The sequence below is a fragment of the Celeribacter sp. genome (assembly GCF_048270365.1).
Lineage (GTDB): Bacteria > Pseudomonadota > Alphaproteobacteria > Rhodobacterales > Rhodobacteraceae > Celeribacter.
Genome location: NZ_JBLWTA010000010.1, coordinates 1 through 57,157, shown reverse-complemented (window position 1 = coordinate 57,157; position 57,157 = coordinate 1). Strand labels below are relative to the sequence as shown.

Here is a 57,157-nt window from a genome sequence, read left to right as displayed (position 1 = left end):
GATCGCCTTTCACAAGTGTCAGCCCCGCGCTTTCCACTGCGACATCCGCGCCGGTGCCCATGGCGATGCCGACATCGGCGGCGGCCAGCGCAGGCGCATCATTGACGCCATCCCCCGCCATCGCCACCCGCGCGCCGGAGGTGCGCAGCTCTTCGACCAGCGCGGCCTTGCCTTCGGGCGAGACCTCCGCGCGCACCTCGTCGATGCCCAATTGTTTCGCCACCGCCTCTGCCGTGCGTTTGCTGTCGCCGGTCGCCATGACGATGCGCAGCCCTTCTGCGTGCAGGGCCTTGATGGCTTCGGGCGTCGTCTCCTTGATCCGGTCGGCCACGGCAAGGATGCCGACGACTGCGCCGTCTTTCGCGAGATACATGGCGGTTTTGCCCTCGGATTGCAGACGTTCCAGATCTTTGCTCAGAACACCCGGCTCTGCGCCTTGGTCCTGCATCAGTGCTGCGTTGCCCAAGGCGACCTGTGCGCCGTCAATCATGGCGGTCACACCCTTGCCGGTGATTGCCTCAAAGCCGGTCGCTTCACGTTTGGGCGCCTCTTTCGTGCCCTCGAGGATGGCCTCGGCAAGAGGATGTTCCGAGCCACGCTCAAGGGCGGCGGCGTAGGATTTCAGTTCCTCTTCCGAAATGTCTTTCGCGATCACATCGGTGAGCGAGGGTTTGCCCTCCGTGAGCGTGCCGGTTTTGTCCACGATCAACGTGTCGACCTTGGCAAAACGTTCAAGCGCTTCGGCATCGCGGATCAGCACCCCTGCCTGCGCGCCGCGCCCGGTGCCGACCATGATCGACATCGGCGTCGCGAGACCCAGAGCACAGGGACAGGCGATGATGAGGACAGAAACGGCCGCGACCGTCGCATAGCCAAGCGCCGGACTTGGCCCAACCATGAGCCAGACGAGGAAGGCGACGATGGCGGTGACGACGACAGCGGGCACAAAGTAGAGGGATACGCGGTCCGCGAGGCCTTGGATCGGAGCACGGGAGCGCTGGGCCTGAGCGACCATGGCGACGATGCGGGACAGCGTCGTTTCTGATCCGACCGCCTGTGCCTCCATGACGAAAGAGCCGGATTTGTTGAGCGTGCCGCCGGTGACGGCATCGCCTTGCGCCTTTTTCACGGGCACGGGTTCGCCGGTGATCATGCTTTCATCGACGGAGGAGCTTCCCTCGACGATTTCACCATCCACAGGAATGCTCTCCCCCGGACGCACGCGCAGACGATCCCCGGTTTGCACCTCATCGAGCGGCACGTCTTTTTCCACATCTTTTCCCCCGTCCTTCGTGACAAGCCGCGCGGTTTTCGGGGCCAAATCCATCAACGCCCGGATCGCATCTCCGGTGCGTTCCCGTGCGGTCAGCTCCATCAACTGGCCGATAAGAACCAGCACCAGAATGACTGCGGAGGCTTCGAAATAGACCGGCGGCAAACCATGGTCACTGAGCATGTCCGAGGGAAACACCGAGGGCGCCAAGAGCCCGACGAGCGAAAACAGATAGGCCGCAAGCGTGCCAAGCGCGATCAGGGTCCACATATTGGGAGACCGGTTCACCACGGATTTCCAGCCGCGCATAAAGAAGGGACGCGCAAACCACAGAACTGGCGTGGTCAGAGCAAACTGAAGCCAGAGAAACGGTTTATGACCGATCCACTCGGCAAAGGGCAGTCCGACATGGCTGCCCATTTCCAACAGGAACACGGCAGCGGCGAGCGGGGCCATGATCTTGAACCGACGTTTGAAATCAATCAGCTCCGGGTTCGGCCCGCTGTCCGCAGAAGGCGTCATCGGCTCCAAGGCCATGCCGCATTTCGGGCAGTCGCCGGGATGATCCTCGACAATTTCCGGATGCATCGGGCAGGTGTATTGCGTGCCCTCCGGCATGGCTTTCGCCTTTGGACGCGCACCGAGATAGTGCTCCGGGCTTGTTTCGAATTTCTCCTGACAGCCGGCGGAGCAGAAATAAAACCGCTCCCCATCGTGTTTGGTCATATGCGCCGCACTGGCGCGATCCACCGACATGCCGCAGACCGGATCGGTCGCAGTGATATAGGCCTCAGGCGTGGCCGCGAATTTGTCGCGGCAGCCGCCGGAGCAGAAATGATAGCTGTGACCGCCATGTTCGAGATGCGGTTTGCCTGCCGTCGGATCGACGGTCATGCCACACACCGGATCGCGGATCACATCAGATGCGGCATGGTGGTGATGGTCGTGCGAAGGATGGTGCTGCGCTGTCATGGTTCACTCCTGATCGTGTCGGTTTCTGACCTCGCCGTCTCAGATAGGGCCTCCAGCGACTGGAGGGTCAAGGGGGCATATGTGGATTTTATCTGACCGTCTCGGATGGCGGAAAATCCCTAGCTCCTCAAATGAATCTGGCGCCATGCGATGTGATTTCAAATGTGCCGCGCTCTGTGCCTGTTACCGCAGCTTGATTTCAGACCTCACTTCGACGTGACTTTACCCTCCAGCTGATGGAGGGTTTATAAGGCACTCAAAGGAGATTGCGATGAACATCGGACATGCTTCGGCCGAAACCGGTCTGCCCGTCAAAACGATCCGTTATTACGAAGACATCGGCCTCGTCTCTGCGGACCGGGCCGCGAATGGCTATCGCGATTTCGATGCGCCTCAGATTGCCCGGTTGCGGTTGCTGGCGCAGGCGCGATTGATGGGGTTTTCGCTCGAAGAGTGCCGCGCTTTGTTGGCCCTTGAGGCAGACCCCACGCGACATAGCCGCGATGTGCGGGACCTGGCTGAGCAAAACCTTGTCTCTGTCCGCGAGAAAATCGCCAACCTTCAGGCCTTGGAAGCGCGCCTCACCGATTTGATTTCGAAATGTCATGGCGATGAGGCCCCCGATTGTGCGATTCTGGATGGGCTGAGCACCTCGGCTTCAGCCGCGCGTTGACCAAGCGCGTGCCTCACGCCATGATCGACATCGAAAGCCACGGAGACCCTGTTTGCCCCGCCTCGTCACCCTCTTTCTGATCGGGTTTCTGACCCTCTTCTCTGCGCCCCGCGCAGGGATGGTGCATGATATGTCCGAGGCTAAGATGACGGGCGCGACACAAACCGTCGCGACGGCCGCGCAACATGGCGTACATCATCATGAGATGTGCCCCGACTGCACCCACACCACCTCTGGTGCGGCACCCATGGATAGCCCCTGCCCGCATGGGGCGATCTGTGTGCTGTTCACCCCGGGGCTGAGCCTCGACTATGCGGTGAGCCGTGTTCTCCAACCGGTTGGGTTCCCGCCCGTCCCCACCGCAAAGATCATGGCGCGGGCGCCGACGATGGATCTTCCGCCGCCCCGTATCGGGGTCTCCCTCGCCTGAGCCCTTTCTTTTGACGCGTCTCTGCGTCTTGATCCGATACGGAAACATCATGAACAAATTCATCCTGCCCCTGGCCGGTGCCGCCGTAGTGGCGCTTGCGGCCTATGCCCTTTTCAAACCCGAACCGATGCCCGCGCCCGCGCCTGAGCCGCTCGCCTCCTCCTCGCGCCCGACCGAAGGCGCTCCGATTGTCGCCGTCACGCTTCCGGAGGCGCTCTCCGCCAATGCGCAAATCGGCAAACGCGCCTTCGACGGCGTCTGCGCCGCCTGCCATGGGGAGAACGCCGCAGGCAAAGAGGGGTTCGGTCCGCCCTTGGTGCATAAAATCTATGAGCCGTCGCACCACGGAGATATGTCCTTCCTGATGGCCGCAGAGCGCGGCGTGCAGGCGCACCACTGGCGGTTTGGCGACATGCCTCCGCAAGAGGGCGTCACACCCGGCGACGTGAAAGCGATCATTGCCTATGTCCGCGCGTTGCAGCGCGCCAATGGGATCAACTGAGATGACCGGTTTCTTGACGCCCCGTCGTCAGGTCCCTGGCGGAACGGTCGCCAGGGTCTAATCCCAAAACTGCCCCAGATCGCATATGAGATGGAGTAGATCGTGACCTCGGCTTGGCGCGGCGACACTTAGGATCGCCGCGACATTCCCCCTCATTTGAAGAGGGAGAGAGACTAAGTGCCACGCATTGCCAACAGACGACGCAGAAAGCCTCTCCAGAAGAGGCCTCCTAGCTGACAATCTGGCCGTTTCACCTGTCGCCGGTGTCCAACATCACTTCAAATCCAGCCATCGCCATCTCGGCATGCGCAACTTCACGGAATGAAATCAACGTCTCGTTATCGAGATCGACCGCCATGCCGGTGATGGCAATCGCCCCCAAGAACGAGCCATCGCTTTCGAACAATGGGAAAGCGATCGACGCAAAGTGTTTATTGCGCTCCCCACGCGAGATGTAATAACCGCGCGCTTTCGTGGCGGCATATGCGGGCGTCTCGGGTTCGGTGTAAGCGAACAAAAGCTGCGCCGCCGCACCGCCTTCGTCCAGTGACACACTGCCGCCGACATCGATGAAATACCGAAAATCCTGATAGGCATGGTCGCGCGCCAGACAGGTGCGTTCATTGCCTGAACGGATGAAGAAAGAGGTCGTCTGTTCGACCCGCGCACTGATCCGCGCGATGGGCGGTTCGATGCGGGACATGAGATTCGAGGTCGCCTTGAAAATGGAAGACAGCCGGAGATTCGCGGGCCCCGGCGAATAAGCGCCGTCTCCGTTCTTCTCCAGAAAGCCCCATTGCACCAAAACTTTCAGCAGCCGTAGCGCGGTCGCCTTGTCGAGACCCGAGAGTTCCGCAAGCTCTCGTAACTGAAGCCTTTTTCTTCCCATAGAGAAGAGCGACAGCAGGAGCAAACCGCGATCCAGAACGCCTGAGGGTGGCTTGGTGTCTGTCATGAATGTGACCTCCATTTTCACGAGAGCGTTGACAGGAAAAAACCTCGCTGTTTTACTGAGTAATACATGTTTCATTGAGTGAAACAAGGAGGAGGAACGCATGACGACAGAATTTTATTCTGCAGACGATGCAAAACATCGGATGGAGATGGCGAAACTGGCGCCCAAAGACTTTGACGCCTGGATGACGCTGAACAAGATCCCCGGGGAGGACAACGGCGCGATCCCACCGCGCACCCGCGAGATCGTGGCGGTGGCCGTGGCGCATGCCACAGGGTGCCCCTACTGCATCCAATCGCACGTCCAGAAAGCCAAAGCCGCAGGTGTGACCAAGGCCGAAGTGGCCGAGGCCGTTTTGCTGTCGGCCGCGCTCTGTGCCGGTGCGGCGGCGGCCCATGGTGGCCTCGCGATGAAATTCTACGGCGACGACCTCTGATCCCCCGATCGCCACACGATACTGACTTGAAAGGATAACGGATGAGCGTATCCGTCTTTGACATGCAAACCATGTGTCACCTCTGGAGCACTCCGGAGATGCGCGACGTGTTTTGCGAAAACACCCGCCTGCAAAAATGGCTCGACTTCGAACGCGCCCTTGCCGAAACGCAGGCCGAGCTTGGCCTCATTCCCGCAGAAGCCGCGACAGAGATCGCAGCCGCCTGCGACATCTCCAAAATCGATCTGGTCGCGACCGCCGAGGAAACCCGCCGGATCAAGCACACGCTGGTCCCGCTTCTGCGTCAGGTTCAAAAACAACTGAGCCCGACGGCGTCCGAAAACCTGCATTACGGCGCCACGACACAGGACGTGGTGGACACCGGGCTGATCCTGCAACTCAAGGACGCTCATGCCATCGTCACCCGCGATCTGGCCGTCATCGGCCGCGAATTGGTGCGTCTTGCGGGCGAACATCGCGACACGGTGATGGTCGGCCGGACGCATGGCGTTCAGGCGCTGCCGATCACCTTTGGGCATAAATGCGCGATCTGGCTCGATGAGCTGTCGCGTCACGCCGAACGTCTGAGCCAGGCGGAAAGCCGTCTGTTTGTCGTCATGCTCGTCGGCGCCGTCGGCAGCCAGGCCAGCTACGGCGCGCGTGTTGCAGAGATCGAGTCCGGTGTGGCCAAACGCCTCGGCCTTGCCGCCACGGACATCAGCTGGGCGCCCTCGCGCGACCGAATCGCGGAATACACCACGCTTCTCGCGATGATCGCCGCCACGCTGAGCAAGATCGGCAACGAATTGTTCAACATGCAGCGCAACGAGTTCGCAGAAGTTGAAGAAGGCTTCACCGAAGGGAAACTCGGCTCGTCCACCATGCCGCACAAACGCAACCCGACCGCTGCGGAAAATGTTGCCATGCTGTCGCGTTCCGTGCGCTACTCTGCCTCGATGATGCTGGAAGCCATGGTGCAGGAACATGAGCGGGACGGCATTGCCTGGAAATCCGAATGGAAAGCCGTGCCGGAAACGCTTTTGGTCAGCGGTGCGATCCTGTTCCAGGCTGGCGCGCTTCTGAAAGGTCTGCGCATCGACAAGGACGCCATGAAGCGCAATGTCGAGATGATGCAGGGCTATCTTCTGTCGGAAAAAGTCATGCTCGAACTTGGCAATAAAGTCGGCAAGAACACCGCGCATGAATGGCTCTACGAGGCCTCGATGAGCGGCATCGAAAAAGGTCTGAGCTTTGCCGAAGCGCTGCGGGCGCACGAACATATCTCCGATACGTTCAGCGATGACAGCGTGTCCGAACTGACCCGCCCGGAGGCCTATCTGGGCGCTATCGGAGACAGCATCGACCGCGTTCTGACACGTGAAAAAGACGCGGCCTGGCTCGCGGCCTGATCAGGAATTTTCGATGCGCGATTGGAGGAATCGCGCATCGGGATACCGGCTAAGCATACGCGTGACAGGCGTTCTGCGCGGCCGGAAATTCGAGAACGATGATCCAAGAAACGTTCTCAATTAGAAACGCAAGAGTGAAACTAAAGTGTTAATAATGCTTGGTTTTTTCGGGATTTAATTCCCGCACTCGTGTCATGACTGGGAGGAACAAACATGCATGCACATACACTGAAAACCGGCGCGGTCGCGCTCCTTGCCCTCACCATCGCCGCCCCTGCGATGGCATTCCCGGACAAGCCGATCGAATTGGTTGTCCCCTTTAGCCCCGGCGGCGGCTCCGACGTCTCCGCACGCGTCTTTGCGCAATGCATCGAACAGCAGATCGGCGAAAAGGTTCTGGTGAAAAACATCACCGGCGCGCGCGGCAAAATCGCCGAAGTCGAGGTGCGCGACGCCCATGCCGATGGCTATAAACTGCTCTGGGCACACCAAGGCATGGACATGGGCCTCGCCACCGGGCGTTCGGATTACAACTACACCGCCTTTGCCCCCGTCGCGACGACCGTGGCGATGAACTATGGCATCTTTGCCGGCGCCAAAAGCGGCATCGACAGCGTCGAGAAACTGAAGGCGGAAGTGTCGGCCAATCCCGGCAATTACACCATCGGCACGGCGCTGAACGGGTTTTCGCATTTTGCCGCTCTGGACTTTCTCGATCAGGCGGGGGTGAGCAACGATGACGTGCGCACCATTCCGATGTCGGGCGACAAAACGCGGATCGTGGCCGCCATTCAGGGCAACCTCACCCTCGTTCCGACCGCCGTCGGCGCGGCGGCTCCCTATGTCGACTCGGGTGATCTGACCTCTGTCGCCGTGCTCTCGAAGGACCGTGATCCGCGTCTGGGCGAAGCGCTCACCAGCATGGAACAAGGTGCAGACAGCACCTTCCCGATGTATTTCACGACCTTCGCTCCCAAGGACACGCCCGCAGAGGTGGTGACCACTCTGGCAGAGGCCTGGATGGCTGCCGCCAACGATCCCGACTGCCAGGCGCAGCTTCAGAAACAGTCCATGACGGTCGATGCCGCAAGCGGCAGCGAACTCGATGACATTCTCGCCCAGCGCTACCAGCGGATCGAGGAACTCGCCGACAAGTTCAACCTGACCGAAGTCGACGGCTGAACGACTTGATTGCCGCGCCTTCGGGACGCGCAATCGAACGGGCCCGCCTTTTGGCTTTCCGGCGGGCCCGCCCTTCCTCACTTTCGAAAAGGTGGCGCGATGCGTACCACAGACCTTCTTTTCTCGGCGGTCTATCTCTGTGTCATGCTGATCGGCTTCACGCAGATCGGCAATCTGACGGAATTCAGTGCCTCAGGCATAACCTCCGCGAAATTCTATCCGCAACTGGTTCTGGGCCTTGGCCTGTTGACCGGTGTGATCGAAACCGCCCGGACCCTGATGTCCAATATCTATGCCGAGCAACCGGATTTCGCGACCACATGGCGTGGCGCGTTTCGCCCGCGTCGCCTGCTGCTTTTGGGGCTCTTCGTTGTCTATCTCCTGAGCATGAAACCCGTCGGCTTCATGGTGTCCACGGCGGCCTTCTGCTTTATCACCACGGTTTTGCTGGCGCCGGTGCGCAACCCCAAACTCGCCGTCGTCGCAGGTCTGGTCACGCTGGGTACGCTCGCGCTGATCTACCTCCTGCTTGTCGTCTATCTCCAAGCTTTCTTGCCCTGAGGACCCGATATGTATGATTTGATGCTCGTGGGCGCGTCCCACGTCTTTCAACCCTGGACCTTGCTGGCGATCATGTGCGGTGTCGCGGGCGGGCTTGTGATCGGGTCGATCCCCGGCCTGACCTCGACCATGGCCATCGCTTTGATGGTGCCTTTGACCTATGCGATGGATCTCGAATTTGCGCTGCCGCTTCTTATGGGCGTCTATTGCGGGGCGATTTCCGGCGGTCTCGTCGGCGCGATCCTTTTGAACATCCCCGGCACCCCCGCCTCTGCGGGCACCTGCCTCGATGGCTACCCCATGGCGGCCAAGGGACAGGCGACACGCGCGTTGGCGCTTGCGGTCTATGCCTCGATGATCGGCGGCACGCTGTCCGGTCTTGCCCTCGTGTTGATCGCGCCTCTTTTGGCGAAAGTCGCCCTGTCCTTCGGGCCGTGGGAATATTTCGCGCTGGTCGTATTCACCTTTTCTTGCATCTCTGCGATGACCTCGAAAGGGCGCGCGGTCAAAGCCTTCATGGCGGCCTTCATCGGTTTGGCCCTTGCCCTCGTCGGCCTTGACGAAGCCTCTGGGCAGACGCGTCTGACCTTTGGTTTCACCGCCTTCGAATCCGGTTTTTACGAACTGCCCGCCCTGATCGGCCTCTTCGCGATCCCGCAATTGCTGGCCGATACGGATGATATTGGCCGCAAGGACAAAATCCTGAAGGTCGACTTTCAGCTTCGCACCTTCCTCGGCACCTTCCGCGAGGTGATGTCCCGCAAACGCGATCTGCTGCGGTCGAGCTTCATCGGCGTGATCATCGGCATTCTGCCCGGCGTCGGCCCCGGCCTCTCCAACATCGTCGCCTATAGCCAGGCCAAACGCGCCAGCAAAACGCCCGAAAAATTCGGCACAGGCGAATTGGCCGAAAGCGTGATGTCACCTGAGGCCGCGAACAACGCCTCGATGGGCGGCGCGCTGATCCCGATGCTGACGCTTGGCATTCCGGGCGACGCCTCGACGCTCATGATGCTGGGCGCCTTCATGCTGCATGGCATCGACCCCGGCCCGCTGTTGTTCCGCGATCATGGCGATCTGATTTGGGTGATCTTCATCGCCTTCTTCGTGGCCTTCGCCTTCTGCACCGTCCTCTATCACTTCTTCATCCCACTGACGATGAAAGCGATTTCGGTGCCGCGGCAATATGTGATCCCAGTGCTGCTCATCCTCTGCACGGTCGGGTGCTATTCGCTCAACAACCGGATGTTCGATGTCTACTGCTTCTTGGGCTTCGGGCTTTTGGGCTACTTCCTGCACATCGCACGCGTGCCCGTTCTGCCCGTCATCCTAGGCCTCATTCTGGGGCCCATGGCCGAAGAACAGCTCAGCCTCGCTCTGGCCTTTGGACAGGGCTCCGTCCTGCCCTTCGTGACCCGTCCGATCTCCGGCACCATCCTGCTCGTCGCCGTGCTGTCGCTTGTGTTGCCGCCGATCCTTGGCCGCTTCCGCGCCAAGACCACGATCGATCCCGCCTAATCTTACAGACTTACGTTCCAAGGAGTTCTTTAAATGACATCGCTCATTTCCCCTCAGGACCTGATTGCCCGTCTGGGCGATCCCGACCTCATCCTTCTCGACGCCAGCTGGTACATGCCCGCCGATCCCCGCGATCCCGAGGCCGACTTCGAGACCGCGCATCTTCCGGGTGCCAAACGGTTCGACTTCGACAGCAAGATCAAGGATCACGGCAGCGACCTGCCGCATATGATGCCCACGCCCGAAGCCTTTGAGGCCGCCGCCCGCGCGCTCGGGATTTCCGCCACCTCGCAAATCGTGATCTACGATGGCGCCGGGATTTTCGCGGCCCCGCGCGCGTGGTGGATGTTCAAAGCCATGGGTCATGACGCCGTCAGCGTGTTGAACGGTGGCCTTCCGGCCTGGACCGCCGCAGGTGGCCCCATCGAGACCGGACCCGAAACCGCCGCCGCGCCGGGTGATTTCACAGCCCGTCCCGCAGCCGAGCGCCTCGCCTCCGCCAAAGACGTGCTTGAGGCCGTCAACGGCCAGGCGGATCAGCCGACCGCCATCGTTGACGCCCGAGGGGCGCCCCGGTTCGAAGGCAGCCAGCCGGAGCCCCGCCCCGGCCTGCGCTCCGGCCATATGCCCGGCGCCCGCAACATCCCCTTCGATCAGGTTCTGAGTGACGGCAAGTATCGCGACGCAGCTGACATTCGCCGCATCTGGGCCGCCGCCGGTCTGCCCGATCAAGGTCGGATCATCGCAAGCTGCGGCTCTGGCGTCACGGCTTCCGTGTTGGCGCTGGCCGCAGAGTCCGCCGGGCTTCCGACAGTCACCGTCTATGACGGCTCTTGGTCGGAATGGGGTCAGGACAGCCGCCCCGAACTTCCCGTCGCAACGGGCGCCGCATGAGCGCGCCCGAACTTGCCCCCCTCGCCGAGTTCGTCGCAGGCTACACTGTAGATCCTGAGGACGCTGCTCTGGCGAGCCGCCTGCGCAGCACGGTCCTCGATTGGGGATCGGCGGCGCTGGCGGGCACCGGGCACCCGTTGTTCTCCGCCTATCAGAGCGCCTTTCTCTCCCCCACAGAGCAAGGCCCGCTGCGCGTGATCGGCACACCCGGGCGGCACCCACTGATGGCGGGGGCGATGACCAATGCCGCGCTCAGCCACCTCTGGGAGGTCGATGACGCCCATCGCGACGCCACCAACCACCCAGGCATCACGGTGCTCCCCGCTGTGATGGCCTTGGCCGAGGTTCATCGCCTCGATCCGGCGACCGTTTGCGCCGCCATCGTGGCAGGTTACGAGGCGGTGATCCGTGTCAGCGCCCATCTCGGCGCCGCGCATTATGCGATCAATCATTCGACCGCCACCGCAGGCAGTTTTGGGGCCGCCGCCGCCGCCGCGCGGGCGTTGGGGTTCACCCCGGAACAGACCCTGTCCGCCTTTGGTCATGCCGGCACACAGGCCGCCGGTCTCTGGGCGCTGTTGGATGACAACTGCACGGACTCCAAAGCCTTTCACGCCGCCACGGCTGTACGCAACGGGCTTCAGGCCGCGCAATTGGTGCAATCCGGCCTCCCCGGTGCGCCGCGCATTCTCGAAGGTCCGCGCGGTATGCGTGCTTCATGGCATCTCGCCGACACGGACCCCGCATGGCTCACGCCTAACGGCACGCCGCTGATCCATACCGTCACCATCAAAGGCTGGCCGGTCTGCGGCCAAATGCATTCCGCTCTCGATTGTGCCGCCGATCTGGCCAAGCGGTTCCCCAAAGACGCCGCAGCAACCGGTCCGGTCACGGTGCGCCTGCCGGACAGCGCCCTCGCGATTGCCGGGCGCACGGCTCCGAGCACAGTGGCCGAGGCGAAATTTTCCACCAGCTTCTGTATCGCCGCGACGCTCTGTGGCAAGCCGCCGAGCCTTGCGGGTCTCACGGAAGCGCTTTTGGCCGATCCGGAGATTCATCGCCGCGCCGAGGACGTCACGCTTGTCGCCGATGCCACCATGACCGCGCGTTTCCCAAAGGAACGTCCCGCCGAGGTTTGTCTTGAGACCCCGTCCGGCCCGCAGAGCGTCAGCCGCAGCTTTCGACGTGGGGACCCGGAGGCGCCTTGGACCGATGAAGCGATGACCGAGAGAACCCGCGACGTTCTGGCTCTGACCTCTTGGGAGACACGGCCAGAGGTCCTGATCGATTGGGCTGATGCCCTCGCAGCCCAGGCGCCCGATTGGACGGCCGACAGCCTCCACGATGCGCTGCCTGCCGCCCGGTGACGGCGCCGCAAAGACCACATAAAGCACAGGAAACTCCCGATGACCGCCCTGCCCCAGACCGATCCGCAGACATTCGAGACATTGAAAGACGCGTTGCGCGCGGCCCTGCCTGAGGCTGCCGTGATCACCGATCCCGACCGGCTCGCGGCGCTTCTCGCAGAAGAGCGTGACCTGTTCGAGAGCAATGCCACCCTGGCCGTGGCCCCCGCCACGACAGAGGAGCTATCGATTGCCGCGCGTCTCTGTCATGCCCATGGGGTGCCGATGGTGCCACAGGGCGGCAACACGGGGTTGGTCGGCGGCGCGGTCGCAAAAGGCGGCGAGGTTTTGGTGTCGATGACGCGGATGAATCGCATTCGTGCCGTCGATCCGATCAACTACACAATGACCGTCGAAGCCGGGGCCATTCTCGCCGATATTCAGAACGCCGCCGCCGCCGAGGGCTGTCTTTTTCCCCTGTCGCTCGGCGCCGAAGGGAGCTGTACGATTGGTGGAAATATCGCCAGCAATGCCGGTGGGATCGGCGTATTGAAATACGGCAATGCCCGCGAATTGACCCTCGGGCTTGAGGTGGTTTTGCCGGATGGGCGCATCTGGAACGGCATGCGTCCGCTGCTCAAGGACAATTCCGGTTTCGCGCTCAAACACCTGTTTATCGGCAGTGAGGGCAGCGTCGGCTTTGTCACCGCCACCGTTCTCAAACTTTTCCCGGCTCCTGCAGAGGTCCAAACCGCGTTTTGTGCCCTGCCTTCGCCCGAGGCGGCCCTTGGGCTTTTGTCGTTGGCCCGTCGTCTGAGCGGCGATCAGGTCACGGCCTTTGAACTTCTCTCGGATTTCGCCTGTGGCATCGTTTGCGATCATGCAGGGGGCGTTTTCCCGCTGTCCGAGCGCGCGCCATGGTACGCTGTCGTCGAGCTGTCCACCTCGCGGGAAACTTCCGATCTGCGTGAGGTCTTCGAGACCATCCTTGAGCAGGGCTTTGAAAACGGTCTGATCGAAGATGCTGTCGTTGCGGAAACGCTTGATCAGCGCGACCGTCTCTGGGCCCTCAGGGAACGCACGCCCGAGGCACAAAAACGCGCGGGCGGGTCGATCAAACACGATATTTCCGTGCCCGTCAGCGACATTCCGGCCTTTATCGCCAAGGCGACGCAGGCCGTCGAAGACTATATGCCCGGCATTCATCCTTGCGCCTTCGGTCATGTCGGGGATGGCAATGTTCACTTTAACTTCACCCAGCCCGACGGGATGGATAAACAGGACTTTCTCGCGCATTGGGACCCGATCAACGAGATCGTCTACCCGATTGCCATGTCGTTCAACGGCTCGATTTCCGCGGAGCATGGGGTCGGATTGCTGAAGGCAGATGAGATTTCTGCCTATCGCCCCGAGATCGAAACCGAACTCAATCACCGCCTGAAAGCCGCCCTTGATCCGGCAGGCTTGATGAATCCGGGAAAATTTATTGGCAAGGGGAAGGCCCAGAGTTGAACAGGCCACTTGGCCAATCCTTGCCCCTTAAGACAGGTCTTTCCCCCATCCTGCCGCGTGCCCCCGCAGCACGCGCGCTTTAGCTGGCGCGAGGCAAGTTTCGTGTTCACACATGACGCCGGGCCTCGATTTTGTCGCGGCGGGAAGGTCGGTCTTCTCGCCGCGACAAGGTCCTTTCGGACGAAAGCGGTTTTCGTTTAATCTGAATCAGATTGAGCGCCTCAAGTTTTTTGAGAAACGCTTTAAATTGTCATATGGCGTTCGACCATCTCATCGGACAGGGCATCGATCTTGCCTGCCTCGACCACCCGGCCTTTTTCCAGCATCGCGAAACTACTCGCCGCACGGCGCAGAAAGCCAATGTTCTGTTCGACCAGCACAACGGTCAGGCCAAGATCGTCCTTCATGCGCAAAATGACGGCTTCGATTTCCTCGACGATGGAGGGCTGAATGCCCTCGTTCGGCTCATCGAGCAACACCACATCCGGCTCCGCCGCCAAGGCCCGCGCGATGGCGAGCTGTTGTTGTTGCCCACCCGAGAGAACACCACCGGGACGGGACATATTGTCAGCAAGATAGGGAAAAAGCTCCGGCACGATCTCGGGGATGCTGCGTTTTCCGTCCCGGTTCGCGAAGGCCCCCATGAGGATATTTTCGCGCACGGTGAACTCGGGAATGATCCCACGGCCTTGCGGCACATAGGCGATGCCGGAGAGGGCGCGCTCATGCGTCGGGCAGGTGATCAAGTCCTTGTCCGATAGGCGAATTTGGCCGGAGCTGTCATCCGTCAGCCCCATGATGGTTTTCAAGAGCGTTGTCTTCCCTGTGCCATTGCGCCCGGCGATGCCGGTGATCTCGCCTTTAGGGATCGACAGGGTGATGCCATTGAGCGCCTTTGAGCGGCCATAGTAGCTTTCGAGATTGATCAGATCGAGCATCAGGAAATCCCCTGTTTTCCGAGATAGGCGGCTTTGACGTCGGGGTGGTTTTCGATGAAGGCCACATTGCCCTCGGCCAGAACCTTGCCGAGATGCAACACGGTGATGCGTTCAGCGATGTCACGCACGAAAGCCATATCGTGTTCGACCACCAAAAGCGTGTGCCTGCCCTTGAGACGGTTGATGATCTCCGCCGTTTTCGCGGTCTCTCCCGCGGTCATCCCCGCCGTCGGCTCATCGAGCAAAATCACCGAGGCGTTCTGGATCATCAACATCCCAAGTTCGAGCCATTGCGTTTGCCCATGGCTGAGCACGCCCGCTTCTGTCTCCGCATCATCCGTCAGCCCGATGAGATCGAGCGTCTCGTCAAGGCGCTCTTGCGCCTCCGTGTCCAACCGCATTTTGAGGTTGGCGAACACGCCCGGCTGCCCGGATTGCGCCACTTCGAGGTTCTGGCGCACGGTCAGGCCCGAAAACACCGATGGGATCTGGAACTTGCGCCCCACACCGGCGCGGGCGATTTTATGCTCGCGCTGATTGGTCACGTCACGGCCATGGACATAGACGCGGCCTTCGGTGGATTTGGTCTTGCCGGAAATCAGGTCCATCAACGTGGTCTTCCCGGCGCCATTCGCCCCCAAAAGAACCCGCAACTCGCCATGGGCCACCGCCATGGACACGCCGTCCACGGCACGGAACCCCGAAAAATCGACGGCCAAACCGTCCAGTTCCAATGCAACGGCACTCATTGGTGTGCCTCCTCTTTCTGAACGGACGACAGTTTCGGCGCGCTTTGCAATTTGGACATGAGATCATGCGCCAACCCGGAGAGGCCTTTCGGCAGGTAGATGACGACGATCACAAAGACGAAGCCGATGATCAGTTTCCACGCTTCCACAAGGCTTTCGGTCTCGGAGACCCGCGCCTCCAGCATGTTGATCAGGATGGCACCGATACAGGCCCCAAGGATCGACCCCCGCCCGCCGACAGCCGCCCAGACGACCATGGTCACGGAGAAGGAGAGTTCCAAAAACGAAGGCGAAGCAAATTCGGCCACGATCACGTAGAGCATGCCCGCAAGCCCGGAAATCCCGGCCGAGACTGCGAAGAAAAAGCTCTGATAGGCCGGCACGTCATAGCCCAGATAGAGCGCGCGCGTGTCGCTGTCGCGGGTGGCCTGAAGGATGGTGCCAGCGCGTGTGGCGACCAGCATTCGGGTGAGCGCCAGAACGATGATCAAAGCCACGGCGACGACCATATAGGTCACCTTGCTATAGGGATCGAGTTCGACGCCAAAGACGGTGAACCAGCCCAGATCCGTGAGGCCATTGAAGCCGTTCGTGAGGGGCTGCGCGTCCGTCACGATAAGCCGCGTCAACAGCACCAGCGCCAGCGTGATGATCGAGACGAACACGCCCGAAATGCGCTGACCGAAGATGATGCGCCCCATGATATAGGCAAACACCGCCGGGAGCACGACGGCCACGATGAGGCCAACCCATTGCGATTGAAACGGAATCCAGAGCCACGAGCCGGGCGTGATGCAGCACAGATCGGTCGGCGCGCCGGGTTCGGCGTTCCAGAGCATGAAATCCGGCACCGGCGTCTCGGACCCTTGCTGCATCGAGGTGTAGCTTTTGAGCTTGAGCGACATCGCCATGGCATAGGCGCCGATGCCGAAGAACAGACCTTGCCCGAGGTTCAGAATACCCGCATAGCCCCAAGTGAGCGCCACAGCCGCGCCCAACATGCCGTAGCAGAGGTATTTCGCGACTCGGTTGAGCCAGAATTCATCCCCGATCAGAGGCAGCGCGAGAATGACAATCGCAAAGGCCAGATAGGCCCAGACACGATAGGAAGAGAAAAGCGTTTTCATATCAGCGCCCTTTGAATGTGAAGAGCCCGGCAGGCTTGATCAGGATGACGCAGATCACCACGGCAAAGACCGCAGCCCGCCCGATGATGTCATTGGAGACCATCGCGACAAGCGCGTTGAATTCGCCCAAAAGACCCGAGGCCGCGATGGTGCCAAAGAGGCTTCCGACGCCGCCGGTGACCACCACCATGAAGCCGTCCACAACCATGGTCGCGCCCATGTCGGGGGCCACGGTTTTGAAGCCAGCCATCAAGACGCCCGCGACGCCCGCAAGGCCCGAGCCCAGCGCGAAAGTGATTGCATTCGTGCGTTTGACGTCGATGCCGCAGGCAGCGGCCATGCCCGGATTGCGAATGATCGCGCGGACTTTCATGCCCAAAGATGTCCGATACATCACCGCCCATGTGGCGACGGCCAGCAGCAGCGTCATGGCGACGATGAAAATTCGGTAGGCGTTCAGGTCTTGTCCAAGGATAGACACCGTGCCTTGCAACGCCTGCGGCACAGGGACGTTTTGCAGACCGGAGCCAAGGCCTTTGATGTGAATGCCGAAAAAGCTCAGGCCGAATTCGAGGCGGATCGCCTGTTGCAGGATGATCGCGATGCCCCAAGTGGCGAGAAGCGTATCGAGCAACCGCCCGTAAAGCCGCCGCACCACAAGGCGTTCGATCACCAGACCGATGAGCGCGGTGACCACAAAGGCGATGGGGATCGCGACCAGAAGATTGGCCCCCAGCCAGATGTTGGCCAGAACGGAGACGTAAGCCCCCAGCATGACCATTTCACCATGCGCCATATTGATGATCCCCATCGCGCCATAGGTCACAGCCAGACCGAGCGCGACGAGGAGAAGGATCGAACTGAGGCTGAGCCCGATAAAGAGGACGTCAAACACGACTTCCGTCTCCTTGTCGAAGTTTCTTTTGTCATTTTAACCCCGCGGACGCGTTGGCACGCCCGCGGGACAGGGGAACAGGTTTCGCGGCTTACAGCTTGGAACTGTCGAGCCCTTGCGCCGTGCAGAACAGGTTGTCGGCGGCCTCACCATAGGCGGCGTAGGGCAGCGGTTTGATCGGCTCGGGATACTCATCGACGATTTGCGACTGGCCATCTGCGGTCCATTGCCCGATGCGCGGCGTGAGCCAGCAGTGCAGGTTGTCTTCGTCGACTTTCACATCGCCGCCGGGGGCGGCATAGGTCTGGCCGCGCACACCTTCGCGGATCGCTTCGGCGGTGGTGTCCTGCGACGCCTCGACGGCCTGTTTCCACAGGAAGACTTGGAAATATGCGGCTTCGAGCGAGTGATAGGTGGTCGCCGCCGGATCGCCCACAAAGGCACGATAGCGTTCGATGAAGCTTTTGTTGGCCGCGGTCTCGAGCGACATGAAATAGGGGAAGGACGTGTAGGACCCTGCCGCATATTCCGGGCCCATGGCCGCGATCTCGATCTCGGAGGTCACGGTCGCACAGATCGGGATCTCTTCGTGGCTCAGGCCCTGGTTGATGAACTCGCGGTAGAAGGAAATGATCGAGTCGCCCACGACGTTGGACAGGACGACATCGGCGCCCGATTCCTTGATCTTGTTGACCATGACGGCCCATTCGGAATGACCCAACTCGAGATATTCGTCGGCCACCCATTCGGCACCGCCCGCCTCAATGAGACCTTTGGAGACTTTCGCCATCTCGCGCGGATAGACGTAGTTCGACCCGACGATGAAGAATTTCTTTTTGCCGAGTTTTTCGATGATCCACGGGATGTAATTGCCGAGCTGCTGGTTCGGCACGGCGCCGGAGTAGACCACATTCGGCGAGCATTCGAAGCCCTCGTAATGGGTTTGATAGAACAGCATGGCGTTGCGGCGTTCAAAGATCGGCAGCACGGCTTTGCGCGACGCAGAGGTGTGACAGCCGAAGACCGTGGACACGCGATCCTTGATCACCAGCTTTTGCGCTTTTTCGGCATAGGTTTTCGGATCGGAGGCGCCGTCTTCGGTCACCACTTCGATCGGGCGGCCCATCACGCCGCCGGCGGCATTGATTTCTGAGGCAGCCATTTGCACGGCGGAGGCGAGCATCTTTTCGACCACCGAAAGCCCGCCGGTCTGCGAATAGAGCGCCCCGACCTTGATCGCGTCTCCTTCGGCGAAAGCGCTGCGCAGATAGCCCGGCATGGCGAGCGTTCCGGTGGCCAAGGCGGCGGTGGAGAGGAACTGACGACGTTTCATGTTCATGTGTGTTTTCCCTGTTGACGGATGCAACATTCAGCCCGCTGGGGCCTTCACCCCAGACACAACAAGCCTTTGTTACAAATGAAAAAAATGCGTCGACGACATTGTCGAATGCAAAACGCCCGCATGATCCGAAAGGGATCAAAACGGGCGTCTTTGCCTATGGGTCTATCGGATCGAACCGATCAGGGAGATGGCCAGAGATCTGGGGATCATCCCTTGTGTGAGGAGAGACTAGCGCGACGTTGAACGCGCTGACAAGTGCTATTCTGTTCGCCGTTTGCTGATATTTTCATCGCTTTTGGCGGCTTTTCCGGCTTCCCGCGCGTCATAGGCCTCCACGAATTCCTTGGCGAGCACTTCGATGGCCACACGTTGCCGCATGGCGCGCGCACGGAGTTCCCGATGGGCCTCATCTTCACGCAGTTTGAGCTCCGCCATGAGAATCGATTTCGCCCGAAGAACGAGCTGATCGCCCTTGACCTTGCGCTTGTAACGGCGGGCATCGCGCGCCAGATCCTGCGTGTGTTTCCATGCATTGCGGGCAATCGCGAGGTTGGCCAAAAGCCCGAAGGGTTTGATCGGACGCCCCAGAACCGCCATCGCGCCGCTTTCCAAAACCAGTTGCAAGGTCGCCGGGTTTTCATAGCTGACAATCGCCAGAATGGTCGGGCTCGGGTTCGGGATCGAACGCACAAAATTGCGCAGCTCTTTGTGTTCATGACCCTCGATGGACAGGATCAGAATATCGGTGCGCGCGGGCAATTTATCCGGCACCGGCCAGATCAACTGCGGCGAACACCCGATGCGGCGCAAATGATCCGTGAGGGCGATCCCCTCTTCGTCCATCGGGTGCAACACAACCACCGAAAGATTGCGAAGCTCTTTGAGAAAAGCGTAAGACATCGTTTTCCCCTTAATTGCCGACCAGAGACATCAGATCGGCCACTTCGTCGTCGGAGGCGCCAATCACATCGACGAGGTAGGGATCGGGCGCGACACGGCGTGACGGGCTATTGACGATTTGGTACGGGCTATTTTCCCGAATGCGGGCAACGCGCGGCCAGAGATGCGTGTGGTTGGTCAAACGATCGATCCGCACTGGACCTTGGGGGGCATCGACTTCGACCTCGTAGAGCGCGGGCAAAAGCCGGTCGATGTGATCCTCCCCGGCCAGAGCCAAGGCTTTGGCAAAGAGATGGACCGAGTAATAGGCCGCTTCTGCAGGGGCCGTTGCGGGCAGCCCGCCAGAGACCTCATGAAACGCCTTGATGAACCCCAAGGCGGAAGGCACCTGCAAGCTGTCAAAGAAGGGCGCGGCGATGATATGCCCCTCCGCGGTGCCGGGTTTCATGCGCATGACATCCACTTCGGAGGTGGACTGCGAGGCGATGGGCATGGTGTCCGGGTCGAACCCCGCCGCTTTGAAGGCCTCATAGAATTTGACGATTCCATCGCCCACGATGGTCGAATAGATCATGTCGGGCTGCATCTCATAAATCCGGTTGAGGATCGGTTTGATGTCCTCGTCGCGCAGATCAAGTGGCACGAAAATCTCATCGAGAACCCGCCCGCCTTTCGAGCGAAACAGATCCGCGACGATGCGGTTGGATTCATAGGGATAGACGTAATCCGATCCGACCAGAAAGATGCGTTTGCCGCAGGTTTCAAGCAGATAATCGACCAAAGGCACAGAGTTCTGGTTCGGTGCCGCGCCGGTGTAAATGCAATGGCGCGAATATTCGAAGCCCTCATAGAGCGTCGGGTAGAACATCAGCGCATTCTGGGATTCGATCATCGGCAGCATCGCTTTGCGCGTGCTCGACATATGCCCGCCAAAGATCACCCGCACCCCGTGGTCCCGGCACAATTCGTGGGTCATGTCACGGTAGTTGCGCGGCGTTGATGCCGGGTCGCGAAACAGCGGCAAAAGCGGTTTGCCAAGGACACCGCCCTCCGCATTCACTTCCTCCACAGCCAGCTTCACCGCCATGACCTGCGTTTTCTCGACCGTCCCCGTGACCCCCGTTTCGGACATCACGACGCCAATCGGCCAGACATTTTCCATCGTCAAATTGACCCCCACAAAAAACAAAAAGCGGCCCTATCCAGAAACGCGTCTGGAAAGAGAGCCGCCCTGCTCAAGGTTGAATAGCCCTCAGACAAATCGAATTCAGGTCGAATGTCAAACGGCGATTTTCAAAAGATCGCATGTGGCGCGGCTCCCGTCATCACAGGACATTTTCGATCTTGACCAGACCGCGACAAGATATCAGGATCAGAGGCATCGTCGGTCCCCTGCCCCTCTGCGTCAGGCCACCGAAAACCATCTAGACCCTTGGTCTTAAATGGAAATCATGTCTTTCACCTGATTTCCTCATACTGACAATGCCGTCAGACTCTCTCACTTCGATTGTCGTTCGACCCCTTTGGGCGACCTGCACGGTTGCCGGCATGTCGCATGACGATCTCTCGTATTTATGCTGTCCGGTCTCCTTTGGCCGGGCCATGGCGGCGCTGTGCCTGGCGCCGGGAAAGGACCGTTATGACGACGACCAAAGAGACACACGATCTGACCGCTCAAGCGTTGGGCGAGCTGACGATTCGCGACATTCAAGAGGGCCTCCAGAGCGGCCGCTACAGCGCCGAAGCCCTGACCAAAGCCGCAATCGCGCAGATGAAAGCGGTGAATGGCACATACAATGCGGTGATCTTTGAAAACGAGGCGGCTTTGGAGACCGCAAAAGACATCGACCGTCGCCTCGCCGCAGGAGAAGAGCTTGGCTCTCTGGCCGGTGTGCCCATTGTCGTCAAAGATCCGATGGACATGAAGGGCTTTCCCTCGACCGCCGGGTGGCGCTTGCTTCATGCGGCGTCGGGCGGCGTCGATTTGATGCCCGAGCGCGACAGCCCGGTGGTGGCGCGGATGCGGGCTGCGGATGCGGTCATCCTCGGCAAAACCAATGTGCCGATCCTGAGCTGGACCGGCACCCACGCCAATGACAGCTGGGCAGGACCTACCATCAACCCCGCCATCGAAGACCGCGCCCCCGGCGGGTCGAGTGCGGGGACTGCCGCCGCCGTCGCGACCCATATGGCCGTCGTCGGTCTGGCCGAAGAAACCGGCGGATCGATTCAGAACCCGGCCTCTGCGCAGGGGCTTGTGGGCATCAAACCGACCATTGGCCTCGTGCCGAATGCCGGTGTGGTGCCCCTATCCGGCAACCGCGACGTGGTGGGGCCTATTGCGCGCAGCGTCGAAGACGCAGCACTCTGTCTCGACGCCCTTGCGGGTTTCACCACCGAAGACCCCAAGACGCTGGCCTCTGTCGGAAAAATCCCGGCGAGCTATGCGGACGGACTGACAAAAGATGGCCTCAAAGGCAAACGTCTCGGCCTTTATGGCCCGGGCTGGCGACCGGATCAGCTCTCCGATGAGGCCGCTGAATTGTATGCGCGCGCAAAGTCGGAATTGCAGGCCGCAGGGGCCATTCTGGTCGAAGACCCCTTCGCCGGGACAGACTTTGCCAGCCTGCGCCAAGTCACGCCGGGCACGCCGTTCTTTGACGGGCGCGGCCTCGAGTCCATCGCCTATGACATGACGATGTACCTGCGCCGCCTCGGGCCGGATGCGGCCCTCAAGACGTGGGACGAATTTGTTGCCGCGACGGCCTCGGAAGACCCTTTTGAAAAAGGGGCGATCCTTGGCTATCTCTACGAGTTGGAAGATTTCCGCAAAGCGATCAAATCGCCCGAAACCCCGCCTGCCCTGCCAGAGTTCACCAAGCTTAAAGCGGCGTATCTGGCGCTGTTGGACGAGGTCTTTGCGCGTCATGATCTGGACGGGCTTGCCTATCCACAGATGCTTCAGGAACTGCCAGGGCTACACTCGGGAGAGGCCATCCTTGAGACCACGGTGGGGGAACTCAACATTGCGGGCATTCCCGGCGTGACAGTCCCGGCAGGCTATTACGCCTCCGGCGCCCCATTCGAGCTCATTTTCCTTGGAAAACAATGGTCTGAGGCGCTTTTGATCCAATGTGCCTATGCTTACGAGCAGACCACCAAACACCGGAAGTCCGCTCTTTAAAGTCGCCTTCCACACGCAAAACACCTCAAGCTGGCCTGTTCTTTGGCTGAGCTTGAGGTGGCCTATTGCTCTGTTCACGGATGACAAATTGAGTTTTCAGAGCGCTCTCAGACTGCCCGCCAAGGGGGTCGAAAAGACAAAGCCTCCATCCGCCGCAGCGCAGCGGCGTGAAATAAATTTCATCGCCTAGGATTTATTGACAGGCACGCCTCCCGGCTCGCATGCTAACGGCACGAAACGCCGGAACTCGCTTGAGGAGAATGCGAACCGGCTTAGGGAGGACATCCGATGAAGATCAAATACCTTGCGGCGGCAGCCGCATCTATAGTCGTGGCCGCAGCATCGGCCGCCACTGCCCAGGACGCCGATACCCCCTGGGAGGAAAGCCCATTCCGCTGTGAGCCGGGCGAGACTTACGTGATGAACGTGATGGTCTCCGGCGTGGAGTACTGGTTCCCCGTCTACGAGATGTTTAAACAAGCCGCGCACCAATTCGGCTGTGAGGCGGATTACACCGGCACGCCGGAATATGACGTCAACAAACAGATCGCCAGCTTTGAACAGGCCTTGGCCAAACAGCCGGCTGGTATCTTGTTGCATCCGATGAACCCCGACCCCTTTGTCGAGCCGATCAATCGCGCGACAGATCAAGGCACAGCCGTCGTGACCTTTGCCGCCGACAGCCCCAATTCCAAACGGGTTTCCTACGTGACCTCCGACAACGCTCGTGAGGGACGTGTGGCCGCGCAAGAGATCGCTGAGGACATGGGCGGGTCCGGTCAATACGCCGTGCTGGAGAACCCCGGACAGGACAACCACGACCGCCGCGTTGCCGCCTTTATCCAGGAAATGGAAGACAACTATCCCGACATGGAACTCGTAGGTCGCGCCTCGACGGGGCAAGACCCGAACAAAGCCTATCAGGCGGTGCTCTCTCTGGCTCAGGCAAACCCGGAGCTGGGCGCGGTCTTTATGCCCGAAGCCTCTTCGGCCATGGGCGCGGCGCAGGCGGCCAAGGAGGCCGGTGGCGACATCCGCGTGATCTCGGTGGACGTGAATGCCAGCGTGCTCGACATGATCAAGGCAGGCGAGATGTTCGGCGCGATCAACCCCAACCAAGGGACACAGGGCTACTACGGCTTCCTGCTTTTGTGGCTGGCGAACCACCCGGAGCTGATTGATCCGATGAACGATCATGCCGAGGCGGGCTTCAATCCGATGGGCATTCCGGTGCTCGATAACGGCTATTCGGTCGTGACGCAGGAGAACGCCGACAGTTTCTATTGGGACAAGTATCTCAAGAAACGCGGCACCCGCGGCATCGAGGGCTAACCCTCGATCAAAACCGCGCCGCCACAGACCGGCGCGATCCTTCCGGCGGATCGGCTCCCCCCGATCCGCCGGTCTCCCCGCATATTTCGCTCGCCTATCCCGGAGGCCGCCATGCCGCCCCTTTTACAACTCAGCAATATCGCCAAAAGTTTTGGCCCCGTGAAAGCCCTTCGCGACGTCTCCTTCGAGCTGCGTGCAGGCGAAATCCATGCTCTCGCGGGGGAGAACGGCGCGGGCAAATCCACGACGATGAAAATCGTCGACGGCATCTTGCAACCGGACCGGGGCGAGATCCGCATCGATGGTGAGCCCCGTCGCATCCGTTCCCCGCTTGAGGCTCAGGCCTTGGGCATCGGTTTCGTACATCAGGAGATTGCGCTTTGTCCTGATGTCAGCGTGGCCGAAAACATTTTCATGAGCGCCACCGCGCTGCAACGCGGCTTGATGAACTTCGCCGCACTCGAACGCAAGGCCAAGACGGTTCTCGCGGAGCTCTGTGACATCGATCCGGCCATCAAAGTCGGCGACCTGAGCATTTCCAACCAGCAGCTTGTCGAGATCGCCAAGGCGCTGACATTGGATGCGCGTATTCTTATTCTCGACGAACCCACCTCTGCACTGACCGAGAGCGAAACGGAAAAACTGTTCCGCATCGTGCACCGCCTGCGACAGCGCGGTCTGGGCATTATTCACATTTCCCACCGCATGGCTGAAATTTTCGAACACTGCGACCGCGTCACGGTTTTCCGAGACGGTGAATACGTCACTCGTCTGAACATTCCCGAAACGACCCCCGAAGAGGTGGTGAACAACATGGTCGGGCGCGAGATTTCGCATCTCTATCCCGAGAAGGCGACACAGCCGCCGGGCCGCCCTCTTTTGGAGGTCGAGAACGTGACCTGTTCCCATTTGAAAGGCGTCTCACTGACCCTGCGCGAGGGGGAGATTCTCGGGATCGGAGGTCTCATGGGGGCTGGCCGGTCCGAGCTTGCCAAGGCGATCTGCGGTCTGCGGCACAGTGCGAAGACCCTGCGGCTGATGGGGGAACCGGTGAGCATCCCCGATTTTTCCGCCGCTCTGGACCACGGGATGGTGTATGTCTCCGAGGATCGCAAAGTCGAGGGACTCTTTCTCGATCTGCCGATTTCCCAGAATATTTCGTCCCTGCGGTTGAGCCAGGTCACCAAACGGGGGCTGGTCAACCGTGCCGCCGAAACCAAACAGGCCGAGCAGCTGGGGCGCCGCCTGCGCCTTAAGGCCGGCACACCCGAAGACCCGCCAAGCACCCTGTCGGGCGGCAATCAACAAAAGGTCGCGCTGGCACGGATGCTCTCGGTCAACCCGCGTGTGGTGTTTCTCGACGAACCGACGCGCGGCGTCGATGTGGGCGCGAAATCCGAGATTCACGCCATCCTGCGCGAGCTTTGCGACCAAGGCGTCGGCGTCGTCGTGATCTCGTCCGAATTACCAGAACTCATCGGTCTCAGCGACCGGATCGTTGTCCTGCATGAGGGCAAAATGAGCGGCGAACTGAACGCCGCAGAGATGACCGAAGAGGCGATCATCCATCTCGCCTCGGGACTGCACAGTCAAGGAGACGCAGCATGAGCGAGACCAGCCTTTCCGGCGGAATGACCGAAACCCGCACCCCCGGCGTCCTGCGCAGGCTCGCTGGCATGCGCGAGATGGGGCTTTTGTGCATCATCCTCTGCCTCTGCGTGGTGATGAGTTTCGCCAGCCCCTATTTTCTCACATGGTCGAACTTTCGGACCATCTTTCTGAGCTTCTCGGTCGAAGGCATCGTCGTGATCGGCATGACGGTTTTGTTGATCGTCGGCGGGCTCGATCTGTCGGTCGGCTCGGTGGTCTGTCTTGCGATGGTCGTCGCGGGCAAGCTGTTTCTAATGGGCGTCGATCCCTGGCTGGCCTCGGCGGCGGGCGTGGGCGCAGCTGCGGCGGTGGGCGCGGCGATGGGCCTCTTTGTGGTCCGCATTGGGTTGTCGCATTTCATCGCGTCGCTCGCGGCCATGGTGATCGTGCGCGGGCTATGCCTGCTCATCACCAAAGGCACGCCGCTTTCGCTGTTCAGCCTCCCGCCAGAGTTCAAATTCGTCGGCCAGGGAAGCCTTGGCGGTCTGCCCGTCGTTGTGGTGATCTTCGTCGTTCTGGCCGTCAGCTTTGACTTTCTCCTGCGCCGTTCCGCGCGGTTCCGGACGATTTTTTACACCGGCTCCAACGAAAAAGCCGCCGAATATTCCGGCATCCGCACCAAACGAGTGATCTTTTGGGTGACCGTGCTCTGTTCGACCCTGACCGGCCTCGCGGGGGTGATCTTTATGGCCCGCTTCGGGTCCGCAACACCGCAGTTCGGCGTCGGAATGGAACTGAACGTCATCGCAGCGGCAGTGATCGGGGGCGCGTCACTCAAAGGCGGGCAAGGGTCCATTTTCGGGGCTGTGCTCGGCGTGGCGCTTTTGTCGCTGGTGACATCTTCGCTCATCCTGCTCGATGTCAGTGTTTACATGCAGGACATGATCAAGGGCTTTATCCTGCTCGCGGCGGTCAGTTTCGACCACCTCATGAACAAGCGCGGCAAACGGGGCTGAGCCATGGATCACCCTCAGGATCTCGCACAGGTGCGGCGCATCTTCACCGCGTTGACGCTGCACTACGTCGACAAGCTGACGCAGGCTCAGATCGCCGAACGCATGGGACAAAGTCACTCCACGGTGAACCGTATGATCAAGGCGGGTCATGATATGGGAATGGTCGAGATCTCGATCCGCTCTCCCTTTCAGGATCACCTCGAGCTTGAACACGAGCTTGCCGAGATTTCGGGGCTGCTTGAAGTGGTCATCGAACCGACCACCTCCGACAATCCCGAGGCCGTTCTGGCGCGGGTTGGGGCCATCGCAGGAGAGCTACTTGCGAGCAAGCTCAAACCGGACATGACCCTGTGTTTGACCGGCGGCAAAGGCGTCAGCGCCTGTGTGGCCGGGCTGCGCCACGTGACGCCTCTGGCGGGCATGAAGGTCGTCCCGGCAACCGGTCTCGTGCAGGGCAAACATTACACGGATGTGAACCACGCCGCCGCGAATCTGGCGCGCGCCTTTGGCGGCGAGGCCATGCAGATGCTCTCGCCGATGTTCGCGGAGACCGAGGAACAACACGCCATGATCACCGGCATGAAAACGGTGTCCCGCGTCATGGAAGCGGCCCGCGCCGCGGATATTGCGCTCGTTGGCATCGGCGGTTTGCGCGAAAAGGCGACCTCTTATTTCGATCTGCATCGCGACGTGCCCGCCGAGGAAAAAGAGCTCTACGCCTCTGGCGCTGTCGCGGAGCTGATGGCGCATGTTCTCGACCTGCAGGGGGCTGTGACCGACTACGTGCGCAACCGGCTGGTTGTTGCCATCTCACCGTCCGATTTGGCCAAAGTGCCGATCAGCATTGGCGTCGCAGCCGGACAGGAAAAGGCCGAAGCCATCTGTGCCGTGGTGCGCGGCGGCTACATCAACACACTTGTCACCGATGAAGCCACCGCCCGCTCTGTGCTGGCGCGCCTCAAGGAGCTCTCATGACCCTCTCTATCGTTCCCCCCACGACCCGTTCCGCGCGGCTGGATGCCATGCACGGCGCCACGCCCAAGGTGTTGGTGATCGGCGGCGGCATCAACGGCGCAGCGGTCTACCGCGAACTGGCGCTCAATGGGGTCTCCGTCATGCTGGCGGAAAAATCGGATTTCTGTGCGGGGGCGTCGTCCGCCCTGTCGCGCATGGTCCACGGTGGGCTGCGCTATCTCGAGAATGGCGAATTCGATCTGGTCCGCGAAGCTCTCGATGAGCGCAATCGCCTCTTGAAGAATGCCCCGCATCTCGTCCGCCCTCTGCGCACCATCGTACCGATCGACAGCTGGGCCTCGGGCACATTGAATGCGCCGCTGAAATTCCTCGGACTGTCACAGGCACCGTCGCGGCGTGGTGCTTTGCCCTTGAAATTAGGCCTGTCCTTTTACGACATCTACACCCGTGGCAAGGGCGGTTTGCCGAAACACGCCTTTTGGTCGGGACGGAACGCAAAGGCGCGCTTTCCCTTCCGCCCCGAGGTGCGCTGTGCCGCCACCTATTACGACGGTCAGGTCAGCCACCCGGAACGCATCGTCACCGAGATGTATGAAGACGTTGCCCGCGCCGGAGCGCATGCCGTTGCGCTCAACTATCTCGAGGTGACCGGGATCGGCGCGGAGGTCACGCTGCGCGATGGCCTCGACGGGCGCGAAATCGCCTTGCGTCCTGAGATCGTCATCAATGCGACCGGTGCCTGGATTGACCGGACGAACGCCCGCGCCGGGGTGCAAAGCGACATGGTGCAGGGCACAAAGGGGGCCCATCTGGTGCTCGATCATCCCGAATTGCGGGACATGCTCGGGGACGACATGGTCTATTACGAGAATATCGACGGGCGGATTTGTATCATGTTCTGCCTGCATGGGCGGGTTCTGATCGGCTCGACCGACATTAAGGTCCCCGATCCAGACACCGTGCGCTGCGAGGCGGATGAACAGGCTTATATTTTGGAAGGTCTGTCCTGGGTCCTGCCGGGGATGACCGTGCGGCCCGAACAGGTTCTCCATGTGTTTGCCGGGGTACGCCCCTTGCCGATCAGCGGGGCGGGCACCACCGGCCAGATTCCGCGCGGACATTTCAACCGCTGGACCGAGGGCGACGTGCCGATCCTGAGCATGATCGGCGGCAAGTGGACCACCTTCCGCGCCTTCGGGGAATTGGCCGCCGATGAGGCCATGGCGCGCCTCGGCCTGAGCCGCACCTCTGGCACACAAGAGCGTCCCATCGGCGGGGGCGTGACATTTCCCGAAGACCCGGCGCGCTGGTGCGCCGACGTTGCCGGGCGCTCTGGCCTGTCTGAGGGCCGTGTGGAGGTCTTGTTCCATCGCTACGGCACGCTTGCGGAGGCGCTGGCGAAGACCTTCGAAGGCGAAGAGATGCTGCCCGGGCTCCCCGCGTATTCGGATGCAGAGATTGAGTACCTGATTGCGCATGAGCAGGTGGAAACCCTGTCCGATCTGGCGCTGCGCCGAACCGTCTTGGCGCTGGCGGGCGCGCTTGATGCCGCAGCACTTGAAACGCTCGCGGATCGGCTTGCGCATGTCAAAGGCTGGACGGATGCAGAGCGCGCGACGCATCTGGAGGAGTTTCGCAACCTGTTGGTGAGCAAGCACGGCGCCGATGCCACGCGGATCGGCCTGCACGGCAAAAAGGAGGTCGCGGCACAATGACGGGGTATTTCATCGGCGTGGACGCAGGAAACACCATGGTCAAGGCTGCGCTGTTCGATGCGACGGGCCAGATGTGTGCGGTCGCGTCGCGCAGCTCCGAAACCCTGCAACCCGAGCCGGGGTTTGTCGAACGTAGCCCCGAAGGGCTATGGGACGCGGCCTCGGGCGCGATACGCGATTGTCTTGCGCAGTCGGGCCTGAGCGGGGCAGAGGTGCTTGCGATCGGGGCAGCGGGTCATGGCAACGGGCTTTACCTGATGGATGATGCCGGTCGCGGACTGATCGGCATCCAGTCGATGGACAACCGGGCCGAGGCCTTGGCAAGCCAGATCGCCGCCGCGCATGGCGAAGACATCCTGAGCCGTGCCCAGTCGCGCCCCTGGCCTGCGATGACCCCGGTTCTCTTGCGCTGGCTTCTCGAGAATAAGCCCGACCTCTTAGCCCGCGCGCATCGGGCCGTCCTGTGCAAGGATGTGATCGTGCACGGGCTGACCGGGCGCATGGGATCGGATATTTCGGATCTGGCCGGGGCCGGTCTCCTCGCCCTCCCCGCTTTGCAATACGACGACGCCCTCTTGCGTCTCTATGGCATCGAGACCTTGCGGCATCTCCTTCCTGACCCCGCGCAAAGCGACACGGTGGTCGGTCACGTTTCCGGCACGGCCGCTGAGGCGACGGGACTTGCCGAAGGCACGCCGGTGGTTGCCGGTCTGTTCGACGTCTTGGCCTCGACTTTGGGCGCAGGGACATCGCAGGCGGGCGAAGCGTCGATTGTGGCGGGAAGCTGGTCCATCAATCAAGTTTTCACACGAAAGCTCCCGGATCATCCCCGCGCGCTCCTTGCAAGCGTCTTGGGCCGGGACACTTGGGTCAGTTGCGAATGTTCTCCGACCTCGGCGGCAAATCTTGAATGGTTTGTGCAAACATTCCTGAAAGATGAAGCGCAGGCGACCGGTGAGGACCCTTTCGCGCTGTGCAACCGATTGGCCGCCGAGGCCGATCCAGAGCGCGATCTGCCGGTGTTCCATCCCTTTCTCTATGCCGGTCCGGTCCCGGGCGCGCGCGGTGGGTTCAGCGCAATGGGCGCCTGGCATTCGCGCGGCGACCTTGTACGGGCGCTCTATGAGGGGGTTGCCTTCGGCCATCGTGCGCATTTTGAAATTCTCGATCCGAACCGGCGCTTTCGCACGGCCACCCTGTCGGGTGGCGCAGCGAAATCGAAGCTCTGGGCCCAGATATTCGCAGATGCTCTGGGGATGACCCTGCGCTTGTCCGATTGCACCGAGACCGGCGCACGGGGCGCGGCCATTGCCGCCGCCGTGGGGGCCGGCGTGTTCGAGAGCTTCGACGCGGCAACGCGCGTCATGGCGCATCACACCTCCGAAATCGCGCCCGACCCCGTCGCTCAAGCCCAGCTTGACGACAGATACCGGCGCTGGTGCGCCTATCGCGACGCCCTGATGGCGGCTTGGACGCCGTCCAAAGGGCACGATTAAGACCCTATACAGAAACAGAAAAGGACATCACATGGCTGATCTCGACGACATTATCGACGGCAAAGATTTCGGGCTGAACACGCCTGCAAAGAACGAACCGTTCTTTCTCAAAGGTGCAGGGGCCTATGACTGGGGCATGCAGAACCGGCTGGCGCGGATCTTCCGTCCCGACACCGGGCGCACAGTGATGCTGGCCTTTGACCACGGGTATTTCCAAGGTCCGACCACCGGTCTCGAACGGGTCGACATCAACATCGCCCCGCTTTTCGAACATGCCGACGTTCTGATGTGTACACGTGGCATGCTGCGCACGTCCGTGCCTGCCTCCACGCGCAAGCCCATCGTGATGCGGGCCTCCGGCGGCAATTCCATCATGTCCGAACTCTCGAATGAAACCATCGCGGTCGATATGGAAGACGCGCTGCGCATGAACGTGGCGGCCATGGCGGCACAGGTCTACATCGGCTCGGAATTCGAACATAAATCGATCACCAACATCATCAATCTGATCGATCGCGGCAACCGCGTCGGCATGCCGACTCTCGCGGTGACGGGCGTTGGCAAAGATATGGCGCGTGATGCGCGCTATTTCGGCCTCGCGACCCGCATCGCCGCCGAAATCGGGGCGCAATACGTCAAAAGTTATTTCGTGGAAGAAGGGTTCGAGAAAGTCTGTGCAGGCTGCCCGGTTCCGATCGTCATCGCCGGCGGCAAAAAAATCCCCGAAGCCGAGGCGCTCGAGGTGGCCTATAAGGCGATTGATCAGGGTGCGGCGGGTGTTGATATGGGCCGCAACATCTTCCGCGCGGGCGATCCGGTGGCGATGATCCAGGCGGTCAATGCCGTGGTGCACGATCTGCTCCCAGCGAAACAGGCATTCGAGATGTACAACGATCTCGCCAAACGCAAGACGGCCGCCTGACGGCCTATGAGCGACACCGCCGACACGTTTTCGGCGGCTCCTCTCGAAAGCGCGCGACAGCTTGGGCGACACCCTGAGTTGTCGCGACAAGACGGGGGAGACCTACACCACGCTCATGCCGGAGGACGGTACGCCCCAAAAAGAACGCCCGCCAAAACTTGGCGGGCGTTGCTGTTTCAAGTCATCGAAAGGGGGCGATCAGAAGGCGAAAGCCACTTCGAAGGACAGGCCATAGCTTGAGACATCCGTGTCGCCGCCCAGACCATCGACAAAAGCGGAGCCGGAGGACCGGACACCCTGTCCGTTGTCATAGCTCAAGCCGACATCCACGCGGCCACGGTGGCCTTCGTCTTCGGTGATATAGGCGCTTGCGGCGCCGCTGCCTTTGGTGTGGCTGTAGATGCCGGAAATCCCGAAATCGAGCATCAGCTCGCCTTGGGGCACAAGGATCGGCACCTCGAAATCCAAGCCTGCGGCCAGCTCGGTGAGGGTCACCTTTTGCTCAGGCACAGTCGTGCCGCCGCTGACATAGGCGTTCTGGCTGTCGCTGACGTGGCTCAGGGTCAGATTGGGAACGAGGGTCCAGCCCTTGTCCATCTCGACACGCCCCTGCGCCCCCAATGAGGCCAGCATACGGTCGCCCGTGAAGCTGCCGGTTTGACCGGAGGACAGGGTGATGTCGTTGTCGGTCTCGCCGAACAACAGCCGCCCATCGACAAAGAACGGATGATCGCCGATCTGCGTGGCAAAATACGGGCCGACAAGCCAACCGGTGCCTTCAACCTTGGTCCCTTGCACGTCCTCTTGTTCGGCCATGTCATATTGCACCATCGCGCCGATGATCGTGCCCGAGGACAGCTTTGTGTGGTAGCCGAGAGACGCGAGGCCGTAGCTCATGTCCTCGGTGTCGCTGTCGGACCAAGACCCGGACACCGCCATCCAAAACGGACCGTTTCCGCGGGAACTGAGCGCGAACTCACCGCCACCGCGCGAGACGCTGACGGAGGCATTGCCCCCGTTCTGCCCGGTGACGAACCGGGACACGTCCGGCTGGTTCTGGATCAGGCTGCGGGCACGTCCTTGCAAGAAATGCGCGATCGCTTCGCTTTGCTCTGCCGAAGTGTCGAGCTGCGCGATGGCCGAGGCCGCCACGGACAGCTCGCCCGTCATGTCACGCGCGGCGCCGTCCGCCACCGAAATGGTGACATCGCCACGATCATCCGGCGTGATGGTCGCGGAATAGACCACCCCGCTCCCTGTGAGCGCGCCCATCGTGGCGTTGGTGAGGGCAATATCGGAGGCCTCGAAACCGGTGACCGTCTCGGTGAAGGTAAAGGTGGCGACGAAACTCGCGCCTCGCGTGATCGTTCCCGGAACGCCCGAGATTGTCAGGCCCGGCGCAACGCCATCGGGCACCACGGAGATGATGTTCGAAGCTACGTTGTCATTGCCTGCCGCATCAAGCACTGTGCCCGCAAGCAGCTGGATCGATTGCGCAAAATCCGTCCCCGTGGCCTGAAGCGTGTAGGTATCACCGCTGCCGGACAGGGAAGAGAGATCGACATTCGTGGTGGCGAAGTCGCTAAGCTCCAGACCGGTCACATTCTCGTCAAAGGTGATCGACACCGTGTAGGGCGTGCCCGGGAAGTCCGGCGTTGCCGTCAATGTCGGTGCCGGGTCGGTCAGATCGGCGGTGTTGGTCGCAGCTGGCGCGGCCTCGTTGCCAAGCCCCGCCGCATCCGTCACGAGGTTCTCGGCGAAATTGACCGTCACGGTGCCGTCTGCGTCGGGTGTGATGGTCGCCGTGTAGACGGTCGTGCTGGTTTGTTGCAGGTCAGAGGCCGTGCCGTTGCTGACCGAAATATTGCCTAAAGTCACCGCGCTCACCTCTTCGGAGAAGGTCATCGTCAGCGTGAAGGGCGCATTTACCAGGCCGCTCGGCATGTCGAGGGAAACGGTGGGACGGGTCACATCCGCCGAGGTGCTCACCGTGTTGGAGGCGGTGTTGCCATTGCCTGCCGCATCCGTGGCCGCGCCTGCAGGGACCGACACGGTGACCGTGCCGTCGGCATCGGGAATAATTGTGAGTCTGAATTCCCGGTCGGAGAGGCGCGTGCCGTAAGAGACGCGACCATTCGTTACGACGAGATCAGCAAACGCAATTCCGGAAATGTCCTCATCGAAGGTCACGGTCACATCGAAGGGACCGTTCACCTCAGGGGGGATCGCGGAGAGCACGGCGCTCGGCGCCGTCACATCCCGCGTGCCGCTGAATGTCGCGCCTGTGCCCGAATTGCCGGCGCGGTCAACGGCGGCGGCATCCGCAACAGCGACCTGAAACGCACCTGTCGAGCTGAGGGTCAGATCGGCGGTATAGGTCGACCCACTGCCGCTGAAATTCGAAAACGACCCGGTGCCTGAGCTGAGGGTCAAATCGCTCACGTCGAAACCGGTCACGAGCTCGGAAAAGGTGAAGGTGAGCGGGATCACGGAACTGTTGGTCGGGAAAGATGACGACGAGGTGATCGACAGAGTCGGGTCCACATTGTCGGGGCTATAAGCCTCATTTACACCGATGATGCTGAAATCTGTCATGGCGTTGCCCGCCAAATCATAGATGGTGGGACTGCTACTTGGAACAAGTCGAATATTTCCGGTGCCATTGGTCACAGGGTAATCGAACCGCAACGTGACGCGGTAAACGCTTCCTGAGACTGCCGTCGGAGGAAATGCATAAGCGGCCAAGCCGCTACCAACAGAATGACTAATCACAAAATCCTCGGGCGCGCTGACGTCGGTGACATCTTCGGTGAAGGTGATCTCCCACACCACATCCGTCTGGTTGGTGTATTGGCCCAGAGGATCATAGCGGGTGATCGACTGGATGCGTGGCGGCGTTGTGTCCGCCGTTTGTGCGTTGGCTTTCCCGCTAAGTGCTGTGACGAAACAGAGCGCGATCAAAGCCAGTGAAATATGTTTTAGAAAATTTCGTGCGGTCATTTTCTTCCCCCATAAAACTGGAGCATGAAGAAGAAACAACATACCCCAATGGTGACGCAGTCGGCCAACCGCGCCATGTTCATTGGGCCAGTTGCTTGCGACGGAAAGGCGTAAACGCGCCTTCGGATCATCCCAAAAGCCGACATCTTACCGGTGAGGCCAATTGCACCGGAGGTTCTCAAGCCTCGGCACCTTCCTTCTTTGACGACAAAAGAGGAAGTCCCTGTTGAAATGTTTGATAAAAACATTGGCCTATGCAGCATTTCGGACACAACGCTGAGGGGCCGTTGCGCCATTTACGCGACAAAGGCGGGCTGCGGAAGGTCACGATGGCCCCTCAGAGCGAGCCATTCAAATGGTTATCCCAGCACGACACGCGGCTCGAAGCGCCCGTTTACGCCTGTCACAACCTCGAACACACAGCCCTCTCCGGCGCGCGGATCCCTCAGATCTTCGGTCGCGGTTGTGGCGAAGAGCGTGTTTGCTTTGTCGCCGCCGAAGGCCGGGCAAGACGGCTGTCGGGCGGGCACAGGGTGCTCGGACAGGAAACGGCCGTCGGGCGCATACCGCGCAATGCGGGACGCCCCCCATTGCGCATTCCACAGGCACCCCTCGGCATCGACCACCGCACCATCGGGGTTAAGGCCCTCGTCGGTCAGGTCGATGTGAATGTGCGGGGTCTCACAGGGCCAGCCACGCGCGTCCAGCGCCTGACGCATGATCTTGCGCGTTGTGGTATCCGCGAAATAGGCCGTGCGCCCGTCAGGGGCAAAGCAGATCGCATTCGGGATGGTGATCCCGGCATGCAATTTGCGCAACTCCCCTCCGAAATACCGATAAATCGCCCCGGCGCCCGGCTGTGCCTGTTTGCCCATGGTGCCGATCCAAAACCCGCCCATCGGGTCGGCGCGCCCGTCGTTCGAACGGGTCACGGGATCGTCGGCCTCCAGAGCGATCACCTCGACACACGCCTCATTCCGCAGATCAAACAGCATCAACGCAGTCTCGGACGCGATCAGCAGCCTGTCGCGATCCACCCAACCCGCCGCAGAGACATGCTCGTCGAACTGCCAGACCTCTGTGCCCTCCGCCCCACGGCAATGCAGCCGCTTGCCCATGATGTCGAACCAAAACAAAGCGGCCCGTTCGGGGTGCCACAAAGGCCCCTCGCCAAGCTCGCAGATACGGTCGTCATACATGGTGGCACTCATTGGGGTCGTCATGCGGGGCTCCTCAGGCGTAGCAGGCATCAAAGGCCGCGACGATTTTCTCCGCTTTCGCGCGGACACTCAAAGGGGTGTCGTCCGGTTTGTAAAGCGCCGTGCCGATGCCGAACCCTGCCGCCCCTGCCGCATGCCATTCGGCGAAGTTCTCCGCACTCGCCCCGCCCACGGCCAGCATCTCGCAGCCCGCAGGCAGCACGGCTTTGATCGCCTTGAGCCCCGCAGGACCGATCAAAGATCCGGGGAAGAATTTAAGCCCGTTTGCGCCTGCGTCCAAGGCGGCGAAGCACTCGGTCGGTGTCATCACGCCGGGATAGGACAGCATGCCCGCGGCGCGGGTCGCGCGGATCACCTCGGGGTTCATATTGGGCGAGACCACCAATTTGGCGCCGATCTGCGCCAGCCTTTCGACCTCGGCCACAGAGAGCACCGTGCCTGCCCCGATGGTTGCCCGATCCCCAAAGGCCTCGATCAGCACCGCGATGGAGGTGAAAGCCTCCGGCGAGTTGAGCGGCACTTCGATTTTGGTGATGCCTGCGGCGATCAGCTCGGCCGTGACGGCCTCTGCATCGGGGGGCGTGATGCCACGCAAGATAGCGATGAGATTGCGGCTCATATCTGGGTCTCCGATGAGAGTTTCCGTGAGAAATCCGGTGAGAAAACAGTGTCGAATGCAGCGCCAAGCCCCAAAAGGGACAGCGCACTGCCGGACTGGCACTGGGCCACCGTGCCCAGCGTTTCAAGCGCGGATCGGTAAAGCTCGGCAAGGCTGTCGTCGCCAATGATGGTGACCGAACGGCCCAGCCAGCGCGCGCGGGTGGCGGCAAGCTCTTGTCCGATCAGCAGGCCCGACAAACGGCTTTTGGCACTCTCCGGGCGAAGTCCGGCGACAAGCCCCTCCGCACGCAGGGAAAAGAGCGCGGCGGTCAGACGCTCGGGCTGTTCCACGGCCTCGCGCACTGCGGCGCTAAAACTGGGCATCGACAGAGGCGCATCGCTTTCGACGCTGCGTCGGAGCACCGATTGCCGCGACAGAAGTGCGAAAAGTTCGCCTGTCATGACCGTGCAAAAATCTTGGATCGTGCCATCAGAAACCTGCACCCATTTGGTGTGCGTGCCCGGCAGACAGAGCGTCCCGTCAAACGCGGGGTCATTCACGAGAAAGCCCGCGATCTGGGTTTCCTCGCCGCGCATCACATCGGCGGGTTCTGCCTGGCTGACACCGCCGAGAATACGGACATCGAGACGGGCGTCTTGTGTCGGCACGCGGGTCGCCTCGGGCGCAGTCAGGCGCGCCGGGGTCGCGCGATACGGCGCCTCGCACCAGCCGTCACGCGCCCCCGCCATGCCGCAAATCAGCACTTGGGTCTGGCCACTCTCGGCCAAGAGATCCCCGGCAATCTCAAGAAAGGCAGGCTCGAACGCCTCGGACGAGAGTCTGCCCATTCCTTTGTCAGACCGCCGTTCGACCATCGGCGTGCCCGCCGCATCGAGCGCCCAAAGACGCAGCGCGGAAGTCCCCCAATCGACGGCGATCCGTGTCGTCATGGCCTCACACCAAGTCCTTGGGCAAAACATCCGTCGGGATGTTCTGATAGCAGACGGGGCGCAGGAAGCGGCGGATGGACAGGGTGCCGACGGAGGTGGCGCCAAAGTTGGTCGAAGCCGGATAAGGCCCGCCGTGCACCATGCTGTCGCAGACCTCGACGCCTGTCGGGAAACCGTTGGCAAGCACACGGCCCGCCTTGCGTTCCAGCACCGGCAAGAGACGACGTGCGAGCGCCGCATCGCCCTCATCGAGGTGCAGCGTGACGGTGAGTTGACCGCTAAAGCTGCGGGCGACGCGGTCCATCTCGTCCGCGTCCTTGGCGACGACCACGAGACCCAGAGGGCCAAAGACCTCTTCGGACAGCGCGTGGTTGCCGAGCCAGTCGGAGGCGGCCACTTTAAAGAGGAACGGCTTGGCCTCGCGTTGGTCGCACATGTTGGTCAACAGATCCTGAACCCCCGCCTGAGCGCCGATGGTCGCCGCACCGGAGCTGTAGGCTTTGGCGATGCCGTCCGTCAGCATGACCTGCGCGCCTTGCTCCGACAAAGCGGCCCGCGCCGCCTCGACAAAGGCGTCGGCCTCGCGGCCTTCGATCACCACGGCGATGCCCGGGTTGGTGCAGAACTGGCCCGCGCCCATGGCCAGCGAGCCCGCCCAGCCTTTGCCGAGCTCTGCGCCACGGGTCGAGATCGCCTCGGGCAGCATGAACATCGGGTTCACGGACCCAAGCTCGCCGAAAAACGGGATCGGAACCTCACGCTGAGCGCAAAGATCAAACAGCGCGCGCCCTCCGGCGAGCGAGCCGGTAAAGCCCACGGCGGTGATCAGCGGGTGTTGGACCAAAGTTTGCCCGACGATGCGGTCATTGCCCTGCACGAGGGAAAAGACGCCCTTGGGCATGCCGCAGGTTTGGATCGCGGCATGGATGGCTTCGGCGATGATCTCGCCGGTGCCGGGATGCGCGTCGTGGCCTTTGACGACGACAGGACAACCCGCCGCAAGTGCCGCGGCTGTGTCGCCCCCTGCGGTCGAGAAGGCGAGCGGAAAGTTCGAGGCGCCAAAAACAGCGACAGGACCGATGGGGCGCTGCATCATCCGAAGGTCGGGACGCGGCAGCGGCTGACGACCCGGCAGGGCTTCGTCATAGCGGCGGTCGAGATATTCCGCGCTCAGGATGTGGCTTGCAAAGAGGCGCAGCTGGCCGGTGGTGCGCCCGCGCTCGCCGTTCAAACGCGCCTCGGGCAGGCCGGTTTCCTGCGTGCCGATCTCGGTGATCGCCTCGGCGCGGGCTTCGATCTCATCCGCGATGGCGTTCAGAAATGCGGCACGCGCCTCGCGGGTCGAATAGCCGTAGTCCCAAAACGCCTCTTCGGCGGCGTCACACGCGGCATTCACATGCGCCGGCGCGCCTTTGGAAAAGCTGTGCGACGGCCCGTGCGCGGGAGCGGATTGAAAGCTTTCGTCACCGGCAACCCAAGCGCCTGCGATCAGATGTTTGCCATGCGGGGTGAAGGTCATGTGATGTCCTTTCAGAATATCGGAAGTGTCGGGGCTTATTTGCCCCAGCTCAGAACAAGCGGATCGAGCGGTTTCAAAAGCTCAATCAAACGCGTGCGAATGGCGGGATGTAGCGGCGCGACCGGGTGACGGCACATCTCGGATTTGATGACGCCGCCCTCGACCATCGCGGCCTTGCACGACTGCCAACCGCACTGACGGTTTTCGTGATTGATCGCCATGGCGACGCGGCCATAGGCGGCGGTGGCCTCCTCATGGCGGCCTGCGTGGAAATGGGTCAGAACGGGTTTGATCTGATCGACGATCATGCCCGAGGTCATCGAGCCGGTCGCACCTGCGTCGAGATCCGCCAAAAGCGTGATCGCCTCTTCACCGTCGAACGGCGCCTCAATCGCATCGCCGCCCTGTTCGATCAGAGCGCGGATTTTATTCGCAGCACGCGGACATTCGATTTTGAAGAGTTTGACCATCTCAATCTCTTTCGCCATCCGCACCAGAAGCGGCACGGAGAGATCGACACCCGACATCGGCGCGTCCTGCACCATGATCGGAATGCCGACATCCCCAACGGCGGCGAATTGTTCAAAGGTCTGCTCTGGCGTGCCCTTCAGCGTGGCGCCATGGTAAGGCGGCATCATCATCACGGCCTCTGCGCCAAGCGATTTGGCGAAACGCGCACGTTCCACGGCGATCTGTGTGGCGTAGTGCGAGATGGTGACGATCACGGGCACGCGCCCTGCGACATGTTCAAGCGAAAGGCGCGTGAGCACGTCGCGTTCGGCATCACTTACCAGAAACTGTTCGGAGAAGTTCGCAAGGATACAAATCCCGTCGGCGCCTTGGTCGATCAGGCAGTCCAGAACGCGTTTCATCCCATCGAGATCAAGCGTGCCATCGTCATTGAACGGGGTCGGGGCAACAGGCCAAATGCCGGTATACTGGGTCATGGTATGTCTTTCGGATTATTCGATGAAAGGCTCTACAGTCGTGCGCCGACCGAGAGAGAGGGCGTCGCAAACATGGATCATCGGGCGCAGGTCCATATCCACGGCACCGCGCGTCAGAAGATGGGCCATTTTCGCGTAAAGCCGCGGGTATTCGCCCGCCAACGGGTTGTGGTCGTCGAGCGCCTCGTCGACGCCGTCGATCCGGATGCGGGCGCCGCCATCAATGAGCGTGAGCGTGCCTGCGGCGGTGACCGCTTCGATGGACCAGATTTGCTCGCCCTCCTGACGGAAGTCGAAGTCGGCGGTGACAGAGGCGCCTTCGGGATGCGCGAAAGTCAGCTCCGCCGCAATCGGCGTCTGGCAGTTTTCGGGCACCAGGAGATGCGCGTCTGTGAGGTGGATGTCATGCGGAAGGATTTCCGTGACAATCGAGAGTGCATTGATGCCCGGATCAAAGACGCCCATGCCGCCCGGTTCCCAAATCCACGCCTGACCGGGGTGCCACCGGCGCACGTCCTCTTTCCACGTCACCTTGAGAGAGGTGAGGTGTTTGTCCGCGAGCCAGGCTTTGGCGACGGCGACCTTATCCGCCTCGCGCGAATGCCATGTGGCAAAGAGCGAGACGCCATTTTCGCGCGCCAACCGTTCCAGCGCGTAGCACTCCGCAAGCGTGGCGCCCGGAGGTTTCTCCAGCATCACGTGACGCCCCGCACGAAGGGCTTTGGCGGCGACCTCAAAACGCGGCACGGGCGGCAGGCAGAGGGACACGACACGGATGTCATCGCGCGCCGCAAGCAGCGCATCGATGTCGTCAAAGTGCTCGACGCCCTCGACCTTGCCATGCCGCGACACCGTGGCCGACAGGGTAAAGTCGGTGGAGGCCGCGATCGCAGGGACGTGTTGGTCCACCGCGATCTTGCCGATCCCGATGAGTGCAATATCCATCAATGGCTGTCCTTTCCTACGTCATTGCCGCGGCAGCCCTTGAGAAAGTCGAGGTCGGCGCCTGTATCGGCCCCCTCGACATGCTGTTGGTGCAGCCAGGCGTAGCCGCTTTCGGGCGCGCCCCCGAGCGGTTGCCACTCGGCCAGACGCGCGGCGAGGTCTTCGTCGGAAATATCGAGATGAAGGCGACGGTTCGCCACGTCCAACTCAATGAAATCGCCGTTCTGCACCACGGCCAAGGGGCCACCGGCGGCGGCTTCGGGCGAAGTGTGCAGAACCACAGTGCCGTAAGCCGTCCCCGACATCCGCGCGTCGGAAATGCGCACCATATCGGTGATGCCTTTCTGAAGCACTTTCGGCGGAAGCCCCATGTTGCCGACCTCGGCCATGCCCGGATAGCCTTTGGGGCCACAGTTTTTCATGACCATGATGCAGGTCTCGTCGATGTCGAGATCCGGATCGTTGATCTTGGCCTTATAGTCGTCGATGTCCTCGAACACGACCGCGCGACCCCGGTGTTGCAACAGGGCGGGCGTGGCGGCGGAGGGTTTGAGCACCGCGCCTTTCGGGGCAAGGTTGCCTTTGACCACCACGATACCGCCCGACTGCGTGAGCGCCTGATCGGTGGGCAGGATCACGTCTTCGTTGTGGTTCTGCGCGTCCTTGACCTCGTCCCAGATCGTAGACCCGGAGACTGTGAGTGCGCCCTTGTGCAACAGCCCGCCTTCGCCCAGACGTTTGAGCACCACCGGCAGACCGCCCGCGTAAAAGAACTCTTCCATCAGATACTTGCCCGAGGGCATGAGGTTGACGATGGTCGGCACCTCGCGCCCGCAACGGTCCCAATCTTCGAGCGTCAGATCAATGCCCACACGCCCCGCCATGGCCAAAAGGTGGATCACGGCGTTGGTGGAGCCGCCGATGGCCGCATTGGTGCGGATCGCGTTCTCGAAGGCCTCTTTGGTCATGATGTCCGAGGGTTTCAGATCGTCTTTGACCATCTCAACGATACGACGACCTGACATTTGCGCGATGACTCGGCGGCGGCTGTCGACGGCGGGGATCGCGGCGTTGCCGGACAGGGCCATGCCGAGGGATTCCGCCATCGACGCCATGGTCGAGGCCGTGCCCATCGTGTTGCAGGTGCCCGTGGAGCGCGACATCGAGGCCTCGGCGTCGAGGAACTCTTCCTGCGTCATCTCGCCCGCCTTCACGGCCTCGGAGAATTTCCAAAGATGCGTGCCGGAGCCGACGCGCTCGCCTTTGTAATAGCCGTTGAGCATCGGCCCGCCAGTGACGACGATCGAAGGGATGTCACAAGATGCCGCCGCCATCATCAGAGACGGCGTGGTCTTGTCACAGCCGACCATCAGAACCGCGCCGTCCATCGGCTGGCCGCGAATGGTTTCCTCGATGGACAGCGCCGCAAGGTTGCGGAACATCATCGCGGAGGGGCGAAACGTGTTCTCTGAGGCGGAAAACACCGGTACTTCGACCGGAAAGCCACCGGCTTCCCAGATGCCCGCTTTGATCTTCTCGGCCAGCTCTTTCATATGCACGCCGTTGCAGGGCGACAGCTCGGAGAAGGTGTTCAGAATGCCGATGATCGGGCGCCCGTCAAAGAGGTCGTGCGGGTAGCCCTGGTTCTTCAACCAGCCGCGATGGTAGATGGTGTCGCGGGAATTGCCGCCATACCATTCCTGAGACCGCAGCTTGCGGGGCCATTTTGCCGGTTTGAATGCCATTGGAGTATCCTTTCAATGACAGGCTCAGGCCTGTTTGTTCTTGTTGTAGACGTCGAAGAAAACGGCCGCGAGCAGCACCAGACCTTTGATGACCTGTTGGTAATCAATGCCGATGCCCATGATGGACATGCCGTTGTTCATCACGCCCATGATAAAGGCCCCCACCACGGCCCCGATGATCTTGCCCGAACCGCCCGACATGGAGGCCCCGCCGATGAACACAGCCGCGATGACGTCAAGTTCAAGCGCAAAGCCCGCTTTCGGCGTCGCAGTGTTGAGGCGTGCGGCAAAGATCATGCCAGCCAGCGCCGCGAGAACGCCCATGTTGACGAAGGCGAGGAAGGTGAGGCGTTCGGTCTTGATCCCCGACAGCTTGGCCGCCTTTTCATTGCCGCCCAGCGCATAGATGCGACGACCGATGACGGTGCGCGAGGTGATGAACGCATAGACCATGATCAGCACACCCATGGTGACGACGACGTTGGGCAGGCCACGGAAGGTGGAAAGTTTGAACATCAGGAACACGAAGGCGGCAGAGATGATCGCGATGCGTCCCCAGAAGAGGCCAGCGGGTTCATCCACGATGCCATATTGCGCGTTGCGGGCGCGGGTCTTGAGACCCATTTGGATCACGGCGGCGGCGCCGAGCAGGCCGAGGGCAAAGGAGAGCACGTTAAAGTTGCGCGCGCCGAACAGCTGGGCGAGGCCTGTGCCCCAAGCGGCGGGGAAAATGTCGCCGACGAAGCCCGTGGAGAGAATTTGGAATTCGCGAGGGAACGGGCCGACAGACTGACCTTCGAGGAGCCAGAGCGACAAGCCACGAAAGACGAGCATCCCCGCAAGCGTCACGATAAAGGACGGGATGCGCCAAAAGGCAACGAAATACCCCTGCGCCGCGCCGATCAGACCGCCGACCACGAGACAGATCGGCATGGTCACGGCGACCGGCATGTCCATTTCAACGATAAGCACGGCAGCAAGCGCACCGACAAAGCCCATCACGGAGCCAACGGAGAGGTCGATATGGCCCGCGACGATGACCACCAGCATGCCGAGCGCCATGATGATGATGTAGGAGTTTTGAAGGAACAGGTTGGTGATGTTGACGGGGCGCATCAGCGTGCCGCCTGTCACGATCTGGAAAAAGGTCATGATCGCGATCAGCGCGAAAAGCAGGCCGTAGTCACGCATATGGCCGGCCAGATGGGCTTTGATGCCTTTCTGAGAATTCGTCATTTTGATGTCCCTTATTCGTTGACGATGAGCGACATGATGCGCTCCTGGCTGGCTTCTTCGGCGGACAATTCGCCCACGAATGCGCCTTCGTTCATCACATAAATGCGGTCACACATGCCGAGCAGTTCGGGCATTTCCGACGAGATCATAACGACCCCTTTGCCCTCGGCGGACAGCTCGTTGATGATCGCGTAGATTTCGTATTTCGCGCCGACGTCGATGCCACGGGTCGGCTCGTCGAGGATCAGAACCTCGGGCGCGGTGTTGAGCCATTTGGCCAACACGACCTTTTGCTGGTTGCCGCCCGACAGGTTGCCGACTTTCTGGAACACCGAAGGCGTGCGGGTGCGCAGCGCCTCGCGGTATTTCTCCGCGACCTGCGTTTCGGCGTGGCTGTCGAGCACCCCGTTGCGCGACACATTGTCGAGTTTGGCGAGCGTGGTGTTGAACCGGATGGTTTCATCAAGCACGAGGCCGAGATGTTTGCGATCCTCGGTCACATAGGCCAGCCCCGCGTCGATGGCGCGCGGCACATTGGACACATCGACCGGCGTGCCATGCAGTTTCACCGTGCCGTCAATATTGCGGCCATAGCTTTTGCCGAACACGGACATGGCCAGTTCGGTGCGCCCGGAGCCCATGAGACCCGCGATGCCGACAACCTCGCCCGCGCGCACGTTCATGGAAATGTTCTTGATGATCTGGCGCTCGGCGTGTTCGGGATGCCAGGCGTTCCAATTCTCGATCTCGAGCAACATCTCGCCCGCTTTGCGTTCCCGTTCGGGATAGCGGTCGGACATATCGCGCCCCACCATGTCGCGCACGATGTCGTCTTCGGAAAGACCGGCCTTGGCGTCGAGCGTCGAGACCGACATGCCATCGCGGATCACAGTGACCGTATCGGAGACATAGCGCACCTCGCCCAGCTTGTGCGAGATGATGATCGAGGTCACGCCCTGCGATTTCAGCTCAAGCATCAGGTCCAGAAGCTTTTGCGAGTCGTTTTCCTGAAGCGCGGCGGTCGGTTCGTCGAGGATCAGCAGGCGCACGTCTTTTGAGAGCGCCTTGGCGATTTCCACCAGCTGCTGTTTGCCGACGCCGAGGCTGTCGATCAGGGTGGTCGGGCTTTCCTTGAGGCCGACTTTGCGCAGCAACTCTTCGGTGCGGCGGTTGGCCTCGTGCCAGTTGATCACGCCGCCTGTCGCGGTTTCGTTGCCCAAAAAGATGTTTTCGGCAATCGAAAGCTGTGGGACGAGCGCAAGCTCCTGGTGAATGATGATGATGCCACGGTCCTCGCTGTCGCGGATGCCGCGGAACTCGGCGAGGGCGCCGTCGTAATGGATTTCCCCGTCGTAGGTGCCAGCCGGGTAAACGCCGGAGAGCACTTTCATCAGGGTGGATTTGCCTGCGCCGTTTTCACCACAGATCGCGTGGATTTCTCCCTCCGCGACCGTCAGGCTCACCTTGTCGAGTGCTTTCACGCCGGGGAACTCTTTGGTGATGGAACGCATTTCAAGAAGCGCGGTCATGCTGATCTCTTGTCCTTTAATAGACCCGCCCGCATGAGGATGTGCGGACGGGTCGAGGGAGGATGGCTTACTTGACCTGGTCTTCGGTGTAGTACCCGGAGCCGATCAGGATCTCTTCCCAGTTGGAGGCGTCGACGGCGACGGGTTCCAGCAGGTAGGAGGGCACGACCTTGACACCGTTGTCATAGGTCTCGGTGTCGTTGATTTCCGGCTCGGAGCCGCCGAGAACCGCATCGACCATGCCCACGGTGACTTTTGCCAGCTCGCGGGTGTCTTTGAAGATGGTCGAATATTGCTCGCCTGCGAGGATCGACTTGATGGATTGCAATTCCGCATCCTGACCCGTCACGATCGGCATTTTCAGATCGCCAGAGCCATAGCCCACGCCCTTGAGCGAGGAGAGGATGCCGATGGACAGACCATCGTAGGGGGCCAGCACGCCGTGCACCTCTTTGTCGGTATAGTTGGCGGACAGGATGTTATCCATACGCGCCTGCGCCACGGCGCCGTCCCAACGCAGCGTGCCGACCTTGTCCATGCCCATCTGGCCGGACTGAACCACGATGGTGCCATCGTCGATCAGCGGCTGAAGCACGCTCATCGCACCGTCGTAGAAGAAATAAGCGTTGTTGTCGTCCGGCGAGCCGCCGAACAGCTCGACATTGTAAGGGCCATCGCCAAAGCGGGCCTTCAGGCCTTCGACCATCGAGGTCGCCTGTTGCACACCGACTTTGAAGTTGTCGAAGGTGGCGTAGTAATCGACGTCGCCGCTGTCGCGGATCAGGCGGTCATAGGCGATGACCTTGACGCCCGCAGCAGAGGCGTTCTCGAGCGCGTTCGACAGCGTGGTGCCGTCGATGGCCGCGATCACAAGCGCGTCGACGCCTTTGGTGATCATGTTCTCGATCTGAGCGAGCTGGTTGGGGATATCGTCCTCTGCGTATTGCAGGTCGGTCGTGTAGCCAGCGGCTTCGAGCTCCTTGACCATGTTGTCCCCGTCGGCAATCCAGCGCGCCGAAGATTTGGTCGGCATGGCGATGCCGACAAGGCCGTCAGCATAAGCCGCGGACGCGAAAGAAATGGCCGCGGTCGCCGCGGTCAGCATGGTTTTGATCTTCATGTTGTCCTCCCGTTGGGTCCGAGCGCTCCGTTCTCCCGCGCTTTGGTCCCGACATTTTCAATACGACCCGTCTCCACAGGTCAGCCCCAGACCTAAAAGAAAGTTTACATCACTGTAAAATGAGCTTATCGACTACATACATACCAAAAATGTTATACCGAAAGAATATGAGATGCAGTTCGTTCGGACATTCAAGCCTATACATCTAGAGTTTTTGTTGAAGATTCAGGAAGTTGGTCAACTACAAGTCGCCGCACACCTGCTCAACATGACCCAACCTGCCGCTTCGCGCATGCTCAAAGATATTGAGGAACGCTGCGGCACAACGCTTTTCAAACGCACGCCCAAAGGGATGGAACCGACGCCCTCTGGCGAAGTTTTCATCAAACATGCGAGAATCGTGCTGGCGGGGCTCGACTCCCTTGAAAAGGAAATCATCGCCCTGGCCACAGGCATGGCGGGTGAGGTGCGGGTCGGCTCGGTAACCGGGCCTGCGATTGGCGTTCTCATCCCCGCGATGGAAATCCTGCGCGAACGCGCGCCGAATATTTCCGTCACCATCGACGTGGCCCCCTCGGTCGATTTGGTGCGCGGGTTGGACGAGGGCAAGTTCGATTTTGTTATGGCCCGCGTCCCGCCGACCCATGATAGCCGCGATCTGCATGTGCACCCTGCCCGCAATGAACAAGTGCGGCTCTTGGTCAACGAGGTGCACCCGCTGTTGTCGCACTCAAATGTGACGCTAGAGGAGCTATCGCACTACCCGTGGATCATGCAGGAACGCGGCTCGCCCATCCGGGAAGCCGTGGAGACCAGTTTCTACGCCGCAGGGCTGCCGCCCCCTGAGCGGGTGGTGAACTCCTCGTCCCTTCTCATCGCCCTGGCTCTGCTCAAAGGCACGGACATGATCGCGCCGCTGTCCGAAGAGGTCACGGGGTTGATGACCAGCGAGGGACTGGGCGCCAAGCTGCGGGTGATCAACGTCGCGGTGCCGATGTCCGTCTCGCCCTATTTCATCATTCGCGACCGGTCCCGAGAACTCACCCCGGCGGCCACGCTGTTCTACGAGCAACTGCTGGCGGAAATTTAACCCCCTGCGCGACACGAAGGCCACGAGTCAGGAGACATCGCATGTGAGGCCGCGGATCAAAACCTTCTGTGTTGGACGCCGCCGTCTGATGCGCATAGCCCGACAGAGCCATCACCTTAATGGATCGCACATTTGGCGGGAGCTTCTGAGTTTGGCGTGGCTTCTCGCCACCCTTTGCCTCACTCGACAGATAGATCCATAAAAAATTGATCCGCCACGTCATGCACTCCCGACATGAACAGCAAGCCTTTCTGACCCAGCTGCATGCCAGCTGCATGATGGTCAGCCACACAGCTTATGGCCATGGATAGTCCGCGACGGTCACCCCCATGGCGGAAAGCTCCTCCACCACGAGGCGACGATAGGCCACCACGTCAGGCACCGGCTCGGCGCGGCGGCGGGTGACTTCGTCTTCGGTGAACGCGATCGCAGGGGCACCGGTCTCCGTTTCGCCCCAAACATCGAGCACATAGTTCATCACTTCGGCGATCTCGCGATCATTGAGCGATGAACCGACCACGCCGGGCACATGCATCATATAGGTGCGGCCCAAGTCGGTGCCCGCAATATAGCCGACACTGTCGGGAAAGGCCGGGATGTCCCCCTCTGTCGTGCCCAAGCCTTCGAACCCGTGACAGCCCGCACAGCGCAGGATGTAATTCGTGTGCGGGCTGCGCGTGGGTTGATCGGCTGCCGCCAGCGCGGCGGGCAGAAGTGCCACCACAACGCTCAGAGATTTCAAAAGAGGCATGCTCATTCCTTTCCGTCCAAGGGCTTAATCGACAGCCGGGCGCATCGCCCGCAGATCGGCATGAGAGGGACGCGCCTCCCGCGTGGCATCGAGAAGGGCCTGCGTCATGACGCCATCGGTCTCACCGAGCGTTTGCAGCACCCAAGTGCCGATCTCGACCAGTTCTTCGTCGGTGGTGCTGGCCACGGGCGGCATGATCAGGCCGATGTACATCTGGCCCTGCACCTCCAGTTTGCCCGCCATCCCCGAGACCACCACGCCAGCGAGATACTCGGGCGCGGTGTCGCCAAGGGCTTGCCAAAAGGCGGGGCGGTTCAACGGCGGGGCGAGGCCCGGATTGCCGATGCCGCCCGTGTTGTGGCAGGCGGCGCAGTGAATATCGAACAACTCCTCCGGCGTCTCGGCAGAGACCGGGAGGGCGAGGAGGGCCGTGGCAATCGCCACAGCCCCCGTGAGTGTCGTCAAAAGGCGCACGTCAGATTACTCCGCCAAGCCCACAACCACGGAAACCGTGCAGTGGTAGCCTTTGTCGGTGTTCGCCATGCACCAGTTGATGTCGTTGTAGAGCCCCATGCGATAGCCCGGACGCTCGCCTTCGGAGGTGTAGCAGAAGGTTGCAGAATCCACCGACGGTTTGCCGCAACAGTCATTGTAGGCCACGAGGTAGTCCTTGCCGTCATCGGGGTTCGAACAGGTGCCGACCCAAGAGACGGAAGAGGCGGACGAGCCCGGAGGACATTGCGTCAGAGAGCCGCCGGAGGTGGAGCAAAGGTTGCCGTCGAGGGCACAGTGACGCCAGTAGGAGCATTCGTCCTCCGGCAGTTCAGAGGCGTTGGCACGACGGTCGAAGGGCAGGATCGGGGTCGCCACGGCGGCGCCCAGAACCGAAGCCCCGGCTTTCGCCATAAAGCTGCGGCGGCCAAGGTTGCGCGCGGCGGTGCGGGCACCGGTTTCGACGCTTTTGTCGAGGGTCTTGAGAAGTTTGTCGATCAGTCTGGTCATAATCAGATCCTTTCGGAGGAAAATTGAGTGGCGCCCATCTGGTGGGCGACCGCAGCCTGGTAAGAGGGGATGCCGGTCTCGGAGGCGGTAAACAGGCTTTCGAGCTGTTCACGGGAGTTGACGAGACCCTTGGCGCGCACCTTGCCGTCCGGCCCGATGAGCACGGCAAAGGGCAGTTTTGCGACCTTGAAGGTCATGCCGAGGTCGGAGGACAGCGCATAGGGGAAGCTTTGCAAATGCTCCGCCTCGATGAGCCGACGATGCGCCGCTTCGCGCCCGTCAGAGGCCAGCGCGACATCGAGCCAGCCCTGTTCATCGTCCCGGATCGATTTGATCGCGGGCAAAAGCGCCTTGCAGATCGGACATGTGGTGGAGAGGAAGAACACAAGCTGCGCCCGCCCTTCCGGTCCGCCCAGTGCAAATTCCGACCCATTGAGATTGGGCAGAGTCATCTGCGGCACGGTTTCGCCGATGTCCGGTCCACTGTCCGAAATCATCGCGCCGACCGGCGAGACCCGTTCGAACAGGATGCCGATCTGGCGGGCGAGCGCAAAGATGATCGCGATCTGCACCAGCACGACAACCCACAGGGCGATGTTGGAAAAGATAAGTATATTCATAGTGTTCTATCCTCTCTCATCCGGCCTGCCGGATGTGGGGGAGATGGGAGGCGAGTTTTTCCGCCACGCCGTAGATGGCAAAAAGCGTGATCCCGGCGGTGATCGCCATGATCGCCCCCGCGGGACCGACCGGCCCAGTGGTGATCATCGCGACAGCCAGAGCCATGGCGGTCAAAACGGCATTGCGCCCAAGCGTGAGGCCAGAGACGATCTGCGGCGTGCCACCGCAGCCACAGTCGATCTCCGTCTGCCCGCGAAGCAAAGCCGCCGCCATCAAAGCGCCGTAACCCAGGAACAAACCTGCCGCCATCAGCCCGCCGAAGGGGCGGGTGAAGGGGAGCAGGAGTGCGAGAACGGTGAGGGCCTCGGCCCCCGTCAATCCGCGCACGATCAAGGGCACCATATGACGCGGCACAAGCCCATAGCCCTGCGCAAATCCCACCGTTTCATAATAGGCCTGCCACTTGTGCCAGGCCGCGCGCGCCAGGACGAGCACGAGAAAGCTCGTCAGGGTTGCAGAGGTGAGGTGCGACAGGTCTCCCATCAGCGATCCAGCTCCATGACGGTCGGCCAGCCGGCGATGTTGAACTCTTCGGCCACCTCAAGGAAAACCTCGTCGCCCATCTCGACGGAGTAGAGATAAACCTCGCCTTCCTCATTGGCGCCATAGAGCATCGGCTCTTCGGTCTGGGTCACGATCAGCCCGTTTTCGTGATGCGCGGCGGCGCGTCCGACAACGGTTTTGCTGTCCATATCCACGGCCCAGATTTGCTCGGCGCCGTTTTTGTGCGACCCGTCATAGGACCCGGAGTGCATCAGCACGAAAGCGGTGTTGGTCGGCGCGTTATAGGCGATCAGCTCGGAGCCGGAGGGCGCCCATTTGCCCAGAACGCCTTCGGTGAGGGCGATGGTCTCGGACAGGACCGGCACCTCGCCGCTGTCATCGACGACATAGAGATTGCCGTTATAGGACACGTAAACGAGGGTCTCCCCCACGCGCACGCCATTGGTGAAAAGCGCGTCGTCATCGACGTCAAAGATCTTCTCCGACTTGCCCGGATCGCCAAAGGTGCCATCGGCGGCATAGGAATAAGTCTGGAAGGTGCCGTCACCGCAGATCGTGGTGAACTTCATGCCAGTGGTCGAGGGGAAGATGCCCCAGCAGCCCGGCGTCGGAATTTCGGCCAACGCGCTTCCGGCGGCGATGTCGATCACCGACACGGAGGTCGCGGGTGTCGCATTCTGAGCAAGCGCATAGGCCTCATCGGAGGATAGCGCGAGCAGCGCCGGCTGGCTTTCCACATGGGCCATTTTATCGCCGAACTCAAATTCGCTTTTGATCTTGAGCGTGTCAACGTCCCAAGTGTGGAAGACGTTGGTGATCGGACCATAGGTGTAGCGTTCGAAATAGACCGAGGTGGTGTACATCGTCTTGCCATCGGCAGAGAGCACCATCTGTGCGGTGGTGCCCGGGCCCATGTTGCCCTTCATCGCAAAGTCTTCGGCGCCCAACACGTTGATCGAGGACGGGCCTTTCCACTCCTGAGAAAGCACGAACAGATTCGGGCCTTCGTCGATCGTTTCCTTGACGGTGAGGGTTTCGGGTTCAATAGCGTCTTGTGCGAAAGCCGGTCCGGTCAACGCAACAAGCGCCACGAAAGCGGCGGTTGTAGATTTCATCATCTGTCTCCTGGTGATGGTCTCGCGATCAGCTTAGGCGCTGGTGATCAGCCCGCGCTATCCGCTTTGATCCGGCTATTTCGCTCATAAAATATGCGCCGCGTGAATCTCGCCGTTTTCGGCGCCGACAAACTTGACGCGCCCCTTCCCGATGCGTCTTGAAGGAAGAAAAACATTCAATATCGGACGCTTATTATGCACACATGCCTCCAGGCCAAGACCCTCGTGAGAGAGGTGCAATACGACAGTTTCGTCGATCAAGAGCGTGGTCTCGACGGTTGGAAACAGCTCTATCGGCAATTGTCTCCCGGGGCATTCGAGGGGCATATCGCGGCACTGGAGTGGGATGAAATCTCGCTCTACCGCGAGACAGTGAACCAAAAGATGGAGAACTTCTATCGTGTTCCCGAAGGCTCCATCTGCGTCGGGTTTTCGCTTGGAAAACGGCTTTCCATGGCGGGACAGGCCAATGCGATTGGTGCGGGGACCGGCATGATCCATGTCGCAGACGAAGAGTATCACATCTTCACCGACAGCCATGCGGATTACATCATGCTCACCCTGCCCGACACCGCCCTGTCGGAAGAGATCGCCAGAGGGTCAAACCCCATTCCGCCGCAGGCCAGCCATGGCCTCGCGGACTGGATGTTGACGCTGATCGAAAGTGCGCGGCAGGGTCTGGCGCAACAACCCGTTCTGGATCTGGCGCCGGATCTGTTGATCGACCGCATTTCGCTATGGGCGCGTGACGCCACGCGACACCGCCTGCGCAAATCCCCGCGCGGGTTGATGTCGGATATTCTGGCGGCTTGCGACACGCTTCCTTTCGAAAAGCTCAGCGTCAGCCATTTGTCAAAACTGTTGGACCGGGACCGGATGCTCTTGCGCGCCTGCTGTTTGGAACGGACGGGGATGTCGCTTGACGACTTGCTCAAAGGGCGTCGCATGAGCGAAGTGCATCGTCGCCTCCGCATGTCAGACCCGCGCGATACAAAAGTGTCGGATGTGAGTATGGAATTCGGCTATTATCATTGGGGAAGGTTCTCCCAAGCCTATCGTGCCATGTTTGGCGAACGCCCCTCTGACACATTGCGCCGTGACGCGCCCAAATATTGCTGAGACGTGGGCATCAGATCACTTGCTCGGATGAGATTCACGCACAGGCATAGCGCGGAAACAGGTGTGTGACGGAGCAAAGATCAGGGCGTGACCGGGATAACGCGCTCTGCGCCCTGACAGACCTCGGCTTGCCGAATGCCGCGCATGGCTTCAGGCTGGAGAGTGGTCGATTGGCGTGATCGTGGTGCTTGTCGCGTTTGTGTTTCGGGGGCGGCTGACAAGAGCGACCACATCCGTTGCCACGGCGAGGATGTTGGCACGCGGCGAGACCGCAACGTAGATCGGTTGCCAGTCCGGCGCGAACTTGTCCTTGAAGGCCCGCAGCCCCTCGAAGTTGTAGAACTGTCGCCCGTGGCGATAGACAAGCGCTCCGAGGCGGGTCGACAGCGCCGCGCCGCGCCGCGCTTCAAGGCCCGAGAGCGGGGCATTGCCCAACGAGAATTCCGCGTAGTCTTGGTCCGCGAAATGCAACAGCAACTCGGTGAACAGGAATTCCATCAGCCCAGAGGGCGCATCGTCAATATGGCGCATCAGGTCGATTGATGCCTTTTGCCGCGCCTCGGTCAGCCACAGGTTGGCAAAGGCCACGATCCGCCCGCCAAAGCGCACCACGGCGATCGGCGCGCGCGACAACACGGCAGGGTCGAAGGCCCCGACGGAGAAGCCCTTTTCCTCCCCCGCTTTGGTTTTCAGCCACGCGTCGGAGATCGCCTTGAGTTCAGGCATGAAATCATCGGCGAAGGGCGGCGTCAGGACCTCGAAGGACAGCCCGTCGCGCAGAGCACGATTGTGTGCCGTGCGCAGTTTCTTGCGGGCGGGGCCTTCCAGCGAGAAATCCCTGAGCGGCACCACGGCCTCCTCGCCCATCTTGACCAGCGCAAGCCCCATCTCGAGCCAGAGCGGAATCCTCTCGGCTCCGACCGAGTAGAACACCGGTCGGGCATTGGCCGCATAGGCCGCATCTTGAAAAGCCCAAGCCAGCGCGGACAGTTCAGACGGATCACCGAAAGGTTCGTGCAGCGCGATCCAGCTTCGCCCACGGATGCGATACATCAGGGCGCTGCGACCACTGTCCGAGAACATCAGGCATTTGTCTCCCGTCAGGGCAATATTGGCCTCGGGGTCAGGTTGAGACATGACAATGGCACGGACCTTTTCGATCTCGTCCAGCGTCGGCAACTCGTGCGACATCTGCCCCGGACGCAGGGCAAAGACCAAAAGCGACAGGCCCAGAACCGACATGCCGACCAACGCGGCCCTGAGCGCGCGGGGGGCACTCTGGTCGATGGCGAATTGCCACCAAAGCTCATTGGCGTAGGGCGTCGCCTTGTGGGCGAAAAACAGCGTGGCTGCCAGCGCCGCCATCAGGCCGAGGATCACCACCGCCCAACGGGGGCTGAACGCCTCACGTGTCAGGCGCGTGGTACGAAAGAACTCGGCCTTCGTCGGCCAGAGGATCAGCAGAGCGACACCGAGCACCGCGGCGCGTTCCACGTCGAGCCCGTTGGCCAGACTGGCGACGATACCCCCTGCCAGTGCCAACATCGCCAACCACCATGCCCCCGCCACACGGCGCAGGAGCCCGTGTGCGATGATCAGCATAGCCGCTCCGAGGATACTGGACAGCAATGCGCCACCTTCGATCACCGCCAGTGGGGTGAGGAATTCGAGCTGTTCGGCCAGTTCCGAGGTCGGCGGGATCAGCGTCGACATCATCAGGAACGCGCCCGAGGCCAACATCATGACCGACATGGCCAACGGCACCAGCGCGCCGACCGAGCGCGTCACCGGAGCCAGCACAGGCATCACCTTGCCGGAGGCCATCCGCGCCTCGGTCAACGCCATCAGCACCAGCGACAGACCGAAGGGCAGAAGGTAGTAGATCACGCGATAGAGCAGCAGGCCGGCGGCGACATCGGCGACAGGCACCGAGGCGGGCAGCGCCGCGACCACCACGGTCTCAAGCACCCCGACACCGCCCGGAACGTGGCTGATCACCCCCGCCATCACAGCTGCGGCATAGACCGCGAGGAAGGTGGCAAACCCGAGATCCGTGGGCGGCAGCAACAGATAGAGCGTCATGGCGGCCAACAGCAGGTCTAAGGCTGTAAAGAGAAACTGTGCCGCCATGAGGCGCGGCGCAGGGGCCTTTAAGATGATGCCCCGCACTGTGATCTGAGAGCCGCGCACGGCGATCACGAACAGCAGGCCAACGGAGAGCATGACCACCACCACAGACAAGCCCCGCACCATCCCCGGTGCCAGCGGCAATAGATGCCCCAGCGCATAGGGATGGACGGCCAGCGCGCCAAAGCCGATGATCGTCGCGCCGAAGCCAAAGGAGACCGAGGCAAAGGTGGCAATCGCCGCGATGTCCTGCGCCGTCAGACCCAGTGCGGAGTAGATGCGATACCGCACCGCGCCGCCTGTGATCGGACCTGCACCGATCGTGTTGCCCATGGCATAGCCGAGAAAACTGCCGAGCGCGATCACGGGCTTGGGCAGATCCTTCTCGATGTAGCGCAGCGCCGACCAGTCATATCCGATCAGAGCCGCATAGCTGGCCAGCGTGGCCAAAACAGCGAGAGCCAGCACATGCCACGGCGTGGCCCGCGCGACGGACATCACTTGTTTCAGATCGACACTGGCCAGCAGATGGTGCAGCGACCACGCCCCCGCCGAGAACAGGCCAAGGGTCACAATCCAAGGCAAAAGCGGCTTCAGGCGGTGCAGGAGACTGGGGGGCTGTGCGGTGTCTGTCATGGCCTATCCTATGCCCTACGGTCATGCCGCCTGCGGCTTTGTAAAAGGTCAGGGAAACATTACGATTTCACACCCTTTTGGCAAGGCATGCACGATCTGTGGCGGGCATACGTCCATCATCGCAACATCCTGAGTAACGTTCACACCATGAACAGCTCCTCCTCGCCACCGCGCTGGCCCTTCTGCCCCCTGCAACGACTGCCACGCCGGTGACCGAATGACCTCTCTCGACGCCTGCTTCGGCCTCCCGGGTGGACGGTACACCACCTCGCTCAACAAGATTCCCGACGTCACCGCCGCGTTCTGGCTAATCGCGCTGAAGGCCGCGAGCTTCGCCCTGTGGTTTAAAATGGAAGGCACGCTCTCGATCCACGATGACAGAGGGCCTACCGCCATAACCGCAGGCTTCTTTTTGTCGCCGATCTGCGCCGGAATGCCTGCAAGGCGGGCCAGCTCTTTCTTCAGCCGCCGGACCTCGGCCTCCTGATCGCTCATATGTTGCGGCTATACTTCGCTTCGAGCCTATCCCTTGTCGCTTTATCGAGGAGATGGAGACGGCTTCGATTGTGCGCCACGTCTGCGTGCTTTACTTTCGCGGCGATCGGATTGCTCATGACACGCGGAAGATACTGTGTCTCGTAATCCTCAAGCGGCTGTTTCGTCATCGCCGCTACGGCGTCTGCGATCTCCGGGCCAAACCGCTCCGTTAAAATTTCCATCGACACCAGGCTGCGATCTGCACAGTCTTCCAAACTGTCATGCAGCAGGCCAACAATCTCGAATTTCAGCCCAAGATGCGCCACAGCGGTCGCAACTGCACGTACATGCTCTATATAGGGCACTCCAAGCTTGTCGACCTGACCCGCATGAGCTTTCTGTGCAAGTTCGAGTGCAGCATTGCGAAGATTTCCGTCCATGTTCTGAGACATCAACTATCCTTTTAGAGGTATGCCACGACGTTCGCGCGCATTGTCGCGGCGGGTTTCCCACTTTGGGTCAGCCGGCAGCATGACAGGCGCGTATCCATTTGCCTTCGTGAAACTGTTGATGAGATAGTGCTGTGCGTCATCAAGATCCAACCCCATCGCTTTCACGGTTTCGCGTGCCTCCTGCTCAACATCGGTAACAACATACTGCAGTTGGGCCTCGTCTACCGGAATATCTCTAGCCTGGAGGCCAGCAATCGCCATCCAACCTCACAAGCCAAGGCACGAATGACATTTTGTAGGGGACTGTACAGCTGATAGGATCGCGTCCTTAGTGCAGTCGGCAATACTGTAGGTGCGCACAGTTCCAAGCTAAAATCGATTTCCGGAAGTTTTCTGCACGCCGCACGCATGTCCCGTTTGTGACTTGTTTAAGATCGGCACATGCATTTCGCCCCTGCTCATGAGGTAATCCCCCCCCGATCTTAGGGGGATGCGGAAGTAGAATTTTCTCGGCAGGATGAACGAGGAGCTTCCGATGAAGAAGACA

51 protein-coding genes (1 of these 51 cut by a window edge) are annotated in these 57,157 nt (G+C 61.0%); 22 read left to right on the top strand and 29 right to left on the bottom strand.

Translation table 11 applies throughout. The features are described 5' to 3' along the window. On the bottom strand, window positions 1-2,245 hold the 5' portion of the coding sequence (locus tag ACN0X0_RS14440; protein ID WP_417279714.1) for a heavy metal translocating P-type ATPase. 230 nt of this gene lie to the left of the window's left edge; 2,245 of the gene's 2,475 nt are visible here — the first part of the coding sequence; the start codon lies at window positions 2,243-2,245; its stop codon lies off the left edge, out of view. Window positions 2,246-2,516: 271 nt separating this feature from the next. Between ACN0X0_RS14440 and ACN0X0_RS14435 the strand changes: the two genes are divergently transcribed. Genes ACN0X0_RS14435 through ACN0X0_RS14425 form a run of 3 tightly spaced genes read left to right on the top strand, consistent with a single transcriptional unit; the run spans window position 2,517 to window position 3,850 of the window. Further along, window positions 2,517-2,918, top strand: coding sequence for a MerR family DNA-binding protein (locus tag ACN0X0_RS14435; RefSeq protein ID WP_417279713.1), 402 nt, complete (start codon window positions 2,517-2,519; stop codon window positions 2,916-2,918). Window positions 2,919-2,970: 52 nt separating this feature from the next. Further along, window positions 2,971-3,348, top strand: coding sequence for a hypothetical protein (locus ACN0X0_RS14430; RefSeq protein ID WP_417262866.1), 378 nt, complete (start codon window positions 2,971-2,973; stop codon window positions 3,346-3,348). Window positions 3,349-3,397: 49 nt separating this feature from the next. Beyond that, window positions 3,398-3,850, top strand: coding sequence for a c-type cytochrome (locus ACN0X0_RS14425; protein WP_417279712.1), 453 nt, complete (start codon window positions 3,398-3,400; stop codon window positions 3,848-3,850). A gap of 250 nt (window positions 3,851-4,100) precedes the next feature. Here ACN0X0_RS14425 and ACN0X0_RS14420 read toward each other — a convergent pair whose 3' ends face one another. Then, window positions 4,101-4,907, bottom strand: a complete 807-nt coding sequence (locus ACN0X0_RS14420) for an IclR family transcriptional regulator (RefSeq protein ID WP_417262864.1) — start codon at window positions 4,905-4,907, stop codon at window positions 4,101-4,103. On the opposite strand from ACN0X0_RS14420, the gene ACN0X0_RS14415 reads away from it, so the two are divergent. The 8 genes from ACN0X0_RS14415 (at window position 4,906) to ACN0X0_RS14380 (ending at window position 13,663) form a co-directional block, all read left to right on the top strand. After that, window positions 4,906-5,241: a carboxymuconolactone decarboxylase family protein gene (locus tag ACN0X0_RS14415; protein WP_226554372.1), complete on the top strand. Its 336-nt coding sequence runs from the start codon at window positions 4,906-4,908 to the stop codon at window positions 5,239-5,241. The genes ACN0X0_RS14420 and ACN0X0_RS14415 overlap by 2 nt on opposite strands. A 41-nt stretch (window positions 5,242-5,282) precedes the next feature. Continuing rightward, complete coding sequence (gene purB, locus ACN0X0_RS14410; protein ID WP_417279711.1) at window positions 5,283-6,650, top strand: adenylosuccinate lyase; 1,368 nt, start codon at window positions 5,283-5,285, stop codon at window positions 6,648-6,650. 213 nt (window positions 6,651-6,863) lie between these two features. Further along, window positions 6,864-7,832 (top strand): tripartite tricarboxylate transporter substrate binding protein, encoded by a 969-nt coding sequence (locus ACN0X0_RS14405; RefSeq protein WP_226554374.1) that lies wholly within the window; start codon window positions 6,864-6,866, stop codon window positions 7,830-7,832. Window positions 7,833-7,931: 99 nt separating this feature from the next. Beyond that, window positions 7,932-8,393 (top strand): tripartite tricarboxylate transporter TctB family protein, encoded by a 462-nt coding sequence (locus ACN0X0_RS14400; RefSeq protein WP_417262861.1) that lies wholly within the window; start codon window positions 7,932-7,934, stop codon window positions 8,391-8,393. A 9-nt stretch (window positions 8,394-8,402) separates the two neighbouring features. After that, the gene (locus tag ACN0X0_RS14395; RefSeq protein WP_417279710.1) at window positions 8,403-9,911 is read left to right on the top strand and encodes a tripartite tricarboxylate transporter permease; all 1,509 of its coding nucleotides are present in this window, start codon (window positions 8,403-8,405) and stop codon (window positions 9,909-9,911) included. A gap of 33 nt (window positions 9,912-9,944) precedes the next feature. Then, window positions 9,945-10,805 carry a 3-mercaptopyruvate sulfurtransferase gene (gene sseA / locus ACN0X0_RS14390; protein ID WP_417279709.1) on the top strand — a complete coding sequence of 287 codons (861 nt, stop codon included), beginning with the start codon at window positions 9,945-9,947 and terminating at the stop codon, window positions 10,803-10,805. Continuing rightward, window positions 10,802-12,172, top strand: a complete 1,371-nt coding sequence (locus tag ACN0X0_RS14385) for an MmgE/PrpD family protein (protein ID WP_417279708.1) — start codon at window positions 10,802-10,804, stop codon at window positions 12,170-12,172. The genes sseA and ACN0X0_RS14385 overlap by 4 nt, the downstream gene beginning before the upstream one ends. 39 nt (window positions 12,173-12,211) lie before the next feature. Next, complete coding sequence (locus ACN0X0_RS14380; RefSeq protein ID WP_417279707.1) at window positions 12,212-13,663, top strand: FAD-binding oxidoreductase; 1,452 nt, start codon at window positions 12,212-12,214, stop codon at window positions 13,661-13,663. A gap of 242 nt (window positions 13,664-13,905) precedes the next feature. On the opposite strand, the gene urtE is transcribed toward ACN0X0_RS14380, so the two are convergent. The 7 genes from urtE to ACN0X0_RS14345 form a co-directional block, all read right to left on the bottom strand. Continuing rightward, window positions 13,906-14,601 carry an urea ABC transporter ATP-binding subunit UrtE gene (gene urtE, locus ACN0X0_RS14375; RefSeq protein ID WP_417279706.1) on the bottom strand — a complete coding sequence of 232 codons (696 nt, stop codon included), beginning with the start codon at window positions 14,599-14,601 and terminating at the stop codon, window positions 13,906-13,908. Beyond that, the gene (urtD, locus tag ACN0X0_RS14370) at window positions 14,601-15,350 is read right to left on the bottom strand and encodes an urea ABC transporter ATP-binding protein UrtD (RefSeq protein ID WP_417279705.1); all 750 of its coding nucleotides are present in this window, start codon (window positions 15,348-15,350) and stop codon (window positions 14,601-14,603) included. The genes urtE and urtD overlap by 1 nt, the downstream gene beginning before the upstream one ends. Next, window positions 15,347-16,477: an urea ABC transporter permease subunit UrtC gene (urtC, locus tag ACN0X0_RS14365; protein WP_417262854.1), complete on the bottom strand. Its 1,131-nt coding sequence runs from the start codon at window positions 16,475-16,477 to the stop codon at window positions 15,347-15,349. The genes urtD and urtC overlap by 4 nt, the downstream gene beginning before the upstream one ends. Before the next feature lies 1 nt (window position 16,478). Further along, complete coding sequence (gene urtB / locus ACN0X0_RS14360; protein WP_417279704.1) at window positions 16,479-17,372, bottom strand: urea ABC transporter permease subunit UrtB; 894 nt, start codon at window positions 17,370-17,372, stop codon at window positions 16,479-16,481. Between the two features lie 91 nt (window positions 17,373-17,463). Beyond that, window positions 17,464-18,711: a transporter substrate-binding domain-containing protein gene (locus tag ACN0X0_RS14355; RefSeq protein WP_417279703.1), complete on the bottom strand. Its 1,248-nt coding sequence runs from the start codon at window positions 18,709-18,711 to the stop codon at window positions 17,464-17,466. A gap of 261 nt (window positions 18,712-18,972) precedes the next feature. Further along, the gene (locus tag ACN0X0_RS14350) at window positions 18,973-19,614 is read right to left on the bottom strand and encodes an ANTAR domain-containing response regulator (protein ID WP_417262851.1); all 642 of its coding nucleotides are present in this window, start codon (window positions 19,612-19,614) and stop codon (window positions 18,973-18,975) included. A 10-nt stretch (window positions 19,615-19,624) separates the two neighbouring features. Then, window positions 19,625-20,776 carry a transporter substrate-binding domain-containing protein gene (locus ACN0X0_RS14345; protein ID WP_417279805.1) on the bottom strand — a complete coding sequence of 384 codons (1,152 nt, stop codon included), beginning with the start codon at window positions 20,774-20,776 and terminating at the stop codon, window positions 19,625-19,627. 477 nt (window positions 20,777-21,253) lie between these two features. Here ACN0X0_RS14345 and ACN0X0_RS14340 point away from each other — a divergent pair, with 477 nt between their 5' ends. From ACN0X0_RS14340 to lsrF, 8 genes are all read left to right on the top strand, one after another. Further along, the gene (locus ACN0X0_RS14340) at window positions 21,254-22,798 is read left to right on the top strand and encodes an amidase (RefSeq protein WP_417279702.1); all 1,545 of its coding nucleotides are present in this window, start codon (window positions 21,254-21,256) and stop codon (window positions 22,796-22,798) included. Between the two features lie 288 nt (window positions 22,799-23,086). Next, the gene (locus ACN0X0_RS14335; protein ID WP_417262849.1) at window positions 23,087-24,130 is read left to right on the top strand and encodes a substrate-binding domain-containing protein; all 1,044 of its coding nucleotides are present in this window, start codon (window positions 23,087-23,089) and stop codon (window positions 24,128-24,130) included. 111 nt (window positions 24,131-24,241) lie between these two features. Further along, window positions 24,242-25,738, top strand: a complete 1,497-nt coding sequence (locus ACN0X0_RS14330) for a sugar ABC transporter ATP-binding protein (protein WP_417279701.1) — start codon at window positions 24,242-24,244, stop codon at window positions 25,736-25,738. Next, window positions 25,735-26,736 carry an ABC transporter permease gene (locus ACN0X0_RS14325; RefSeq protein ID WP_226554388.1) on the top strand — a complete coding sequence of 334 codons (1,002 nt, stop codon included), beginning with the start codon at window positions 25,735-25,737 and terminating at the stop codon, window positions 26,734-26,736. Before ACN0X0_RS14330 ends, ACN0X0_RS14325 begins: the two co-directional genes overlap by 4 nt. A gap of 3 nt (window positions 26,737-26,739) precedes the next feature. Further along, a complete protein-coding gene (locus tag ACN0X0_RS14320; protein ID WP_417279700.1) occupies window positions 26,740-27,711 on the top strand; it encodes a sugar-binding transcriptional regulator in 972 nt (323 codons plus the stop codon). Continuing rightward, window positions 27,708-29,426, top strand: a complete 1,719-nt coding sequence (locus ACN0X0_RS14315; protein ID WP_417279699.1) for an FAD-dependent oxidoreductase — start codon at window positions 27,708-27,710, stop codon at window positions 29,424-29,426. Before ACN0X0_RS14320 ends, ACN0X0_RS14315 begins: the two co-directional genes overlap by 4 nt. Beyond that, window positions 29,423-30,922 (top strand): FGGY-family carbohydrate kinase, encoded by a 1,500-nt coding sequence (locus ACN0X0_RS14310; RefSeq protein ID WP_417262845.1) that lies wholly within the window; start codon window positions 29,423-29,425, stop codon window positions 30,920-30,922. Before ACN0X0_RS14315 ends, ACN0X0_RS14310 begins: the two co-directional genes overlap by 4 nt. A 31-nt stretch (window positions 30,923-30,953) precedes the next feature. Beyond that, window positions 30,954-31,844 (top strand): 3-hydroxy-5-phosphonooxypentane-2,4-dione thiolase, encoded by an 891-nt coding sequence (lsrF, locus tag ACN0X0_RS14305; protein ID WP_417262844.1) that lies wholly within the window; start codon window positions 30,954-30,956, stop codon window positions 31,842-31,844. A gap of 198 nt (window positions 31,845-32,042) precedes the next feature. Here lsrF and ACN0X0_RS14300 read toward each other — a convergent pair whose 3' ends face one another. The 11 genes from ACN0X0_RS14300 to chvE all read right to left on the bottom strand — a co-directional run bounded on the left by ACN0X0_RS14300 (window position 32,043) and on the right by chvE (window position 46,656). Further along, complete coding sequence (locus ACN0X0_RS14300) at window positions 32,043-34,844, bottom strand: Ig-like domain-containing protein (RefSeq protein WP_417279698.1); 2,802 nt, start codon at window positions 34,842-34,844, stop codon at window positions 32,043-32,045. A 359-nt stretch (window positions 34,845-35,203) separates the two neighbouring features. Then, window positions 35,204-36,067, bottom strand: coding sequence for an SMP-30/gluconolactonase/LRE family protein (locus tag ACN0X0_RS14295; RefSeq protein WP_417279697.1), 864 nt, complete (start codon window positions 36,065-36,067; stop codon window positions 35,204-35,206). A 10-nt stretch (window positions 36,068-36,077) separates the two neighbouring features. Then, a complete protein-coding gene (locus ACN0X0_RS14290; RefSeq protein WP_417279696.1) occupies window positions 36,078-36,683 on the bottom strand; it encodes a 2-dehydro-3-deoxy-6-phosphogalactonate aldolase in 606 nt (201 codons plus the stop codon). Further along, a complete protein-coding gene (locus ACN0X0_RS14285; RefSeq protein WP_417279695.1) occupies window positions 36,680-37,615 on the bottom strand; it encodes a 2-dehydro-3-deoxygalactonokinase in 936 nt (311 codons plus the stop codon). The genes ACN0X0_RS14290 and ACN0X0_RS14285 overlap by 4 nt, the downstream gene beginning before the upstream one ends. A gap of 4 nt (window positions 37,616-37,619) precedes the next feature. After that, window positions 37,620-39,134: an aldehyde dehydrogenase (NADP(+)) gene (locus ACN0X0_RS14280; protein ID WP_417279694.1), complete on the bottom strand. Its 1,515-nt coding sequence runs from the start codon at window positions 39,132-39,134 to the stop codon at window positions 37,620-37,622. A gap of 35 nt (window positions 39,135-39,169) precedes the next feature. Continuing rightward, window positions 39,170-40,081 (bottom strand): dihydrodipicolinate synthase family protein, encoded by a 912-nt coding sequence (locus ACN0X0_RS14275; protein ID WP_417279693.1) that lies wholly within the window; start codon window positions 40,079-40,081, stop codon window positions 39,170-39,172. Between the two features lie 15 nt (window positions 40,082-40,096). Further along, on the bottom strand, window positions 40,097-41,026 hold the full coding sequence (locus tag ACN0X0_RS14270; RefSeq protein WP_417279692.1) for a Gfo/Idh/MocA family protein: 930 nt from the start codon (window positions 41,024-41,026) through the stop codon (window positions 40,097-40,099). Continuing rightward, entirely contained in the window at window positions 41,026-42,771 is a 1,746-nt protein-coding gene (gene araD / locus ACN0X0_RS14265; protein WP_417279691.1) for an L-arabinonate dehydratase, read from the bottom strand. Before araD ends, ACN0X0_RS14270 begins: the two co-directional genes overlap by 1 nt. A gap of 24 nt (window positions 42,772-42,795) precedes the next feature. After that, on the bottom strand, window positions 42,796-44,007 hold the full coding sequence (gene mmsB / locus ACN0X0_RS14260; RefSeq protein WP_417279690.1) for a multiple monosaccharide ABC transporter permease: 1,212 nt from the start codon (window positions 44,005-44,007) through the stop codon (window positions 42,796-42,798). Window positions 44,008-44,018: 11 nt separating this feature from the next. After that, window positions 44,019-45,536 carry a multiple monosaccharide ABC transporter ATP-binding protein gene (gene mmsA / locus ACN0X0_RS14255; protein ID WP_417279689.1) on the bottom strand — a complete coding sequence of 506 codons (1,518 nt, stop codon included), beginning with the start codon at window positions 45,534-45,536 and terminating at the stop codon, window positions 44,019-44,021. A 67-nt stretch (window positions 45,537-45,603) separates the two neighbouring features. Next, the gene (gene chvE / locus ACN0X0_RS14250) at window positions 45,604-46,656 is read right to left on the bottom strand and encodes a multiple monosaccharide ABC transporter substrate-binding protein (protein WP_417279688.1); all 1,053 of its coding nucleotides are present in this window, start codon (window positions 46,654-46,656) and stop codon (window positions 45,604-45,606) included. A gap of 172 nt (window positions 46,657-46,828) precedes the next feature. On the opposite strand from chvE, the gene ACN0X0_RS14245 reads away from it, so the two are divergent. Continuing rightward, window positions 46,829-47,746: a LysR family transcriptional regulator gene (locus ACN0X0_RS14245; RefSeq protein ID WP_417279687.1), complete on the top strand. Its 918-nt coding sequence runs from the start codon at window positions 46,829-46,831 to the stop codon at window positions 47,744-47,746. A gap of 295 nt (window positions 47,747-48,041) precedes the next feature. Here the strand turns inward: ACN0X0_RS14245 and ACN0X0_RS14240 are convergent, their stop codons facing one another. Genes ACN0X0_RS14240 through ACN0X0_RS14215 form a run of 6 tightly spaced genes read right to left on the bottom strand, consistent with a single transcriptional unit; the run spans window position 48,042 to window position 51,799 of the window. After that, complete coding sequence (locus ACN0X0_RS14240) at window positions 48,042-48,497, bottom strand: c-type cytochrome (RefSeq protein WP_417279686.1); 456 nt, start codon at window positions 48,495-48,497, stop codon at window positions 48,042-48,044. A 24-nt stretch (window positions 48,498-48,521) separates the two neighbouring features. Then, window positions 48,522-48,971 (bottom strand): c-type cytochrome, encoded by a 450-nt coding sequence (locus ACN0X0_RS14235; RefSeq protein WP_417263751.1) that lies wholly within the window; start codon window positions 48,969-48,971, stop codon window positions 48,522-48,524. 6 nt (window positions 48,972-48,977) lie between these two features. Beyond that, window positions 48,978-49,499 carry a methylamine dehydrogenase light chain gene (locus ACN0X0_RS14230; protein ID WP_219783938.1) on the bottom strand — a complete coding sequence of 174 codons (522 nt, stop codon included), beginning with the start codon at window positions 49,497-49,499 and terminating at the stop codon, window positions 48,978-48,980. A 2-nt stretch (window positions 49,500-49,501) separates the two neighbouring features. After that, window positions 49,502-50,119 carry a redoxin family protein gene (locus tag ACN0X0_RS14225; RefSeq protein ID WP_226554408.1) on the bottom strand — a complete coding sequence of 206 codons (618 nt, stop codon included), beginning with the start codon at window positions 50,117-50,119 and terminating at the stop codon, window positions 49,502-49,504. A gap of 16 nt (window positions 50,120-50,135) precedes the next feature. Further along, window positions 50,136-50,663 carry a MauE/DoxX family redox-associated membrane protein gene (locus tag ACN0X0_RS14220; RefSeq protein ID WP_417279685.1) on the bottom strand — a complete coding sequence of 176 codons (528 nt, stop codon included), beginning with the start codon at window positions 50,661-50,663 and terminating at the stop codon, window positions 50,136-50,138. Then, on the bottom strand, window positions 50,663-51,799 hold the full coding sequence (locus ACN0X0_RS14215; protein WP_417279684.1) for an amine dehydrogenase large subunit: 1,137 nt from the start codon (window positions 51,797-51,799) through the stop codon (window positions 50,663-50,665). Before ACN0X0_RS14215 ends, ACN0X0_RS14220 begins: the two co-directional genes overlap by 1 nt. A gap of 195 nt (window positions 51,800-51,994) precedes the next feature. Here ACN0X0_RS14215 and ACN0X0_RS14210 point away from each other — a divergent pair, with 195 nt between their 5' ends. Further along, window positions 51,995-52,918 (top strand): helix-turn-helix domain-containing protein, encoded by a 924-nt coding sequence (locus tag ACN0X0_RS14210; protein ID WP_417279683.1) that lies wholly within the window; start codon window positions 51,995-51,997, stop codon window positions 52,916-52,918. A 150-nt stretch (window positions 52,919-53,068) separates the two neighbouring features. Here ACN0X0_RS14210 and mprF read toward each other — a convergent pair whose 3' ends face one another. Continuing rightward, complete coding sequence (gene mprF / locus ACN0X0_RS14205; protein WP_417279682.1) at window positions 53,069-55,681, bottom strand: bifunctional lysylphosphatidylglycerol flippase/synthetase MprF; 2,613 nt, start codon at window positions 55,679-55,681, stop codon at window positions 53,069-53,071. 217 nt (window positions 55,682-55,898) lie between these two features. Between mprF and ACN0X0_RS14200 the strand changes: the two genes are divergently transcribed. Continuing rightward, on the top strand, window positions 55,899-56,168 hold the full coding sequence (locus ACN0X0_RS14200) for a hypothetical protein (protein WP_417279681.1): 270 nt from the start codon (window positions 55,899-55,901) through the stop codon (window positions 56,166-56,168). 4 nt (window positions 56,169-56,172) lie between these two features. Here the strand turns inward: ACN0X0_RS14200 and ACN0X0_RS14195 are convergent, their stop codons facing one another. Both ACN0X0_RS14195 and ACN0X0_RS14190 read right to left on the bottom strand, forming a co-directional pair. After that, window positions 56,173-56,610 (bottom strand): HD domain-containing protein, encoded by a 438-nt coding sequence (locus ACN0X0_RS14195; protein WP_417279680.1) that lies wholly within the window; start codon window positions 56,608-56,610, stop codon window positions 56,173-56,175. 3 nt (window positions 56,611-56,613) lie between these two features. Then, entirely contained in the window at window positions 56,614-56,871 is a 258-nt protein-coding gene (locus ACN0X0_RS14190; RefSeq protein WP_417279679.1) for a hypothetical protein, read from the bottom strand. Between the last annotated feature and the right edge of the window lie 286 nt (window positions 56,872-57,157).

Bases quoted from the DNA above. Each gene is read 5' to 3' on its own strand.
- ACN0X0_RS14435 (WP_417279713.1), top strand. From the start codon at position 2,517: ATGAACATCGGACATGCTTCGGCCGAAACCGGTCTGCCCGTCAAAACG.
- ACN0X0_RS14425 (WP_417279712.1), top strand. From the start codon at position 3,398: ATGAACAAATTCATCCTGCCCCTGGCCGGTGCCGCCGTAGTGGCGCTT.
- ACN0X0_RS14415 (WP_226554372.1), top strand. From the start codon at position 4,906: ATGACGACAGAATTTTATTCTGCAGACGATGCAAAACATCGGATGGAG.
- ACN0X0_RS14420 (WP_417262864.1), bottom strand. From the start codon at position 4,907: ATGCGTTCCTCCTCCTTGTTTCACTCAATGAAACATGTATTACTCAGT.
- purB (WP_417279711.1), top strand. From the start codon at position 5,283: ATGAGCGTATCCGTCTTTGACATGCAAACCATGTGTCACCTCTGGAGC.
- ACN0X0_RS14405 (WP_226554374.1), top strand. From the start codon at position 6,864: ATGCATGCACATACACTGAAAACCGGCGCGGTCGCGCTCCTTGCCCTC.
- ACN0X0_RS14400 (WP_417262861.1), top strand. From the start codon at position 7,932: ATGCGTACCACAGACCTTCTTTTCTCGGCGGTCTATCTCTGTGTCATG.
- ACN0X0_RS14395 (WP_417279710.1), top strand. From the start codon at position 8,403: ATGTATGATTTGATGCTCGTGGGCGCGTCCCACGTCTTTCAACCCTGG.
- sseA (WP_417279709.1), top strand. From the start codon at position 9,945: ATGACATCGCTCATTTCCCCTCAGGACCTGATTGCCCGTCTGGGCGAT.
- ACN0X0_RS14385 (WP_417279708.1), top strand. From the start codon at position 10,802: ATGAGCGCGCCCGAACTTGCCCCCCTCGCCGAGTTCGTCGCAGGCTAC.
- ACN0X0_RS14380 (WP_417279707.1), top strand. From the start codon at position 12,212: ATGACCGCCCTGCCCCAGACCGATCCGCAGACATTCGAGACATTGAAA.
- urtE (WP_417279706.1), bottom strand. From the start codon at position 14,601: ATGCTCGATCTGATCAATCTCGAAAGCTACTATGGCCGCTCAAAGGCG.
- urtD (WP_417279705.1), bottom strand. From the start codon at position 15,350: ATGAGTGCCGTTGCATTGGAACTGGACGGTTTGGCCGTCGATTTTTCG.
- urtC (WP_417262854.1), bottom strand. From the start codon at position 16,477: ATGAAAACGCTTTTCTCTTCCTATCGTGTCTGGGCCTATCTGGCCTTT.
- ACN0X0_RS14355 (WP_417279703.1), bottom strand. From the start codon at position 18,711: ATGAACATGAAACGTCGTCAGTTCCTCTCCACCGCCGCCTTGGCCACC.
- ACN0X0_RS14350 (WP_417262851.1), bottom strand. From the start codon at position 19,614: ATGTCTTACGCTTTTCTCAAAGAGCTTCGCAATCTTTCGGTGGTTGTG.
- ACN0X0_RS14345 (WP_417279805.1), bottom strand. From the start codon at position 20,776: ATGGAAAATGTCTGGCCGATTGGCGTCGTGATGTCCGAAACGGGGGTC.
- ACN0X0_RS14340 (WP_417279702.1), top strand. From the start codon at position 21,254: ATGACGACGACCAAAGAGACACACGATCTGACCGCTCAAGCGTTGGGC.
- ACN0X0_RS14335 (WP_417262849.1), top strand. From the start codon at position 23,087: ATGAAGATCAAATACCTTGCGGCGGCAGCCGCATCTATAGTCGTGGCC.
- ACN0X0_RS14330 (WP_417279701.1), top strand. From the start codon at position 24,242: ATGCCGCCCCTTTTACAACTCAGCAATATCGCCAAAAGTTTTGGCCCC.
- ACN0X0_RS14325 (WP_226554388.1), top strand. From the start codon at position 25,735: ATGAGCGAGACCAGCCTTTCCGGCGGAATGACCGAAACCCGCACCCCC.
- ACN0X0_RS14320 (WP_417279700.1), top strand. From the start codon at position 26,740: ATGGATCACCCTCAGGATCTCGCACAGGTGCGGCGCATCTTCACCGCG.
- ACN0X0_RS14315 (WP_417279699.1), top strand. From the start codon at position 27,708: ATGACCCTCTCTATCGTTCCCCCCACGACCCGTTCCGCGCGGCTGGAT.
- ACN0X0_RS14310 (WP_417262845.1), top strand. From the start codon at position 29,423: ATGACGGGGTATTTCATCGGCGTGGACGCAGGAAACACCATGGTCAAG.
- lsrF (WP_417262844.1), top strand. From the start codon at position 30,954: ATGGCTGATCTCGACGACATTATCGACGGCAAAGATTTCGGGCTGAAC.
- ACN0X0_RS14300 (WP_417279698.1), bottom strand. From the start codon at position 34,844: ATGACCGCACGAAATTTTCTAAAACATATTTCACTGGCTTTGATCGCG.
- ACN0X0_RS14295 (WP_417279697.1), bottom strand. From the start codon at position 36,067: ATGACGACCCCAATGAGTGCCACCATGTATGACGACCGTATCTGCGAG.
- ACN0X0_RS14290 (WP_417279696.1), bottom strand. From the start codon at position 36,683: ATGAGCCGCAATCTCATCGCTATCTTGCGTGGCATCACGCCCCCCGAT.
- ACN0X0_RS14285 (WP_417279695.1), bottom strand. From the start codon at position 37,615: ATGACGACACGGATCGCCGTCGATTGGGGGACTTCCGCGCTGCGTCTT.
- ACN0X0_RS14280 (WP_417279694.1), bottom strand. From the start codon at position 39,134: ATGACCTTCACCCCGCATGGCAAACATCTGATCGCAGGCGCTTGGGTT.
- ACN0X0_RS14275 (WP_417279693.1), bottom strand. From the start codon at position 40,081: ATGACCCAGTATACCGGCATTTGGCCTGTTGCCCCGACCCCGTTCAAT.
- ACN0X0_RS14270 (WP_417279692.1), bottom strand. From the start codon at position 41,026: ATGGATATTGCACTCATCGGGATCGGCAAGATCGCGGTGGACCAACAC.
- araD (WP_417279691.1), bottom strand. From the start codon at position 42,771: ATGGCATTCAAACCGGCAAAATGGCCCCGCAAGCTGCGGTCTCAGGAA.
- mmsB (WP_417279690.1), bottom strand. From the start codon at position 44,007: ATGACGAATTCTCAGAAAGGCATCAAAGCCCATCTGGCCGGCCATATG.
- mmsA (WP_417279689.1), bottom strand. From the start codon at position 45,536: ATGACCGCGCTTCTTGAAATGCGTTCCATCACCAAAGAGTTCCCCGGC.
- chvE (WP_417279688.1), bottom strand. From the start codon at position 46,656: ATGAAGATCAAAACCATGCTGACCGCGGCGACCGCGGCCATTTCTTTC.
- ACN0X0_RS14245 (WP_417279687.1), top strand. From the start codon at position 46,829: ATGCAGTTCGTTCGGACATTCAAGCCTATACATCTAGAGTTTTTGTTG.
- ACN0X0_RS14240 (WP_417279686.1), bottom strand. From the start codon at position 48,497: ATGCCTCTTTTGAAATCTCTGAGCGTTGTGGTGGCACTTCTGCCCGCC.
- ACN0X0_RS14230 (WP_219783938.1), bottom strand. From the start codon at position 49,499: ATGACCAGACTGATCGACAAACTTCTCAAGACCCTCGACAAAAGCGTC.
- ACN0X0_RS14225 (WP_226554408.1), bottom strand. From the start codon at position 50,119: ATGAATATACTTATCTTTTCCAACATCGCCCTGTGGGTTGTCGTGCTG.
- ACN0X0_RS14220 (WP_417279685.1), bottom strand. From the start codon at position 50,663: ATGGGAGACCTGTCGCACCTCACCTCTGCAACCCTGACGAGCTTTCTC.
- ACN0X0_RS14215 (WP_417279684.1), bottom strand. From the start codon at position 51,799: ATGAAATCTACAACCGCCGCTTTCGTGGCGCTTGTTGCGTTGACCGGA.
- ACN0X0_RS14210 (WP_417279683.1), top strand. From the start codon at position 51,995: ATGCACACATGCCTCCAGGCCAAGACCCTCGTGAGAGAGGTGCAATAC.
- mprF (WP_417279682.1), bottom strand. From the start codon at position 55,681: ATGACAGACACCGCACAGCCCCCCAGTCTCCTGCACCGCCTGAAGCCG.
- ACN0X0_RS14200 (WP_417279681.1), top strand. From the start codon at position 55,899: ATGACCTCTCTCGACGCCTGCTTCGGCCTCCCGGGTGGACGGTACACC.
- ACN0X0_RS14195 (WP_417279680.1), bottom strand. From the start codon at position 56,610: ATGTCTCAGAACATGGACGGAAATCTTCGCAATGCTGCACTCGAACTT.
- ACN0X0_RS14190 (WP_417279679.1), bottom strand. From the start codon at position 56,871: ATGGCGATTGCTGGCCTCCAGGCTAGAGATATTCCGGTAGACGAGGCC.